Here is a 55,413-nt window from a genome sequence, read left to right as displayed (position 1 = left end):
CCTTGCTACCACCGGTAAGCAGTCATTTCGACTGTTTCCCTTGGGAACGGGGCGCACTTTAATGGGAGGAGAGTTACGTGTCAACAGTGGATCTGAAAAAATTTCTGCTGTACTTACAGATACTTGCGGCACAAGCACGAGATACCACGGTTCCTCGGGGTCTACAGGGGTCAGTTTTTCTCCGACGCCCTCAGCAAAAGCGGCGTGTCCACGCACGAAAACCGGGACGTCGGCGCCTAACGTCAGGCCCAAAGCGGCTAGCCGATCTTCATCCCAACCCAATTGCCAGAGATGATTGAGGCCGAGCAGGGTGGTCGCCGCATTTGAACTGCCGCCACCGATGCCACCCCCCATGGGCAGAATTTTTTCGATCCAGATATCGATTCCCAGCGTGGAGCCAGATTGTTCCTGAAGTTTTTTTGCCGCACGCACGATCAAATTGCTGTCGTGGGGGACGCCGGGAAATTCGGTATGCAGCTTGATGACGCCGTCATCGCGTACGGCAAAGGTCAGTTCGTCGGCATAATCGAGAAACTGAAACAGCGTCTGTAGCTCGTGATAGCCGTCTTCACGGCGACCGAGGATATGCAGCATAAGATTGAGTTTTGCCGGAGCAGGCAAGGTCAGGCGGGTTGCAGTCATATCATTGCCCCAGTTTGCGAGGTTGCCAGTCCTTGATCACCAGCGTGACGTCGAGGTCGGGGCCGTGAAGCTTGATCCGCTCGGGCAGCCAGAAGCCACTCTGTTCGGCATAACTCAGGTATTCGACCTGCCAGCCATCCTGCTCGAGGTTGGCCAGGCGGCTGTCGGCATCCAGTTTCAAACGACTTTTGCTGTCGGGCGCAGGAAGGCCGCGAACCCACCAGACAAGGTGCGAGACCGGCAGCTTCCAGCCCAGCTGCTCTTCGAGCAGGTCTTCGGGCGTAGACGCTTCATAGCGTCCCTGGTTGGCGACTTCCAGCGCCACCTTGCCCGGGCGACCAGTCAGGCGTGCCGCGCCGCGGCCCAGTGGGCCTGACAGGCGAATGTCGTAGTAGTCCTGACGCTGCAGCCAGAACAAGGTGCCGCTGCCCGAGTCTTTCGGGGCGCGAATACCGACCTTGCCACTGATCTGCCAGCCATCGAGGCTGCTCAGTTGCTGTTTGTGTTCGCGCCATTGCGCAGGATTGCCATGACCCTCTACGGATTCACGGGCGCCAAAGCCCGCGCAGCCGGCGAGCAGGGCGATAAAGCTGAAAACGATAACGTGGCGCAAAAACATAATCTTAAAGAGTCTCGGATCCGGTCAGGCGCTTGATGGTGCTGCGCAGGGTAGGGCTGTCAGGCTGATCCTTGAGGAATTTGCCCCAGATTTGCTTGGCTTCGCGTTGTTTGCCATTGGCCCACAGGACTTCGCCCAGGTGGGCCGCGACTTCCTGATCGGGGAAACGCTCAAGGGCCTGACGCAGCAGTCGTTCTGCTTCGTCGAGGTTGCCCAGGCGGAAGTTCACCCAGCCGAGGCTGTCGAGTACTGCCGGGTCTTCCGGATTCAGCTGATGAGCCTGTTCGATCAGCGCCTTGGCTTCGGCATAACGTGTCGTACGGTCCGACAAGGTGTAGCCGAGGGCGTTCAGCGCCATGGCGTTGTCCGGGTCGCGCTTGATGATCAGTCGCAGGTCTTTTTCCATCTGCGCCAGGTCGTTGCGTTTTTCCGCCTGCATGGCACGGGTATACAGCAGATTCAAGTCGTCCGGGTATTGCTGCAAGGCTTGCTGCAGCACTTTCCAGGCGCGATCGTCCTGTTTGTTGGCGGACAAGGTCTCGACTTCGACCAGGTACAGCTGAATCGCGTAATCGGGTTGAGCGCCGCGGGCGGCGGCCAAACGGCTTTCAGCTTCGGCAGTGCGACCATTATTCATCAGAATATCGGCCTGACGCAGTTGTGCGGGCAAGTAGTCATTGCCCGGGCCGACCTGGGCGTACTCGATCAGTGCGCCTTGCGGGTCGTTGCGTTCTTCGGCGATACGACCCAGGTTCAGGTGAGCTGAATCGACGTGGCTTTCGCGGGCAACCAGGTCTTCCAGATAACCCTTGGCCTCTTCCCAGGCCTTGGCTTCCAGGCAGACCAGTGCCAGGGAGTAACGCAATTCATCATCTTCCGGATATTGCTGGACCAGGCTGGAGAACTCGACTTTGGCGTCGTTCATGCGGTCCTGTTCGACCAGCATGCGTGCATACGTCAGGCGCAGGCGCTTGTCGTCGGGGTATTTGCGGATGCTTTTTTGCAGCAGTGGCAATGCTTCCTTGCCGCGATTCAAGCTTTGCAGCAAGCGGGCACGGAGCAGCAACGGCGCTATTTCGCCTTCTTCTGGTGGGTTTTTCTCAAGGAGGGTCAGCGCGCCTTCGGAGTCTCCATTCTGTTGCAGTAACAGCGCTTTGCCGAAAATCAACTGGCCGTTGTGCGGGTGTTTCTGCAACAAACGGTCAAAACTTTTCATCAGGCCGTTGCGGGTGTCTTGATCGGTATCGGCGGCAGACAAGGCAAGAAAGTCGAAATGGGTGTCGCCTTTGCCTTGCAGGACTTTCTCCATGTAGACCATGGAATCGTCATAACGCCCGCTGCGTGCCAGTTGAACGGCCGCTGCACGTTGCGCCTCCAGATCGTCCGGAGCGTTTTTCGCCCAGATCAGCGAGGTGTCCAGCGCTGCCTGATCGGCGCCCAGGTATTCGGCGATACGGAAGGCCCGCTCGGAGATCCCCGGATCCTGAGTATTGATGGCCTGGGTGACGTAGTTATCCAGGGCAATGTCGTAACGATTGCGCTGGCCAGCCAGTTCTGCGCTCAGCAGGCTGAAGATTGTCTCTTCGCTGAACGGACTGTAAACCTTGGGCTTTTCAGGGGCCGGAGTGCTGCCTTCGACTGGCGGCTTACCGTCCGGTGATACGGGGGCCAAGGCCTGGCAGCCGCTTAGGAAGACAAATGCGAGGAGCAACGCGGAGGATCTATTCATATAGGAAGAGGACGACTAACCTGCGGTCGGATCATCATGACACAAGCGATAGCCCAAACATAACCGGCCTGCCAGGGATAAAAAATCGGCAATGGTTGTTCTGAATCTGGCGAAGTAGGACAATTGGCGGCTTCTCGACATCATCAGCGACCTTGAATGGCCTTCCTTGCACTCGGTATTAACCACAAGACTGCTTCAGTAGACGTCCGCGAGCGCGTGGCCTTTACCCCTGAGCAGTTGGTTGAGGCCTTGCAGCAGCTCTGCCGCCTCACCGACAGTCGCGAAGCTGCGATCCTCTCCACCTGCAATCGCAGTGAGCTGTATATAGAGCAGGATCACCTTTCGTCTGACAACGTGCTGCGCTGGCTGGCCGATTACCACCATTTGAGTCTCGACGAGCTGCGCGCCAGCGCTTATGTGCATGAAGATGATGCGGCAGTTCGTCACATGATGCGTGTGGCCTCGGGGCTAGACTCGCTGGTGCTGGGCGAACCGCAGATTCTTGGTCAGATGAAGTCGGCCTATGCCGTGGCCCGCGAGGCCGGCACCATTGGTCCTTTGCTCGGACGTTTGTTCCAGGCCACATTCAATGCGGCCAAACAGGTGCGTACCGACACCGCCATCGGCGAAAACCCGGTGTCGGTGGCTTTCGCCGCCGTCAGCCTGGCAAAACAGATTTTCAGCGACTTGCAGCGTAGCCAGGCCTTGTTGATTGGTGCCGGTGAAACCATCACGCTGGTCGCCCGACATCTGCATGAGCTTGGCGTCAAGCGTATCGTGGTCGCCAACCGCACACTGGAGCGCGCAAGCATTCTGGCCGAGCAGTTCGGTGCTCATGCAGTGCTGCTTTCGGATATTCCGGCAGAACTGGTTCGCAGCGACATCGTTATCAGCTCCACGGCCAGTCAGTTGCCGATTCTCGGTAAGGGCGCGGTCGAGAGCGCATTGAAGCTGCGTAAGCACAAACCGATTTTCATGGTCGATATCGCTGTGCCACGCGATATCGAGCCGGAAGTGGGCGAGCTGGACGACGTTTACCTCTATAGCGTCGACGATCTCCACGAAGTGGTCGCCGAAAACCTCAAGAGCCGTCAGGGTGCTGCGCAAGCGGCTGAAGAGATGGTGTCCATCGGCGCCGACGACTTCATGGCGCGCTTGCGTGAACTGGCGGCAGTGGATGTGCTCAAGGCCTACCGTCAGCAAGGCGAACGCATGCGCGACGAAGAATTGCAAAAAGCGCAGCGCATGCTGGCCAACGGCAGCAGCGCCGAAGACGTGCTGGTGCAACTGGCGCGCGGCCTGACCAACAAATTGTTGCATGCGCCGAGTGTGCAGCTGAAAAAGCTGTCCGCCGAAGGTCGCCTCGATGCGCTGGCCATGGCCCAGGAACTTTTTGCCCTCGGTGAGGGCTCATCGGATAGCTTTTCGGATAAAAAACCGCAATGAAAGCGTCACTGCTCAATAAGCTGGACATCCTCCAGGACCGTTTCGAGGAACTGACCGCCTTGCTTGGCGATGGCGAAGTCATTTCCGACCAGAACAAGTTCCGCACCTATTCCAAGGAGTACGCGGAAGTTGAACCGATTGTCGCCACCTATAAACAGCTGCTCAAGGTTCAGGGCGACCTTGAAGGTGCCCAGGCGCTGCTCAAGGACAGCGATCCAGACATGCGCGAAATGGCCGTTGAAGAAGTGCGCGAAGCCAAAGAGCGGCTGATCGAGCTCGAAGGCGACCTGCAACGCATGCTGCTGCCCAAGGATCCTAATGATGGGCGCAACGTGTTCCTCGAAATTCGCGCCGGCACCGGGGGTGACGAAGCGGCAATTTTCTCCGGCGACCTGTTCCGTATGTATTCGCGCTACGCCGAGCGTCGCGGCTGGCGGGTGGAAATTCTCTCGGAAAACGAGGGCGAGCATGGCGGCTACAAAGAAGTCATCGCCCGGGTCGAAGGCGACAATGTCTATGGCAAGTTGAAATTCGAATCCGGCGCTCATCGCGTACAACGCGTCCCGGCGACTGAATCCCAAGGCCGTATCCACACGTCCGCTTGCACCGTCGCGGTGTTGCCTGAGCCGGATGAACAGGAAGCCATCGAGATCAACCCGGCGGATCTGCGGGTTGATACCTATCGCTCTTCCGGTGCCGGTGGTCAGCACGTCAACAAGACCGATTCGGCGATTCGCATCACTCACCTTCCTTCGGGGATCGTGGTTGAGTGTCAGGAGGAACGCTCCCAGCACAAGAACCGCGCGCGGGCCATGTCCTGGCTGTCGGCCAAGTTGAATGACCAGCAGACCAGTGCCGCAGCCAATGCCATTGCCAGCGAGCGTAAATTGCTGGTGGGGTCGGGTGATCGCTCCGAGCGGATCCGCACCTATAACTTTGCCCAGGGCCGGGTGACCGATCACCGGGTCAACCTGACCCTGTATTCGCTCGATGAAATTCTCGCGGGCGGCGTCGATGCGGTAATCGAGCCATTGCTGGCTGAGTATCAGGCTGATCAACTGGCAGCAATAGGTGAGTAAATGACGATTATTGCCAGCTTGTTACGCGCAGCCGAACTGCCCGATTCGCCTACGGCTCGTCTGGATGCCGAATTGTTGCTGGCGGCTGCGCTGGGCAAATCCCGCAGTTTTCTGCACACCTGGCCAGAACGAATTGTCAGCAGCGAAGCCGCGCTGACCTTTGCCGACTATTTGCAGCGCCGTCGCTCCGGCGAGCCGGTGGCCTATATTCTCGGCCAGCAGGGTTTCTGGAAGCTGGACCTGGAAGTCGCACCGCATACGCTGATTCCGCGTCCGGATACTGAACTGCTGGTCGAGGCCGCGCTGGAGCTGTTGCCAGCCACGCCCGCCAAGGTGCTCGATCTGGGGACCGGCAGTGGCGCAATTGCCTTGGCCCTGGCCAGCGAGCGTCCGGCCTGGCACGTCACAGCGGTAGACCGAGTGCTGGAAGCCGTGGCCCTGGCCGAACGCAATCGCCAGCGTCTGCACCTGAGTAACGCAACGGTGCTGAGCAGCCATTGGTTCAGCGCGCTGGAAGATCATCGTTTTCAGCTGATTATCAGTAACCCTCCGTACATTGCCGATGCCGACCCGCATCTGGTGGCCGGCGATGTGCGTTTCGAGCCGGCCAGCGCGCTGGTGGCGGGCGTGGACGGGCTCGACGATTTGCGTCTGATCATCGCCCGGTCACCCAAGCACCTGGAAGCGGGCGGCTGGTTGATGCTTGAACATGGCTACGATCAGGCACTGGCAGTGCGTGATTTGCTGCTGGCTCAAGGCTTTGAAGAAGTCCACAGTCGTAAAGACCTGGGCGGCCACGAGCGTATCAGTCTGGGGCGTCTGCCGTGCTGAATGATCAGGAGTTGTTGCGCTATAGCCGGCAGATTCTGCTGCAGCACGTCGACATCGACGGTCAGTTGCGCCTGAAAAGCAGCCGCGTATTGATCGTCGGCCTCGGCGGTCTCGGCGCGCCGGTGGCCTTGTACCTGGCGGCGGCGGGGGTTGGCGAGCTGCATCTGGCGGACTTCGACACGGTTGATCTGACCAACCTGCAACGGCAGATCATTCATGACACTGACAGCGTTGGCTTGAGCAAGGTCGACTCGGCGATTCGTCGCTTGAGCGCGATTAATCCAGAGATTCAGTTGATCGCCCATCGTTCTGCGCTGGATGAAGATTCGCTGGCGGGTACCATCGCTGCGGTCGATCTGGTGCTCGATTGCTCCGATAACTTTTCTACTCGCGAAGCGGTGAATGCGGCCTGCGTGGCGGCGAGCAAACCCTTGGTCAGCGGCGCGGCGATTCGCCTGGAAGGGCAATTGTCGGTGTTCGATCCGCGACGGCCCGAAAGTCCCTGTTACCACTGCTTGTATGGGCACGGCAGCGAAGCCGAATTGACCTGCAGCGAAGCCGGGGTGCTCGGTCCGCTGGTGGGGCTGATCGGTAGTCTGCAAGCCCTTGAGGCGTTGAAGCTGTTGGTTGGCTTCGGCGAGCCGCTGGTGGGGCGTTTGCTGTTGATCGATGCCTTGGGCACGCGTTTTCGTGAACTGCGGGTCAAGCGTGATCCAGGTTGCAGTGTCTGTGGGCCAAAACATGCGTGAAGCGCCGATTGGTGTGTTCGACTCCGGCGTCGGCGGTCTGTCGGTGCTGGGTGAGATCCAGCGCCTGTTGCCCAACGAGTCGCTGCTGTACGTCGGCGATTGCGGCAATATTCCCTACGGTGAGAAGACCCCGGAGTTCATTCGCCAGCGCTGCAGCGTGATGGCCGAATTCTTCGCGCAACAGGGCGCCAAAGCATTGGTACTGGCTTGCAACACGGCGACGGTGGCCGGTGTTGCGGACTTGCGTCGCGATTACCCGGACTGGCCTATCGTCGGCATGGAACCTGCGGTCAAGCCGGCGGCAGCGGCGACCCGCAGTGGCGTGGTCGGCGTGCTGGCGACCACCGGGACCTTACAGAGCGCAAAGTTCGTCGCATTACTCGATCGTTTCGCCACCGATGTGCGGGTCATCACTCAGCCGTGCCCGGGGCTGGTTGAACTGATTGAGGCAGGTGATCTGCACAGTCCTGCGCTTCGCCAGTTACTGCACGGCTATCTCGAGCCCTTGCTGGCGGCGGGGTGCGACACGATTATCCTCGGCTGCACCCACTATCCCTTTCTCAAGCCATTGCTCAAGCAGATGCTCGCGGACGACATCAGCCTGATCGATACTGGCGCCGCCGTCGCCCGACAACTTCAACGCTTGCTCGCCGAGCGTGAATTGCTCGCCCAAGGCCCGGCACGCGAAGCGCAGTTCTGGACCAGTGCCAGTCCTGAGCACCTCAGAAATATTTTGCCGCTGCTATGGAGTGAGTCAGGTGTTGTGAGAAGCTTTTCCTGGTAAAAAATCCTGAAAAAAAGGCAAATAAAAAAGCCTGAGTTTCTGCGTCTGCGATCGCTTCTATAGCTAGTCTGTTGAGTAATACAAAACCATACGAAAACGTTCGGAAAAGGATGTTTCTCATGAAGCGACTGTTCTGTTTGGCTGCGCTTGCGGCCGCAATGTTGGGGCAAAGTTTTTCGGCACAGGCTGCCGGTGTGGAGTTCGCGGTTGGCCAGACCACCGACTCGACCCAGACCTACCGCCTGGGCATGCAATTGGATTGGGACAAGAGCTGGCTACAGAGTGATGTCGGTCGTCTGACCGGCTATTGGAGCGGCGCCTATACGTTTTGGAACGGCGACAAGAAGCCGAACAATCACAGTCTGTCATTCTCACCGGTACTGGTTTATGAGTTCGCCGGCGAAACCGTCAAACCGTATGTCGAGGCGGGGATTGGTCTGTCAGTGTTCGCCCATACCGAAGTGGAAGACAACAAGTTGGGGTCGGCGTTTGAGTTCGAAGACCGCCTCGGTTGCGGCCTGCGCTTTACCGGTGGACATGAAGTCGGCATTCGCGTGACTCACTATTCCAACGCCAGCATCAACAGACATAACGACGGTATAGAGAGCTACGCGCTGCATTACACGATGCCCTTGTAAATTTTGCAGAGTCATACTGTGGCGAGGGAGCAAGCCCTCTCGCCATCTATGCGTGCGCTTGGGATTCAACGATACGCCGTAGCAATCCCTTTGCGTTCGTTGATGCAATCCGCTTCGCCCATCTCGAACTCGCGACAGATCAGCGGGCGTTTCTCGTAGATGGTGCACATCATGGTGTTGCGATCCAGCGCGGCGCACCAGCCGTCATCCAGACGCAACATGACTTCCCCGCCCCAATCGTCAGTGTCGATAAAGCGTTCAGGCACACCGGTGTCGGTGATCAGCATGACTTCCAGTTGGCAGCAGCAGGCCGCGCACGTGGAGCAGGTGATCGCCGGTTCGGCGATTTGAGTGAGAGGAATAGTGTTCATGGCGCGCAGTGTAAGGCAGCGCGCCTGTGCTGTGTGAAAGGGCTGACGGACGTTCGGTGAACTGACGCTTATCGGCTCACGGCTTGTCCTTGTTCGGCGGTCCGTTTCGGACCATAGGCTTGTCCGTCCGAATGGGAAGCGTTGACAGCGGCCAGAACTCTGCCATGAACAACGCCGGAAAAGCGACTTCCAAGGGGCGATCCTGGATCTTCTCCAGGATATGCCGTGCGGCTTTGTCCGCCGGCCAACTCGCCGGCATGGGGAAGTCGTTTATCTCGGTCAAAGGGGTGTCGACGAAGCCAGGGCTGACCACGGTGACGTCAATGCCTTCGGGTGCCCAGTCGTTGCGCAGGGACTCAAACAGATAGCGCAAGCCAGCTTTGGCAGTGCCATAGGCTTCGGCTCGCGGCAGCGGCAGGTAGGTCACCGAGCTGGCGATACCCACCAGATGCGGTTGGTTCCCTGCGCGCAACAGGGGCAGCGCGGCTTCGATGCAGTAATTACTGGCGAGCAGATTGGTGCGTATTACATGTTCGATGATCGACGTGTCGAACTGCCTGGCATCGACATATTCACAGGTGCCGGCATTGAGAATGACGCTGTCGAGTGAGCCCCATACCTCGGCGATGCGCTCGCCGATCTCCCGCACCTGCTGGCTATTGGTGAGATCGGCGGGCACCAGCAGCACTTGCCCTGGATAACGGGAGGACAATTCTTCCAGTGGTGCGACCGCTCGTGCGCTGACGGCGAGCTGCACACCGGATTTGAGCAGTTCTTCGGCCAGTGCGGCACCGATTCCGTTGCTGGCTCCGGTTAGCCAGATACGACGTGGAGGTGTACGACTCATCCCATTCTCCTTTTAAAATCACTCATACCCACCTCCGGCATCCTGTCGTGAGGGCAGGTTCTTGAACGCAGCCAGTGCCCGTTCACGAGACTGGCTCAGATTGACCATCGGCTGCGGATAGTCGGCCGCGCCGAATAGCCCGCCTGTGGCGGCCGGGTTGTGGAGATCTTTCTTGTTTATCGCGGCCAGTTCCGGGAGCCAGTGCTTGATGAACAGCCCTTGCGCATCGAACTTCTCCGATTGGCTCAACGGATTGAAGATCCGGAAGTAGGGCGCCGAATCGGTGCCGGTAGACGAACTCCACTGCCAACCGCCGTTGTTCGCTGCAAGGTCGCCGTCGATCAAGTGGCGCATGAAGAAGCGCTCACCCTCACGCCAGTCGATTAGCAGGTTCTTGGTCAGAAACATCGCCACGACCATCCGCAGGCGATTGTGCATCCAACCGGTTTCCAACAATTGGCGCATGGCGGCGTCGATGATCGGCAGACCGGTCCGGGCCTGCTGCCAGGCGGCCAGTTCTTCGGGGGCATCGCGCCAGGCAAGGGCTTCGGTTTGGGGACGAAACGCGCGGTGCCGGGAAACTCGAGGGTAACCCACCAGAATATGTTTGTAGAACTCGCGCCACAGCAGCTCGTTGATCCAGGTAACGGCGCCGACATTGCCGCTTTCGAATTCACCCCGGTTACTTTGCAAGGCGGCGTGCAAGCACTGCCGCGCAGAAATCACTCCCGCAGCCAGGTAGGCGGACAATTGACTGGTGCCAGGCTTGGCCGGAAAGTCCCGTTCGTTTTTGTAGTGGTTGATCTGCCGGTCGGCAAAGTTCTCCAGACGGCGTAGTGCTTCGGTTTCACCTGCAGGCCAGAGGCTGCGCAACGTCTCGCTGGGTGTCGCGAAACCATCGACCTGCGACGGCACGGGGTCGCTGGTGATGCTCATTGGCAACTGGGTTTTGGGCGTCTTGAGCAATGGAGGCAACCCGCTGTGCAATCGGGCATAACAGACTTTTCGAAACTGACTGAAGACCTGAAACCAGCTGCCGGTTTTGGTCAGCACGCTGCCGGGCTTGAACAGCAATTGATCGAAGTGGCTGTAAAAGGTCACACCATGGGCTTCTACCACGTGAGCCGCTGCTGCATCACGACGGGTTTCATGGATGCCGTATTCCTCGTTCACATGCAGCGCCTGAACGTGCAATTGCTGGCATAACTCGAGCAATACCTGCGGCGCCTGTTCCCACGTAGCGGCGTGACGGATCAGCAAGGGGATGTTCAGCTCGCCCAGGGTTTTGCTCAACTCGCGCAGATTACGCAGCCAGAAGTCCACCTTGCACGCAGCGTCGTCGTGGGCCTGCCATTGCTCCGGGCTCAGCAGATACACGGCCACCGTCGGGCCGCGTTCTGCCGCGGCCGCAAGGGCAGTGTTGTCATGTACGCGCAGGTCGCTGCGCAGCCAGATCAATTGCATGGTCGTTCCAGGAAGAACATTAAATTAGCCCACGCTGAACCAGTCCTTGGTGAGCCGACAAAGGATCTTCGGCCAAGGATAAATCAGCAATTTCAGTGGTTTTAACGGATAACTCGGCGTGGTGGATGCACACCGTCGGTCCAGCAATGATTTTTGGGCAACTGATACCGTTCAGAAGTTTCGGCAGGTGGCTCAAATTTATCGTGTTGCTCGAATAAAGCAGCACACCACGGGCTTGCAGATGATCGACTGCCAGGGCCAGTTCACCAGCGGGCAGCGGCCAGTCGAAGACTTCAACGGGGCAATCGGCGCTGCTCACCAACCAGGCGGTAAGCCATAGATAGGGCTCCAGCGGCAGGTCTGAGTGGTTGATCAGCAGCAGCGGCGCTCCGCGCAACTGGCGGTTGTTATGGTAGATCCTTGCGCCGAACTTGCTGCGTAGCCATGAATGGAAAAACACCCGCTCCATCTGCGTACCGAACTGGCCCTGCCAGCGCTGCTCAAGGTCTGCCAGCAGCGGCATCAACAATCGTTCGCACAAGGTTCGCGGCGGGTAGAGCGACATGGCCTGGTTGAAGGTGTCGTCGACCTGGCGTTCGGCCAACTGGCTGATGGCGTGCATCAGGTTCTGACGCAGCGCGTGCCAGTCGTTTTCAGCAGGCTGGGCGAAGGCCTGCGGGGTGTCGAGCAGTTGCTTGACCTGGCTGACGGCAACCCCACGGTTGAGCCAGGTCAAAATCGTCAGAATGCGCTGTACATGCTCGGTCGAGAACAGCCGATGACCTTTGGGCGTGCGCTGGGGCACGATCAAACCGTAACGGCGCTCCCAGGCCCGCAATGTGACCGCGTTGACGCCGGTCTGGCGGGCGACTTCGCGAATCGGCAGCCAGCCTTCCTCCAATGCCTGTTGGTAGTCGGCGCCGGAATCGTCATTGGCTGTGGTGTTGGGCTTGGTCATGGTCTAAATCGCATTTCGCAGACTGAGATTTTCCGGGTGTGGTTGTAGATAAACCTGCTGCGCGACATAGGGATCGGGGTGTTGGCGCAGGTGGTGTTTGAGGAGCGTTAATGGCACCACCAGCGGCACGATGCCGTGAAGGTATTGGCCGATGACGTGCTGCATTTCCCGCTTGTCTTCAGCACTGATGGCTTGTTTGAAGTAACCACTGAGGTGTTGCAGAACATTGGTGTGGGTGCGGCGGGTGGCGCATTTTTTCAGCGCAGCCATCAGCGCGCTGAAATAGCGCGGGCCGAGCTGGTTGGGGTCGGATTTACCCATGCTGCCGAGCAGGTTGCCCAGGGTTTTGTATTGCACCGGGTTATGGGCCATGAGCAAGTATTTATAGCGCGAGTGAAACTCGGTCAGGCCACGGCGGCTCAGGCCTTCTTGCAGTAACTGCTGCCAGGCTGCATAGGCGAAAACCCGGGTCAGAAAGTTTTCCCGCAGAACCGGGTCATTGAGGCGGCCGTCTTCTTCTACCGGCAGGTCAGGATGCAACGCGCAAAACGCCTGGGCGTAGATTCCGCGACCACCGCCATCAATCGGCATACCGTTGTCCTGATAGACCTTGACCCGTTCCAGACCGCAGGAGGGTGATTTCTGCATGAAGATATAGCCGCAGATGTCATTCAGTTCGGTCGCCATTTTCTGACCGTAATCAGCCAGTGGTTGAGTGACATCGATATCGTGATGAACCGTGCCGACGGCGTGAGGTTGCCGAGGATCACCTGTCAGGCGAATAGGCTCGCGGGGAATGCCCAGGCCGATGGCGACTTCCGGGCAAACCGGGATGAAATCGAAATAATCCGTGAGGGTGCGACTGCACAAGTGCGATTGCTTGTGCCCACCGTTGTAACGGACTTCGGCGCCCATCAGGCACGCGCTGACAGCGATTTTCGGTCTGGTCGCAGCAGGGTCGCTGGGCATGGGGAAACCTCTGATCTAAATCTGTACAGATTTTTTGCTCTGTACAACTTTAGTTCATCATAGGTTCAAAGATGTACAAGTCAAATCGTTTGTATAGGTATTTGATGGCTGATCGAGTTGCAAATCAAGGTCAAACATCGAAGGAGGTGGATGGGCTGCTGTCCATTTCGGCAGCAGCCATTTGCGCGGGTTGATGCGATTTACTGCAGATGTTGGTGCAGGCGTCGGGCGGCTTCCTGACCGCTGAGCCAAGCCCCTTCCACACGTCCGGTAAGGCACCAATCGCCACACACATACAGACCTAGATCAGCATCGGCCAGCGCCCCCCATTCATGACTGCCGGCCGGGCGGGCGTAGAGCCAGCGGTGGGCGAGACTGAAGGTCGGCGCGGGCATGGCGCTTTGCAGTAGCTCGGCGAAAGCCCCGTGCAGTTGCTCGATCACTTGTTCCTTGGGCAGGTCGATATGCTGCCTGCTCCAGGTGCTGGTAGCGTGCAATACCCACGTATCGAGCGTGGTGTCGCGTCCCGGCTTGCTACGGTTGCGAGCCAGCCAGTCAAGCGGGCTGTCCTGTACGAAGCAGCCTTCCATTGGGGTATCCAGCGGTGTTTCGAACGCCAGGGCGACGGCCCAGGTGGGGTCCATTTTCACGCCAGCAGCGGCACCGGCCAGTTTCGGCGCGGAAGCCAGCAGGGCAGTGGCTTGAGGCGCAGGAGTGGCGATAATCACATGACTGAAAGGGCCGTGGGTGAACCCTTCGGCGTCCTGCAGATGCCAATGCTGTTCGCCGCGGTAGACCTCGGTGATACGGCAAGCGAAATGCACTTCCATGTCGCCAATCAGCGCGCGGGTGATCGCGCTCATGCGCGGAGTACCGACCCAGCGGGTCTGTTCGTCAGGCGACAGGGTGAGCTGGCCACCGTGGAAGTTATAGAGCTGCGGAGTCCATTCGGCGACCCAGCCATTGGCCTGCCAGCGCTGGACTTCGATGACGAAGCGGCGGTCGCGGGCGGTGAAATACTGCGCACCCATGTCCAGTGCGCCAGCGTCACTGCGCTTGCTCGACATGCGTCCGCCGCTGCCACGGCTTTTATCGAAAAGCTGCACTTCGTACCCGGTATCGCGAAGCGCCTGGGCAGCTGAGAGTCCGGCGATGCCGGTGCCAATGATTGCGATGGGTACAGTCATAGGGGCCTCGTTTACCTTTCTGTACAGACTACTCCGTGGCTCAAACCTGTACAATATTGTTTTTTGGTATAACTTTTAACGTTCTCGATCTGACAGCTTGGCCTATTGTTAATCACAGAGCCTGCCTGATTTAAAAGATCCCTGCTTATAAAAATAGACTAGTGATCAAGGTAAAACGCCACGCGAGGAAGATGTCATGCACATATTGCTGACCGGCGGTACTGGTTTGATAGGACGTCAGCTCTGCCGACACTGGTTGACCCAAGGCCACCGTTTGACCGTATGGAGTCGCCGACCCGAAAAGGTGGCCAAACTCTGTGGTGTCCAGGTGCGTGGAATAAGTCGGCTCGAGGAGGTTGGCCCGGAGCCGGTCGACGCGGTGATCAATCTCGCCGGTGCGCCGATTGTCGATCGGCCCTGGACCCACAGGCGTAAGGCATTGCTCTGGAGCAGCCGGATCAGCCTGACCGAAACGCTGCTTGCCTGGCTGGAAAGTCGCGAGCAGAAACCTCAAGTACTGATTTCCGGTTCTGCAGTGGGTTGGTATGGCGATGGCGGTGAGCGAGTGTTGACCGAGGTGTCGCCTCCGGTCAGTGAGGACTTTGCCAGTCAGTTGTGTATTGCCTGGGAAGAGACCGCGCAACGGGCCGAGGCCATGGGCATTCGCGTGGTACTGATCCGCACCGGGCTGGTGCTGAGCGCCGAGGGCGGCTTTTTGTCGCGCCTGTTATTGCCGTTCAAACTCGCGCTGGGCGGGCCGATCGGCAGTGGTCGGCAGTGGATGCCGTGGATTCATATCAATGATCAAATCGCCCTGATTGATTTTCTTCTGAATCAGAATGGCGTAAGCGGTCCTTATAATGCCTGCGCGCCGAAGCCGGTCCGTAATCGCGAGTTCGCCAAAACCCTGGGCAGTGTGTTGCACCGACCGGCGATAGTGCCGATACCGGCCTTCGCTTTGCGTGTTGGTCTGGGTGAGTTGTCACTGTTGTTGCTGGGGGGGCAGCGGGCCACACCAACGCGTTTGTTGGCGGCGGGTTTCACTTTCCAGTTCACTGATTTGCGCGCGGCCCTGGACGATTTATCCAGCCGCCTTTGAAATAGGACGTTGCATGACCGATCACGCGTTGCTCCTGGTCAACCTGGGCTCGCCAGCTTCCACTTCAGTGGCAGATGTGCGCAGCTACCTCAATCAATTTCTGATGGATCCCTACGTCATTGACCTGCCATGGCCGGTACGGCGTTTGTTGGTCTCGCTGATTCTGATCAAGCGCCCTGAGCAGTCTGCCCACGCCTATGCCTCGATTTGGTGGGATGAGGGTTCGCCGCTGGTGGTGCTCAGCCGCCGCCTGCAACAGGCAATGACCGCACAGTGGAAGCAAGGCCCGGTGGAATTGGCGATGCGTTACGGAGAGCCGTCGATCGAAACGGTGCTGACCCGCATGGCGGCCCAAGGCGTGAAGAAAGTGACGCTGGCGCCGCTCTACCCGCAGTTCGCCGACAGCACCGTGACCACAGTGATCGAGGAGGCCAAACGGGTAGTGCGAGATAAGAAGCTGGACGTGCAGTTCTCGATCTTGCAGCCGTTCTACGATCAGCCGGAATACCTCGACGCCTTGGTGGCCAGTGCCAGGCCGCATTTAGAGCAGGATTTCGATCACCTGCTACTGAGTTTTCATGGCTTGCCAGAGCGGCACTTGAAGAAGCTCAACCCTGGTCATAGCTTCGAAGGCGCAGGCGATTGCTGCCGTGATGCGCCGCCGGAGGTGGTTGCGACCTGTTATCGCGGCCAGTGCCTGCGCACGGCCGAGGCCTTTGCGCAGCGCATGGGGTTGCCGGAGGGTAAGTGGTCGGTGTCGTTCCAGTCGCGGCTGGGTCGTGCCAAGTGGATCGAACCTTACACCGAAGCGCGTCTTGAGGCGCTGGCGCAGCAGGGCGTGAAGAAAATTCTGGTGATGTGCCCGGCGTTCGTCGCTGATTGCATCGAGACGCTGGAAGAAATTGGTGACCGCGGTCGTGAACAGTTCCGCGAGGCGGGTGGTGAGGAACTGGTGCTGGTGCCGTGTCTGAATGACAACCCAGAGTGGGCGCATGCGTTGAGCGCGCTGTGCGAGCGAGCGCCGATAGCTTTGTGAGGTAATGATCGTTCCCACGCAGCGTGGGAACGATCAAGGCTTAGAGCAACGACTCATCCGCCTTCTTGTGCTTCCAGCTGTCGTTACCCGGCAGAATCAGGTTCAACGCAATCGCTACCACGGCGCACAAGGCAATGCCTTTGAGGCCGAAGTCATCCGGGCCTGTCCCGGTGCCGATCAGCACGCCGCCAATCCCGAATACCAGCGTCACCGACACAATCACCAGATTGCGCGCTTCACTCAGATCGATTTTGTGGCGAATCATCGTGTTCATCCCCACCGCAGCGATAGAACCGAACAGCAGACAGAGAATCCCGCCCATCACCGGTACTGGAATGCTTTGCAACAGCGCGCCGAACTTGCCGATAAACGCCAGGCTGATAGCGAAGATCGCCGCCCAGGTCATGATTTTCGGGTTGTAGTTCTTGGTCAGCATCACCGCGCCGGTGACTTCGGCGTAGGTGGTGTTGGGTGGGCCGCCGAGCAGTCCGGCGGCAGTGGTGGCGATGCCATCACCGAACAGGGTGCGGTGCAGGCCGGGCTTTTTCAGGTAATCACGCCCCGTGACACTGCCGACTGCGATAACCCCACCGATATGCTCGATGGCCGGCGCCAGCGCGACCGGAACGATAAACAGAATCGCCTGCCAGTTGAACTCGGGCGCGGTGAAGTGCGGCAGCGCGAACCACGGTGCTGCGGCAATCTTCGCGGTATCGACCACGCCGAAGTAGAACGCCATGGCGAAACCTACCAGCACGCCGGAAATGATCGGTACCAGGCGGAAAATTCCTTTGCCGAACACCGCCACGATCAAGGTGGTCAGCAGCGCCGGCATCGAAATCAGCATGGCCGTCTGGTAGTGGATCAGCTCAGTGCCGTCGCCAGCCTTGCCCATCGCCATGTTGGCGGCAATCGGCGCCATGGCCAGACCGATGGAAATAATCACCGGACCGATCACCACGGGTGGCAACAGCCGGTCAATGAACCCAGTGCCCTTGATCTTCACCGCCACACCCAGAAAGGTGTAAACGAAGCCCGCCGCCATCACGCCGCCCATGGTCGCGGCGAGGCCGAACTGGCCTTTGGCGAGAATGATGGGCGTGATGAAGGCAAAGCTCGAAGCCAGGAAAACCGGCACCTGGCGCCCAGTGACCACTTGAAACAGCAAAGTCCCCAGGCCCGCCGTGAACAGCGCGACGTTGGGATCGAGGCCGGTAATCAGCGGCATCAACACCAACGCACCAAACGCCACGAACAACATCTGTGCGCCCGATAAAATCGTGCGCCAGAGCGGGTCGTTGAACTCGTCCTGCATGCTCAAGCGTCCTTCTGCTTGGTACCGAATATCTTGTCGCCGGCATCACCCAGGCCCGGAATGATGTAGCCGTGTTCGTTCAGGCGCTCATCGATGGACGCGGTGTAGATGGTCACGTCGGGGTGAGCCTTTTCCACAGCGGCAATACCTTCGGGGGCGGCGACCAACACCATGGCGCGGATATCCTTGCAGCCGGCCTTTTTCAGCAGATCAATGGTCGCGACCATCGAACCGCCGGTGGCGAGCATCGGGTCGATGATCATGGCCAGGCGTTCGTCGATTTCCGGAACCAGTTTTTCAAGGTACGTATGGGCTTCGAGGGTTTCCTCGTTGCGGGCCACACCTACGGCGCTGACCTTGGCACCCGGGATCAGGCTGAGGACGCCTTCGAGCATGCCGATACCGGCGCGCAGGATCGGCACCACGGTAATTTTCTTGCCGGCGATCTTTTCGACTTCAACGGTGCCGCACCAACCTTCGATTTCGTAACTTTCGAGCGGCAGGTCTTTGGTGGCCTCGTAGGTGAGCAGGGCACCGACTTCCTGAGCGAGCTCACGGAAGTTCTTCGTGCTAATGTCTGCGCGGCGCATAAGGCCAAGTTTGTGTCGGATCAGTGGATGGCGGATCTCACGGATGGGCATAGGGAAAGGCTCCGGCGGCGGGCAAAAAAACCGGCCTAGATTAATCTATCCGAGGGTGTTGTCCTATAGACACTCAGTACGTTAGTCCAGAAACGCTTGATCTGACTCCGCCGGATGCGTACCTTTGCCCGCTTTTCCGAAACAGCCACCCCCTTGGAGAGCGCCATGTCCGCTGATCTCGAGCATATCCGTCAAATCATGCGAGAGGCTGACTGCCTGTACACCGAAGCTGAAGTCGAGGCGGCCATCGCCCGTGTCGGAGCGCAAATCAATGAAGAACTGGCTGAGCGCAATCCAGTGGTTTTTTGTGTGATGAACGGTGGTCTGATTTTCTCCGGCAAACTGCTGACCCATCTGAATTTCCCGTTGGAAGCGTCCTACCTGCACGCGACCCGCTATCGCAACGAAACCACCGGCGGCGACCTGTTCTGGAAAGCCAAGCCGGAAGTCTCGTTCATCGACCGTGACGTACTGATCATCGACGACATCCTCGACGAAGGTCATACCCTGGGCGCGATCATCGACTTCTGCAAACACGCCGGTGCCCGTGCAGTGCACACCGCTGTGCTGATCGACAAGGACCACGACCGCAAGGCTCGTCCTGATCTGAAAGCAGACTACGTCGGCCTGCCGTGCATTGACCGCTACATCTTCGGTTACGGCATGGACTACAAAGGCTACTGGCGCAACGCTGCGGGCATCTACGCCGTTAAAGGAATGTAAGACATGACAACGCCGAGTTTTCTCGATCAATCACTGTTCGCCGAGCTGGTTGAGAAGGCTGCGGCGAATCCCCGTGGCCGGCAGCATCACAACTTCCACCAAATGGAAGAGCCGTGTCACCGGATGGCAGTGGGCCTGCAGCCCACTACCTACATCCCGCCCCATCGGCACCTGGGTGACGACAAGGCCGAAACTCTGTTGGTACTCAAAGGCCGCCTCGGCCTGCTGGTTTTCGACGAGTCGGGCCAGGTGCTGACCAAGCGCGTGCTACAGGCCGGCGGCGATTGCCTGGGCGTGGATCTGCCGTCAGGGGTGTTTCATGGTCTGGTGGTGCTGGAAGCCGACAGCCTGATGTTCGAATGCAAGGCCGGACCTTACCAGCCGGTGGGTGAAGGCGAGCAGGCTCATTGGGCACCACGCGAAGGTGAGCCGGGCGTGGCTGAGTATCAGGCCTGGATGCGTTCGCAGTTTGATTGACTGCGGGTTGTGCAAACCCTGATTCCGCTTAGTTAACACCCATCGATTGTCTGGCGATCTGCCCGGATCGTCAGGACAACGTATTGTGATCCAGGTCGGTGGCGAGTGTGATCAGGCCTCGTGTAGAGTGTCTGGCCCCGTGTTTGGAGCCTTACATGAGCCTTCTGATTCGCAAGGTGGCCGCTTGTTTGCTGCTACTTGGCCTGCCTCTGGCGGCCGCCCAGGCGTTGAGTGCCCCGATGCACGCGCAATTTCTGCCTCCAGACGACCTGGCCCTGCGTAACGCTCAACCGGAGCAACAGCAACTGTTTCAGGTTACCGAGTATTCGGTGGTGGTCGGCAGTCAGCGCCAGTCCACTCAACAACCGATCCCGGTGACTTCACCGTTGTTGATCCGCCTGAAGGGCAAAGCGCTGAACAAGGGCGCAACCATCAATCAGGTACTGGTCAATTTCGATGGCGAAAGCAAAAGCCTGAAAAAGCCGATATTCGACGACAAGACCAAGACGCTCACCCTGTATTACCCGTTGACTCAATACCGCGTGGTGATCGATCTGCTGCGTAACGACACGGTTTATTGCCAATTTCTGAGCTATGCCAACGGGCACGTCTGGGCTGACTTGCACACTGGGGCCGTACGCGCGCGTTGAGCGTAGAGGCAGACGGGGGGTAAACTGCCGGCCCCGTGAAATGTCTGTGAGCTGGAGTCGGCAATGCGTAAAGATAAGAAGCAAGTGATTGGTGACGAGATCGGCGATGCGCAGATCAAATTGTTCCTCGATTTCGAACCGGTCGACGCGACTTCGCCATCCCTGCACAAACTGATCAAGGCCTACCGTGGCCTGCGTATCGATGATTTCGAACGCTTTTTGGCGTTCTTCGTCGAAGCCGGTTACGACCTGGACGGCAAGGACGAGCACGGTAAAGATTTCGTCGCTCTTATCCGGGATCAGCGCAATGCTGCCGAATATATCGAGTTGATCCAGAAAACTCGCGGCTGATTTCTATCGCGCCACCTCTCGACGCCTTTGCGGGCGTCTGAGAGAAGTAATCCCCCAGTGTTCATAAATATTTAATAGTTACCTTCTGAATAGTTCAAGATTACGCGTGGGCAATGTAAAGACTCTTACAGTGAACGTCGTTGTTTCGCTGTTGCTGCTTTTAATCTGTTGGCTATTGTTGAGTGTGAGGGCTTCATGACCCTCGCTATAAATAACCAGTACGATCAGATAACCAAAATATAGGGAGCTGGATGATCATGGATGATCTAAAAAACACGGCTGTATTGTCGGTTTTAACACTGTTTTTCTGCCTGGCAAGTTTGTGCGCCCAAGCGGCGGATGAAGTTGTCGACGTGGAGGTTTTCAACGCGACTTCGGCTGTCATCCATCCAGGAGATGATTTTTCCTGGACGAAGAGCCCTGATAACGCGGGGCATGACTTCACCATCAACCCAGGCGAGAGCCAGGAACTGACTTATTACCTGCCTGAGTCGCGGGGCGCGCGTGAGTCGTTCAGCTATACGCAGGGCGATAAACGGTGTCATTTCAGTTTTGGCCATATTCCCCAAGAACCAATGAGCTCTTGGGCAAAAATGCCCTATTCGCGCTGGGCGAAAGGTGAGCCTGTCGAATATTGTAGCGCCCGGTTGATTGATGCTGCGGATAATGATGAGTATGTCCGCAATGGCGGCACGCGTATCAAGTTCATTATGAAATAAACATCTTTGATGTGTCTCACGGCATTGCTCTTTACAGCGCAATAACTAAAAAGCCCCTGATCTCGCGATCAGGGGCTTTTGGCGACTGTTAAATACCCCGAAAAGTATTTAAGACTCAAGCGTAGCTTTCGGTCTCGCTGCTTTCTTCAACCAGTTCCAGAGCGACGTTGTTCTGCGTGTTGATCTTGCGATACAGCGCAGCGTCGGTTTCCAGAACCTTCTCCCGAGCCGGGAAAATTTCCTTGAGTTTGGTTGCCCAAACGCCTTTGGTTTTTTCCGGAAAGCAGCGTTCGATCAGCTCAAGCATGATCGAAACAGTGACCGACGCACCAGGCGAGGCACCGAGCAGAGCGGCCAAAGAACCGTCCTTGGCTGCGACCAGTTCGGTACCGAACTGCAGAACGCCGCCTTTCTTCGGGTCTTTCTTGATGATCTGCACGCGCTGACCGGCCACTTCCAAGCGCCAGTCTTCAGCCTTGGCTTCAGGGTAGAAGCGACGCAGGGACTCAAGACGCTGCTCCATCGACTGCATCACTTCGCTCACCAGGTACTTGGTCAGGTCCATGTTGTTTTTGGCCACAGCCAGCATCGGGCCGATGTTGCCGGCGCGAACCGACATCGGCAGGTCCATGAACGAGCCGTGCTTGAGGAACTTGGTGGTGAAACCGGCGTAAGGTCCGAACAGCAGGGACTTCTTGCCATCGACGACACGGGTGTCCAGGTGCGGCACCGACATCGGTGGCGAACCCACCGCAGCCTGGCTGTAAACCTTGGCCTGGTGGTGTTTGACTACTTCCGGGTTATCGCAACGCAGCCATTGCCCACTGATCGGGAAACCACCGAAGCCTTTGCTTTCTTCGATACCTGAAGCTTGCAGCAATGGCAGCGCAGCACCACCGGCGCCGAGGAAGACGAATTTAGCGTCTACATCGCGGGAGTTGCCAGTGTTCACGTCCTTGATGCTGACGGTCCAGCCGCCTTTGTTACGCTTGAGGCCGGTGACGCGTTTGCAGTACTTGACCTGGGCATCGGGTGCGCTGCTCAGATGCTGGAGCAATTGATTGGTCAGGTTGCCGAAGTTGACGTCGGTACCGTTCATCACGCGGGTTGCGGCGATGACTTCGTCAGCCGCACGGCCTGGCATCATCAATGGCATCCACTCGGCCATTTTTGCCTTGTCTTCGGTGTATTCCATATCCGCGAAGGCGTGATGCTTGTGCAGCTTTTCGAAACGTTTTTTCAGGAACGAAACGCCGCTGTCACCCTGCACGAAGCTCAGGTGCGGCACTGGGCTGATGAAGGTTTTGGACGAGCCGAATGTGCTTTTTTGGGTCAGATAAGACCAAAACTGCTTCGACACCTCGAACTGGGTGTTGATGTGCACGGCTTTCTTGATGTCGACAGTGCCGTCGGCGGCCTGTGGCGTGTAGTTCAGCTCACACAGCCCGGCGTGACCGGTACCGGCGTTGTTCCACGGGTTGGAACTCTCCGCCGCACCCGAATCCATCAGCTCGACGACTTCCAGCTTGATCGCGGGGTCGAGCTCTTTGAGCAGTACAGCCAGGGTGGCACTCATGATGCCCGCCCCAACCAGTACCACGTCGACTGCTTCGTTATGCGCCATTTAACGCGTCTCCAAAATCTGCAGCACCAAATTGACGGCATAGCTGCCAGGAGTTACGGGGCATGCTTCAAATAAAGCCCCAGGTCACCCATGGCCAGGATCGCCATGTCCGAATCTTCGCAATTTTTCGCAACTTCGACGGACGCTACCAACCGGCCTGAGGCTCGTATGAACTCACTTCAGCGTGCCGGAGGCAATTCGACTTATGGTCAAGGCGTCCGTTTGTGCAACCAAATCCGTAGCGGACAGGCTTCAGGCTCCAGTTCTTGAGGAGTGCTCAGTCCTGTGTAGTTGGGCTGTTGTAGACGCTAATAGTGCATTTTCAAACGCAAAACTATTCATTTGCTCGCCACACTCTTGTGAAGTTGTGAAAACCCGTTTTTTCACGCTCTTTTGAAGACGTGAACCTCAAAAAAGGGCTGCCTCAGCCTGGCACCGGGCCCGAGGAATCAATGCCGACATGGAGTACATGACCGGCAAAACGGGCAAACAGCTCAGTGACCGAGCGCAATGGCAGCTCTGGCAGATTCGCGAAAAGCGGTGGTTTGCAGGAGAAACAGCAAGCGCGCCAGCTTCACTCGATCTGTGTGGGCGGCTCTCTGTGGGCGGTGCGGGGGAGCTAATACAAGCGCATTAGCGATGCTGCGAGGCCCGATCAGGAGACGTCCTTATAATCGGGGGGAGATTGTAGCGAAGAAACGTAGAGAAATGGTCCTGTTAAATGACTTTTATTAGCCGGTTGGTCAGGTGGTCAACCGTTGTTGCAGCCGTGAGCGACGAATGCGCGGGCTGATACGGGTGCCGGCGGGCAATGATTGATGCAGCCAGTTGGGGCGGATCTCTACGATTTCGACCCCGCCATCAGCCATTGGCGGCATGCCGCACTGCTTGAAAGCCTGGGTAGAAGGTTGCACGTGCGGGATGACACTCGCGTGTAACGGGTGTGACAACGAGGTGACAGGAGCCTGCTCTAGGTGTCTGGGTCAGACATTTGAGCAAGTGTTGCTTAGCGCTAGTTCGCAGCACGGGCCCACCGCTATACTGGCAATCTGTTTGTGCCTGATTCTGGAGAGATGAGCATGTTGCAACGCCTGTTGTTCGGTTTGATCACTGTGACCAGTTTGACGCTGGTTGGCTGCGCCTACAGCCCGCAACAACTCAGCCCGCAACCGAAACTCACGGCCCAGCTCGCGCCTGTGGGCCAGGGTCAGCCGGTGGTGGTGAAAGTGGTCGACGGCCGTCCGTCGCCAACCCTGGGGACCCGTGGCGGTCTGTACCCTGAAACCAGCGCCCTCAGCGTCGCCAGCGCCGATATCGTGCCCAAACTGCAAGCCCAGGCTGAAGCTGCCGTGCGCCTGCTGGGTTTCACCCCAAGCCCGAACGCCCTGAACGTTCCACAGGTGACCGTGACCCTGGTCGAACTGAAGTATCAGTCGCCTAAAGAAGGGATGTACGTGACCGAAGCGACTATCGGCGCGACCTTGCGCTCCGATGTGTCGAACGCCAACCGTCGCTACAGCGGCCGTTACGGCGCATCCCTGGATCAGCGTTTTGGTATGGCACCGAACCAGGAAACCAACACCAAGCTGGTCAGTGACGTGTTGAGCGATGCCTTGACCCGGTTGTTCAAGGATCCGACCATTGGTCAGATCCTGAGCCAATAAACCAGCCCGTAGGGACTGCCGCAGGCTGCGATTTTTTGATTGATCGTTCCCACGCTCCCGCGTGGGAATGCCTCACCGGACGCTCCGCGTCTGCTTGGGCTGTGACGCTGAGCGTCACGGCTGCATTCCTTTGCTGCGTCTGGGAACGATCATCCAACGATCATTTCAGAATTCAGGCCGCTTCGACGTACAAGTCGAGCATGCTCACGCCGGTCAACAAGTCGGTCTCTGGCAAATCAGCATGTTGATGTCCGCCGAGGGCGCAATACACCAGCCAATGGCGGTCCTGGACGTTGAAGGCCAGACCACCGACCAGCGCTTCCTGCTCATCGCTGGGGGAGATCAGATAAAGGCGATCCTGGTTTTCTGCGTGCAGCATGACAAGTTCCATGTCGGTATCGAGGGGCAACAGACTGGCTTGTTTAGATGACGAACGCGTGACCGCATAAATTAATCGGCGGATGGCGGGTTGTTTTGTCGAAAAGGGCGGGGCATGCGTCAGGGCTTTCGGTAGAATCCGCGCCGCGGGTGCTTGTTCGACGGCCCCTATGGCATGTTTTACTCGAGGTTGATGATGTCGCTGCAGCTGATCTGGTCCATGTTCAACGCCCACCCCGCCAAACTGATCAATGTCCTCGCCTTGCTGCTTGCCTGCCCTGGCGGTTGGCTGCTGCACGCGACCCGTCGTCGTGAGCAACGCGCTATGGCCAGCATGGAATCGCAAAGCCAAAGCCGCAACGTCGACCAACCGGTGGCGCTGCTGGACGTTGCGAGCATGCGCATGAACCGGCTTTACTACTGCTTTGGCTTCGCCTGTCTGGCGTTGGCGTTGCTGGTGTCGTGGGTTAGCACCTGGGTTTAAGAACCGGCTAAATCCCGTAGCAGTTGCCGAAGGCTACGTTGACCGGTATTGAGGCGAATCCTCTCCAGAAAAACAAAAACGGCGCCCAAGGGCGCCGTTGTCGTGTCCAGCGATTGCCTTACAACAGCAAACCAGCCTTGACCCGATACTGGTTGCGTACCGGCATCGCGTATTGCCGCACCAGAAACGGACGGTGCTCTACGGGACAGGAATCCAGGCGGCGTTGCCATTCTTCCTGGGCTTTGGCCAATTCCTCGGCCGGGAACAGATCGCCAGCGGGCGGCACCGGCAATTGCGGGTCGGCATCGCTCCATTGCGCGTAAGCGAGGTAGTGCACTGGAAATAACCGGTAGCCACCGAGAATCTGCCGGTCCATTTCGATCGCCAGTTGCTTGGTGTCTTCGAAGAGTTCGGTGATCGGCGCGGCGAAATTCACATGCACGCGACCTTTATAACCGGTGATGCCTTTAGCGATGCTGACATCGTCCTCGCCCGGTACCTTGCTGTAAGTGCCGGTGGTGGCGCGGATGTACAGTTCGCGGGCCTTGGCCTGATCGCACGGGTCGTATTCGTAGCTGATCGACACGGGAGTCAGGTTCAGTGAACGAATGACCTCGCCGAATGGCTCGTCCTTGCGGCTCATGTGGAACATCTTGAGGATCGCCGACTCGGTGCGGTCATCCCCGTCCTTGGCGCGGCCTTCGGCCTGGGCGATCCAGATCGATTGGCAATCGTTGCGGATCGAATGGCTGATGTAGGCCGAAAGCAGTTGATAGGCAGCCATCTTCTCGCGGCGACCGCTGATGGAGCGGTGCACGATAAAGCTCTTGTTCAGGCGCATCAGGTCGCTGACGAAGGGCTTTTGCAGCAGGTTGTCGCCAATGGCGATGCGCGGTGTCGGCAGGCCGGCATGGTAGATCGCGTAGTTGACGAAGGCCGGGTCCATCACGATGTCCCGGTGGTTGGCCAGGAACAGGTAAGCGCTGCCGGACTTGAACTGTTCGACGCCGGTGTAGGTCACGCCGTCAGTGGCGCGCTCGATCGTGTGGTCGACGTAAAACTCGACCTTGTCCTGCAAGGTGGCCACCGAAGTGATCCCTGCGAACTCGCGGCGCAGCCGATGAGCTATAAGTGGTTTGAGCATCCAGCCGAGGGCACCGGCAAAGCGCGGGAAGCGGAAGTGGGTGAGGATATCTAGAAACGCCTTGTCGCCGAGCAGCCGTGCCAGCACCGCTGGGACTTCGCTGTCGTCGTAAGGTCGGATGGCATCGAATTCGCCCATCATGCTCTCTTGTTAGAAACGGCTAGGGTAAGTAAAGGGTTGGATCAAAAAGTAGCCGGGCACGGTCTGAAAAGTCAGCTCAAACAAAAATAGCCCTGCGAATAGACCGGCGATTATACGCACAAGTCACTCTGGAGGCCGCGATGCTGGAAACTGCGCACTACGACTGCCCTTATTGCGGTGAAGAGGTTGAGGCTGTGCTCGACCTTTCCGGAGGCGATCAGCAGTACATTGAGGATTGTCCGGTGTGCTGCCGGCCGATTGTGTTCACGCTGCAAACCGACGGTCAGGAATGGATGCTCGACGTTCACACTGAAAACGAGTGAAGGATGAGCCTTTATGCAGCGAATCTACGAACCGGAAAACCTGATGGAAGGCGAGTTGCTTCAGGGCATGCTCGCCAGTGAGGGTGTGGAAGCGCATCTGGTTGGGCGGGATCTGCTGGGCGGTGCCGGTGAGCTGCCGGTGTTTGGTCTACTGGGGCTGTCAGTGGATAACGATCAGGCGCAATACGCACGGGAGCTGATCGCCGCGTACAATGCCGCGCAGCCGCTGTCGGGCGATGAGCCGGAAAGCTTCCCAGGCGTTCTGGTCTGTTAGGCTGGCGTTTGTTTTGTTCTAGAGTTGTGTTGCCCTATGTGTGGACGTTATGCCCTGTTTCGTTGGAACCCCGCTTTCGCAGCCTTGCCAGGATTCCCCGCGGATCAGCAGGCGCAGTGGAATATTTCACCCAACGATTCGGTGCTGATCCTGCGCGCGACCGACGGGCAACGTGATCTGGCCCGTGCCCGCTGGGGCCTGACGCCGCCGTGGTTGACCGATATGTCGCGAACTCCGGCCCATGCCCGAGCGGAAACCCTGGCCGAGCAACCGATGTTTCGTGAAGCCTTTCGTCTGCGGCGTTGCCTGTTGCCGGCCAATGGTTTCTACGAATGGCGCGGCACCACCCGCAAGCGCCCGTACTGGCTGACACCAGGGGAGGGCTCGGCGCTGTTTTTTGCTGCGATCTGGGAAGCGTATCCGGTGCAGGAGCAGGTCTGGTTGAGCACTGCGGTGGTCACTCAAGCCGCTTCGAGCCAGCGTCGACCGCTGATTCTCGATGCCGCTGGCCAGGAAGCCTGGCTGAACCCCGAAACGCCGCTGCACACCTTGCAGGCGTTACTCGCCAGCGAACCGGCGCCATTGCGCGAGCGGGTGCTGGCCAATCTGGTGAATGATCCGAAGCTCAATGCGCCGGAGTGTTTGACGCCGGGTTGAGTTGAATCAATGAGTTCTGCTGTGCTTTTGCTGACGCCTTCGCGGGCAAGCCACGCTCCCACAGGTACCGCGCAGTTTCTGTGGGAGCGTGGCTTGCCCGCGAAAAGGTCCGCAGGACCTTCCGGCTATTTTCGGCCATGGCGCAGGGGGAACCTGAAATGTACGTGCTACACGTCCGTTGTATCTGGCGCCGATACAATTCACCGCCTAGGATACGCGCCATGTTTTCAGGGAGCGTATTCATGAGTAAGTCATTGGTTTTGTGTGCGCTGAGCGCAGGTTTGCTGCTTAGCGGTTGCCAGTCCGTCAACACCACCAGCGGCGGTGCGGTAGGTGTGGAGCGCAAGCAGTACATGTTCAGCATGCTGTCGACCGATCAGGTCAACCAGATGTATGCGCAGTCCTACCAGAAGACGGTGGGGGAGGCGTCTACGAAAGGTGTGCTGGACAAGACCAGTACCGAGGCCAAGCGAGTCCAGGCGATTGCCGATCGACTGATCGCCCAAGCGCCGGTTTTTCGTGCGGATTCGGCTCAGTGGCAGTGGGAAGTCAACCTGATCAAGAGTGACGAGCTCAACGCCAACTGCGGTCCTGGCGGCAAGATCATTTTCTACACCGGGCTGATCGACAGCCTGAAACTCACTGACGATGAAATCGCCGCAATTATGGGTCATGAAATTGCCCACGCATTGCGCGAGCATGGCCGTGAAGCGATGTCCAAGGCCTATGGCATTGAAATGGCGAAGCAGGGTGCCGGGGCATTGCTCGGTCTCGGACAGGACAGCCTGGCCCTGGCGGACACCGTGGCCAATTACGGCATGACCTTGCCCAACAGCCGCAACAATGAAAACGAAGCGGACCTGATTGGCCTGGAACTGGCCGCCCGCGCCGGTTATGACCCGAATGCGGCGATCACCCTGTGGAATAAAATGAGCAAGGCGTCGGAAGGTGCACCGCCTGAATTCATGAGTACCCACCCGTCGTCCAGCAGCCGGATGGCTGCGTTGCAAGCAGCGATTCCAAAGGTCATGCCGCTTTACCAGAAGGCCAGGAAGTCCTGACCTGATCTGATCGTTCCCACGCGTGGGAACGATCATCGCGCTGCTTACACCCACCCACTCATTTGCATCGCTTTGTACACCGCGACAATGGCGAGGATGAAGAACGCCGTGGCCGCCAGGCGACGGATCAGGGTCAGGGGCAGTTTGTCCGCGGCAAAATTACCCGCCAGCACCACCGGTACGTTGGCAATCAACATACCAAGAGTGGTGCCGATGATCACCAGCCACAGTTCAGGATATTGCGCGGCGAGCATCACTGTAGCGACTTGGGTCTTGTCGCCCATCTCGGCGAGGAAGAACGCGATCAACGTGGTCAGGAATGGCCCGAACTTGCGACCAGTGCTGGCTTCGTCGTCATCCATCTTGTCCGGTACCAGGGTCCACAATGCCGTTGCGGTAAAGCTCGCGGCGAGGATCCAGTGCAGTGTGGCGTCCGAGAAGAAACTGCCGAACCAGGCACCGACCGCACCCGCTGCAGCATGGTTGGCCAAGGTTGCAGCCACGATACCGGCAATGATCGGCCAGGGTTTGCGGAAACGTGCCGCCAGAATCAAGGCAAGCAGCTGCGTCTTGTCGCCGATTTCGGCCAAGGCAACGATCGCGGTAGGAACGAGTAGAGAATCCAGCATCAGGTATTTCCTAAGGGGCGGGTCGACACGGCTATGACACGTACAGCCTTCCCGCCCCGGGTAAGGTGTTCGTGTCATAGGTCTTGTCAAACCCTGAGGTCCGTCTGAGCGGACTCTGGGTCGCATACGCCATGGTCTGAGGACCAAGTATGTTGACGTATGCCGGACGAGCATGGCGCTCGTGGGAGACTACTCCCCTAGGACGGAGCGGATTCTGCCTAGGCAAAATCCATTCGGCAAGCCTTCTTTTCTAAAAGAATTTCAGCTGCGCTTGGCCCGGTAGATTCGAAAGCCTTGTCCTTCAGCCTTGATCGCACACACCCCCAGATGCTCTTCGATCAGTGGTTGATACTTCAGGAAGCTGTTGGCCACCAAGCGTAGTTCGCCACCGTTTTTCAGATGTTTGGCGGCTTTTCGCAGCAAGTTTTCCGTCGCGTGGTAATCGGTATGCACCCCGACATGGAACGGCGGGTTGCTCAGAATCGCGCTTAAACCCATCGGGGCCGCGTCGATCCCGTCGCCCGTCAGCACCTCGGCTTCCAGACCGTTGGCGGCCAGGGTCAGGCGACTGCTGGCTGCGGCAAACGCGTCGACGTCCAGCAGCGTGACGGTGTTGTGCGGGTAACGACGTTTGACTGCTGCACCCAATACCCCCGCGCCGCAGCCGAAGTCCAGCAGGTGACCGCTGGGCAGTTTGTCCAGGTGTTCAAGCAGCAGGGCACTGCCGCGATCCAGGCGACCGTGGCTGAACACGCCGGGCAGACTGATGACTTTTAGCGGGCCCTCGGCCAGCGGCAGTTCGTACTCTTGCGCAAGACTTTCCAGCGTGACGGCCTCTGGCGCATTGGCCACAGTGACCTGCCAGAGCTGGCAATGTCGCGCGCTGTCGAGTTTGCGTGGTTTACCGAAGGGGTTCAGTTGCTTGGCCGCGCCTTCGATACCGCTGCGTTTCTCGCCGACCAGGTACAACTCGCGGCCGGCCAGGCGCGAGGCCAGGGCGTTCAACACGTAGTCGGTCAGATCCTTGGATTTGGGCAGGAACAGTACTGCGGTTTCGAAGCCTTGAACCGGTGCATTCACGCCAAAATGGCTGCGCTCGGCAAAGCGTGCGTCCAGCGCCGCTTGGTCGCCTGCATGCCAGCACCAGCCGTGAGCGTTCGGCAATTTGCCCAGCAAGTCATCGGCGGGCAAACCGGCCAGCAGCAGCGAGCCCTGGAATAACTCAGCCTGACGAAGCAGTACTTCACTGCGCGGATCCATACTCTGCTCCTTGAAAAAAAGTGCGGCAGTTTATCAACTGACGACCCGCAGCGCTGTACCGCTAAAAAAGCCTTGAGCGTTTTCGGTCAGCTGACCGACGATCCGCTGCCGCGCCTCGCGACTCCCCCAGGCGTTGTGCGGGGTGACGATCAAGCGCGGAATGTCGGCGGCCAATAGAGGATTGCTGGCGGTGGGTGGCTCGACGCTCAAGACGTCAGTCGCCGCACCGCCCAGATGTCCACTGCGCAACGCATCGGCCAGGGCCTGTTCGTCGATCAAGCCGCCGCGAGCGGTGTTGACCACAAAGGCGCCGGGCTTCATCAGCGCCAGTTCACGAGTGCTGATGAAGTTGCGGGTGTGTTCGTTGAGCGGGCAGTGCAGAGTCAGCGCGTCGATTTGCGGCAGCAATTCATCCAGTGGCAAGCGATCGGCGCGGGCCGGACGCCCAGGCAATTGGCCGAGCAGTACGCGCATGCCGAAGGCTTCGGCCAGTCGCGCTACGGCGCCGCCCAGTTCGCCATGACCGAGCAATCCGAGGGTCTTGCCTTCCAGTTCAACGATGGGGAAATCCAGCAGGCAGAACTGCTTGGCTTGCTGCCAGCGGCCTTCACCGACCGCTTTCTGGTAGTCGCTCAGGCGCGTGGCCAGCGCAAGTAACAGCATGATCGTGTGTTGGGCGACGGAAGGGGTGCCATAACCCTGGCAATTGCTGACGGTGATGCCGTGGGCGCGGGCGGCGTTGAGGTCGACGTTATTGGTGCCGGTGGCGGCAATCAGGATCAGTTTCAGCTCAGGACAGGCCGCCAGGGTTTGGGCATCGAGCATGATCTTGTTGCTGATGGCGACGTGGGCACCCTGCAGACGCTCGATGACCTGATCCGGTGTGGTTTGTGCGCAGAGCTGCAAGTCGCTGAAGCTGTTTCGCAGCGCACTGAGGTCAAGGTCACCCAGGTCCAGGGAGGTGTGGTCAAGGAACACGGCGCGGCGATTGTTACTCATCAACTGTACCTTTTGTGCGGTTAACTGAAGGCGTAATGTGGCGAGCCTAACAGATGAAACAATTCGTTACTCCCTGCCCAAAAGGAGCCCCCATGTACTGGACAGAGTTCTTGACCGTTGCCCTTATTCACCTGCTCGCCGTTGCAAGCCCAGGCCCGGACTTTGCCGTCGTAGTGCGCGAAAGCGTGACCCACGGTCGCCGCGCGGGTACCTGGACAGCGTTGGGTGTCGGTATGGCGATCTTCCTGCACGTGGGCTATTCGTTGCTGGGTATCGGCCTGATCGTGTCGCAGTCGATTGTTCTGTTCAACGCACTGAAATGGCTGGCGGCGGCTTATCTGCTGTACATCGGCTTCAAGGCGTTACGCGCTCAACCGGCCAAACCGGCCAAACCGGCCACTGAAAACCTGCACAAGGAAGTTGGCGAACGCACCGCTCGCGGCGCCTTCACGTCCGGTTTCGTGACCAATGGCCTGAACCCCAAGGCGACGCTGTTCTTCCTGTCGTTATTCACCGTGGTGATCAACCCGCACACGCCGCTGGCGATTCAGGCGGGCTACGGGGTTTACCTGGCCGTGGCGACCGGTGTCTGGTTCTGCCTGGTGGCCATGCTGTTCAGTCAGCAGCGAGTACGCGCCGGTTTCGCCCGCATGGGCCACTGGTTCGACCGGACCATGGGCGCGGTGCTGATCGCCATTGGTGTGAAGCTGGCATTCACTGAAATGCATTGATGCAGTCGGCTCAGGCAGCGGCCCGAGTGCCTGCTGCTTGAGCGCGATCGCCTGGGGCGACAGCCCGCAATAGCAGCGCCAGCGTCAAGCGTGATCGACGGTAGCCGCTTTGCGTTTACGGATGTAGTCCAGGAATGTTTCGATTTCGTTGCTGCACAGTGTTCTGGAAATCGCCTTGACTTCCTCCACAGGCCAATCCCACCAGGCGGACTCCAGTAGCGCCTCGCGGATATCCTCATCGAACCTCCAGCGAATGTGTCGGCAGGGGTTGCCGCCGACAATGGCGTAAGGCGCGACATCGCGGGTAACGACCGCACCTGCCGCGACTACGGCGCCGTGGCCAATAGTGACTCCGGACAAAATCAGCACTTCTGCGCAGATCCAGCAGTCGCTGCCGATCACCACATTGCCTTTGGTCGGGCTGAAACCTGGAATGTCACTTGCCTCGTCGATCATCAAAGGGAAGGGGTAGGTACTGATCCAGTCGGTGCGATGTCCGCCACCCAAGAGGATTTTCACGCCTTGCGCGATCGAGGTGTAAGAGCCGACTTTCAGAATGGTCTCATCGCCGAACTCGGTGACTTCTGGAATGCCATACGTCCCCACACCTATCTCGTAGTTTGGGTACCGCAGTCTGATCTTCTCTGGTAATTTTTCGAGTTTTTCGAGTCGGTTAAGGTGCTTTCTGGTTTTTCTTTTTTTGAGCTTCTCGAGAAACTTCATGCTGTTCGCCTGGCTAACGGTGGAAGAAAGAATGGATATTTTGATTCCATCGTCTAGCGATGCAGCAGGAGTCGCTTGAAGCGTTTGAAGCTGGTTCTGTTCAAATGGCGCCAGGGGATTGAGCGCAAAAGCTGCCAAGCCTCTTTCTTGTCTTCGACCACCGCATACTTCAGGGCCTTGTTGACCAGGGCTGTTCTGGCACTCTGGTAGCCAGGATGGACCTCGTAAGGCTGTATTGCCTGAAGATCGGCCTCCAGCAGAACCCGATACTTTCTCGACAGGTTGTTGGGGTGGCGTCGATAGCGGGTCACGCAGAATGGCAACTCATGTATTTCGTAACCTAGCCTCGCAATTCTCAGGGTCATTTGAAAATCCTGTACCCGAAGTTCTGGTGCGTAAAAACCGGCACTTTTCATCGCGCTCATTCGATAAAGCGCGACCGGTGCGCCGACCACCACCGCATGGCTCAGTATCTTGTCAAATGTGTACACGCTGATACAGGAGCGCTGTTGTTGCTTGATGGTTTTGCCCTGACTGTCCATGTAGATGATCAACGCACCTACGCAACCGACGTTCGGGTTTTTGTCCAGATACTCGGCGCGAATGCGCACCGACTCGGGCAACATGATGTCGTCTAGGTCAGGAGTCGATACATAGGTGCCTTTGGCGTACTTCAACCCATGGTTGAGTGCTGCGCTTACGCCCTGGTTCTGTTGCAAATACAGTTGAAAGTCGTAGGTCTGCTGCAACTGCTTGAGCATCGCGACGCTGTTATCGGTAGAGCCATCGTCGACAACAATGACCTCAAAATTCGGATAGTCCTGGGCAAAAATGCTATCAATCGCATCTTTCAGGTATTTCTGCGCGTTGTAACAAGGGGCCACGATCGACACCAGTGGCGCCGTTTTCGAGGGGTGTTCCTGGGGAAAGGTCAGTTCACTGGTCATTGTTATATGGAATACCGACGACTTTTGACGACGCTGGTCCGATGGCAGGAGCCAGCCAACGGAATGTGAGTTGCAGGTTCGACAATTACCGAAATAGTACCTAGGTCATTGTGTCGGTGCTGATACGTATGCTCTCTCGTCGCACCTCTTCACGACAAGTGCTCTGCGCAGGTATTACAAGGTTTTACAACTTCTGACATCGACGCCGTTGTAGCGAATGATTCCAGGTTGGGTAGGCATATTCGGATAATCGCGCGAAGCTGGCATTTGTACGGCTCTGCAAATCATTCCTTTGGCTGATTTAGCTGTCATCAAGGCGCTCTAGAGTACTTATCTTTACAGCCAAGACCGTGCAGTCAGAAAAGGGACTCCTATGTTGCAGACTCGCGTTATCCCGCCAGCCGAAGGCGCTTATCAATATCCGCTGTTGATCAAGCGGCTGCTGATGTCCGGCAGCCGTTACGAGAAGACCCGCGAGATCGTCTACCGCGACCAACTGCGCTATAGCTACCCGACCCTTATCGAGCGTGTCGCGCGGCTGGCCAACGTACTGACGGCAGCCGGGGTCAAGGCCGGTGACACCGTGGCGGTGATGGACTGGGACAGCCATCGCTATCTGGAATGCATGTTTGCCATTCCGATGATCGGCGCGGTGATCCACACCATTAACGTGCGCCTGTCACCCGAGCAGATTCTCTACACCATGAACCACGCCGAGGACCGCTTCGTGCTGGTCAACAGTGAGTTCGTCGGGCTCTACCAGGCGATAGCCGGGCACCTGACCACGGTCGAGAAAACCCTGCTGCTGACCGACGCACCGGAAAAAACCGCTGATCTGCCCAATCTGATTGGCGAGTATGAGCAATTGCTGGCCGCCGCCAGTACGCACTACGACTTTGAAGACTTCGACGAAAACTCGGTCGCGACCACGTTCTACACCACGGGCACCACGGGAAATCCCAAAGGAGTGTATTTCACCCATCGGCAACTGGTGCTGCACACCATGGGCGTGTCGACGATCATGGGCAGCATCGACAGCGTGCGGCTATTGGGTACCAGCGACGTGTACATGCCCATCACACCGATGTTCCACGTACATGCCTGGGGCTTACCGTATGTGGCGACCATGCTCGGGCTCAAGCAGGTCTATCCCGGTCGTTACGATCCGGAGTATCTGGTGGAGTTGTGGCGCAAGGAAAAGGTCAGCTTCTCCCACTGCGTGCCGACCATCCTGCAGATGCTGCTCAACGCCAAAGCGGCCAAGGACACAGACTTCGGCGGCTGGAAAATAGTCATCGGCGGCAGCGCGCTCAACCGTGCGCTGTACGAAGCGTCCAAGGCCAAAGGCATTCAACTGACCGCCGCTTATGGCATGTCGGAAACCGGCCCGCTGGTGTCCTGCGCTCACCTCAATGACGAGCTGATGGCCGGTACTGAAGACGAACGCACGACGTATCGAATCAAGGCCGGTGTGCCCGGGCCATTGGTGGAAGCGGCGATTGTCGACCCTGACGGCAACTTCCTGCCCGCGGACGGTGAGACCCAGGGCGAACTGGTGTTGCGTGCGCCATGGCTGACCGAGGGTTATTTCCGCGAACCGGAAAAGGGCGCTGAACTCTGGGCCGGCGGCTGGTTGCACACCGGCGACGTGGCCACCCTGGACAGCATGGGCGTGATCGATATTCGTGACCGGATCAAGGACGTGATCAAGACCGGTGGTGAGTGGATTTCGTCGCTGGCACTGGAAGATCTGATCAGCCGGCATCCGGCGGTACGCGAAGTAGCAGTGGTCGGCATCCCGGATCCGCAATGGGGCGAGCGGCCGTTTGCACTGCTGGTGATACGCGAAGGGCATGTGATTGGGGCCAGGGAGCTCAAGGAACATCTCAAGCCATTCGTCGAGCTGGGCCACCTGAGCAAGTGGGCAATTCCGAGCCAGATTGCCCTTGTTACTGAAATTCCCAAGACCAGTGTTGGCAAGCTCGACAAGAAGCGCATCCGCGTCGACATCACCGAATGGCAGACCAATAACAGCACCTTCCTTTCGACGCTTTAAGCGTCCTTTGCCGTGCCCGAAAGGGCGCGGCAAGCCCCACCAAGCAAGCGCTTGGCTTGTTAAATCGTTATTTTCAGTCATCCTTGCCGCGCCGGCACTTGCCGGAATGGCGAAAGGACTGTTCCAGAGTGGTCGGGGCTGCAAATCACACTTTAGAGGGATCAAGCAGTACTACCTGCTGGCTATAGTCCGCCCACAGGATTTTTAAGAACGGAGCAAACGCACAAAACGGGGCGATGCAACTCTGACTGACGTTGGGACAACCTGGTTTCCTGTCACTCAGAGCGTTTTTAGAAGTGCTAACTGCCATAACAATAAAGCACATGGAGTAGCGTCGATGACATCAGTAAACCAGTTCTGGCGCCGGGCGAAACTGCCTCTGGCGGTCAGTCTCGCCTCTACGCTCGCCGGGCCCGCATTCGGCGTCAGTTTCAACATCGGTGAAATCGAAGGTCAGTTCGACTCGTCCCTCTCCCTGGGTATGAGCGTGTCAACCCAGCAGCCGAACAAGGACCTGATCGGTGTCAACAACGGTGGGCGCGGTCTGTCCCAGACCTCCGATGACGGTCACTTGAACTTCAAGAGCGGGCAAGCCTTTTCGAAGATCTTCAAGGGCATCCATGACCTTGAGCTGAAATACGGCGATACCGGCGTCTTCGTACGCGGTAAATACTGGTACGACTTCGCGCTGCAAAACCAGGACCTGGAATTCAAGAACGTCAGCAACGACGGACGCAAGGAAGGCGCCAAGTCGTCGGGTGGGGAAATCCTCGACGCCTTCGTCTACCACAACTACTCCATTGGCGATGAGCCGGGTTCCGTGCGCTTGGGCAAACAAGTCGTGAGCTGGGGCGAAAGTACCTTCATCGGTGGCGGTATCAACGCGATCAACCCGATCGACGTTTCCGCATTCCGTCGTCCAGGTGCCGAGATCAAGGAAGGTCTGATCCCGGTCAACATGTTCTACATTTCGCAGAGTCTGACCGAGAGCCTGTCGGCCGAAGCGTTCTACCAGATCGGGTGGGACCAGACCATTGTCGACAACTGCGGTACCTTCTTCTCCCAGCCTGACATCATTGCCAATGGTTGCGACAACAACCTGCGCGTACTGAACAAGCGCTCCACCATCCCGGCAATCGCATTGGGGCCATTGGCCGCGAACGGTGTCGACGTCAACGAGGAAGGTGTACTGGTTCGTCGTGGTGATGATCGCGAAGCCCGTAACAGCGGCCAGTGGGGCGCGGCCTTCAAGTACATGTTCGACCCGCTGGACACCGAGTTCGGCGCCTACTTCATGAACTACCACAGTCGTGCGCCGATCTTCAGTGCGACCGGTGCTCCGCAGTCGATCTATAACGGCGTCAAGGCGTTGCCTGGTCCATTCCAGGCGCTGGGGCCGCTGTTGGTCGCGGGTAACTCGCAGTACTTCGTCGAGTATCCGGAAGACATCCGCCTCTATGGTCTGAGCTTCTCCACCACCCTGCCTACCGGTACGGCGTGGAGCGGTGAGATCAGCTACCGGCCGAATGCGCCGGTGCAGTTGAACTCTACCGATATCCTGTTCGCCGGTGTTCGTCCGCTGGGTGGCGCGCTGACCAACGCTTCGTTGCTCCAGGGTGTTCCAGGGGAAGACCTGCACGGCTATCGCCGCAAGGAAATCACCCAGTTCCAGACCACCTTCACGCACTTCTTCGATCAGGTCATGGGCGCCCAGCGTCTGACCCTGGTGGGTGAAGTCGGCTTGACCCACGTCGGTGGCCTGGAAAGCACGTCCGATGTCCGCTACGGCCGCGATCCGGTCTTCGGTCCAGGCGAACTGCCAGCCACGGGTGGTCTGGACACCTGCTCCCAAATCCTTAACACCTCCACCATCAACGGTGCCGGTCCGGGTGCTTCGGCCAGTAACCGTAGCACCAACTGCAACAACGATGGTTTCACCACGGCCAACTCGTGGGGTTATCGCGGCCGCGCCATCTGGGAATACCCCGACGTGTTCGCCGGTGTGAACCTCAAGCCGAACGTGGCTTGGTCCCATGACGTCAGCGGCTACTCCCCTGGCCCTGGCGGTAACTTTGAAGAAGGTCGCAAGGCTGTGAGCCTTGGGGTCGATGCTGAATACCAGAACACTTACACCGCGAGTCTCGCGTACACCAACTTCTTTGGCGGTAAGTACAGCACCGTGGATGACCGCGACTTCGTTGCGCTCAGCGTCGGCGTGAACTTCTAAGCACTGCATCTTGAGGACGAACAAGAATATGAAAATAACCAAGAGTCTGTTGCACGTCGGTGTCCTTGGGCTGTCGATGCTGGCAACCAGCGTCATGGCTGCGGTTCCTGCGGCTGAAGCGGACAAGCTGGGCAAAAGCCTGACGCCTATGGGCGCGGAAATGGCAGGCAATGCCGACGGTTCGATTCCAGCCTGGAAACCGATGGCCAAAAACGCCGGTTCTGTCGACAGCAAAGGCTTCCTGGCTGACCCTTACGCCAGCGAAAAACCGTTGTTCACCATCACCGCGAAGAACGTCGATCAGTACAAGGAAAAACTGGCTCCAGGGCAGTACGCGATGTTCAAGCGCTACCCGGAAACCTTCAAGATGCCGGTTTACCCGTCCCATCGCGGTGCCACTGTGCCGGATGACGTGTTTGCCTCCATCAAGAAGAACGCCAGCAATACCAATCTGGTGTCTGGCGGCAACGGCCTGGAAAACTTCGAGACCGCAGTGCCTTTCCCGATTCCAAAAAGTGGCGTTGAGGTTATCTGGAACCACATCACTCGCTATCGCGGCGGCAGCGTGACCCGTCTGGTGACCCAGGCCACGCCACAGCCGAACGGCTCATACAGCCTGGTGTACTTCCAGGATCAGTTCGTGTTCCGCGACAAGATGAAGGACTACGACCCGAAAAGCCCGGGCAACATCCTGTTCTACTTCAAGCAGAAAGTGACCGCTCCGGCACGACTGGCCGGTGGTGTGCTGCTGGTGCACGAAACCCTCGACCAGGTGAAGGAACCGCGCTCTGCGTGGGTCTACAACGCCGGTCAGCGTCGCGTGCGTCGGGCTCCACAAGTCTCCTATGACGGTCCGGGTACTGCGGCTGACGGCCTGCGCACCTCCGACAACCTCGACATGTACAACGGCGCGCCAGATCGTTACGACTGGAAACTCGAAGGCAAGAAGGAGATGTACATCGCCTCCGACAGCTACAAGCTCGATTCGCCGCAGCTCAAGTACGACGACATCATCAAGGCCGGTCACATCAACCAGGACCTGGCTCGTTACGAGCTGCGTCGGGTCTGGCATGTGGTGGCTACCTTGAAGGAAGGTCAGCGTCACATCTACGCCAAGCGTGACTTCTACATCGACGAAGACACCTGGCAAGCGGCGGTGATCGATCACTACGACGGTCGTAATCAACTCTGGCGTGTGGCCGAAGCCCATGCTGAAAACTACTACGACAAGCAAGTGCCGTGGTACGCCCTGGAAACCCTCTACGACCTGCAGTCCGGCCGCTACCTGGCACTGGGCATGAAGAACGAAGAGAAACAGGCGTATGACTTCGGCTTCACCGCGACCACCAGTGATTTCACCCCGGCTGCATTGCGTCAGGATGGTGTTCGCTAAAAGGTTGTAAAACAGAGGCCGCATCCTCTGAACGCCCCGACTGGTTCGGGGCGTTTTCTATTGAGCTAAGGAAGGCAGAGACGGCAAACCGGTGCCGACATTTTTGGTTGTAGTCTTTTCTATCAAATTGTAAGCAAAAACCTTCAATAACACGCCTTTTACCGCTAGTCTGCGGACATCTGCAATGCCGACAACAGCACTTCAATAAGAGTTGGCTATGACTGACCTGTCCCGTATACAAGGGCCTTCCAGCGTTGCGATTCCAGCGCTGGAAGGGCGCTTTTACCGACCACCCTTGCCCGACGGCTATGTACTGCGGCCTCGCTTATGCGAACGCCTGAGTGCTGGCTTGAACGGGCGCTTGCTGTTGGTCAGCGCTCCGGCCGGTTTTGGTAAAAGCTCCCTGGCGGTGGAGTTCTGTCAGAGTCTGCCTGCTCACTGGCACAGTCTCTGGCTAGGCTTGAGTCCTCGCGACAACGACCCCGGCCGCTTCCTCGAGCGCCTGCTCGATGGTCTTCAACAATATTTCCCGCAAATTGGCCGCCAGGCCCTCGGTCTGTTGAAAATGCGTCAGCGGCATCAACCGTTCGCCTTCGAAGAATGGCTCGATGGTCTGCTCGATGAACTGGCCGATCACCTCGCGCCTGGCAATCCTTTATTGCTGGTGCTCGATGACTACCATCTGGCCCAGGGGCCGGTGCTCGATCGTTGCCTGCAATTTTTTCTCAATCATCTGCCCGATGGCTTGCTGGTGCTGGTCACCAGTCGTCAGCGTCCGGACTGGCACCTGGCGCGTTTGCGGCTGTCCCGGCAGCTGCTCGAATTACATGAGCAGGACCTGCGCCTGACCCACGACGAATCACTGGCATTGCTCGACCGGCACAGCAGTTCGTTGCGCGGTGAAGCCCTGGAAAGCCTGATTCAACGCAGTGAAGGCTGGGTCGCCGGGCTACGCTTCTGGCTGTTGGCGGCCTCCGAAGCGGGCAATGACGGTGCGCTGCCGCAGGCTTTGCACGGTGGCGAGGGGTTGATTCGCGATTACCTGCTCGAAGAAGTCATCGATTGCCTGCCCGCCGAGGTGCAGGCATTCCTGTATGACACTGCGCCCCAGGAGCGCTTTTGCAGCGAGTTGTGCGACGCCGTACGCGAAGCCCACGACAGCGCAGAAATTCTCCGGTATTTGCTGGCCCATCAGGTTTTTCTCGTGCCCCTGGATGAACAGGGTCATTGGTATCGTTATCACCATTTGTTTTCCGACCTGCTACGCACCCGTCCCACGGCCAATGCGGTATTGCCGGCGGCCAGTCTGCACCTGCGGGCCTGCCGCTGGTTCAACGCTCAGGGCTTGCTCGACGAAGCGGTGGAGCAGGCGTTGCGTGCCGGGCACCTGGATGTTGCGGCGAATCTGGTACAGAACCTTTCCGAAGAGCAACTGCTGGCCGAGCAAAACGTCGGCATGCTGTTGCGTTGGAAAATGGACCTGCCCGATAGCCTGCTGATCAGCACACCGCGGTTGATCGTGCTCTACAGCTGGGCGCTGGGGCTTGCCTGCCAGTTGGATGCGGCCGAGGAGCTGGCCAGCCATCTGAGTCGTTTTCTGCCAGCACCTTCGGCGACCGCGCAGAAGTCCATGCTGGCGCAATGGCTGGCGTTGAGCGCAATCATTGCCCGCGGTCGCGGTAACCGCGATTTGACCCGGTTATATTGCACCGAAGCGCTGGAGAGCCTGCCGCACAAGCGTTACGGGCAGCGCTTGATGTGTCTTTCGACCCTCTCGAATCTGGCAATTGCCGACGCGGACCTGTGGCGCGCCCGTGGTTTGAACCGAGAGTCTTTGGAGTTGGCGCAAAGGGTCGGCAATCCATTGTTCGAAGCCTTGGCTCATTACGATCGGGCACGGGTGCTACAGGCCCGGGGAGAAATTCTTCGTGCGCTTGATGAGGTGGGTCAGGGTTTGCAGCGATTGCAGGGATTGTCTGCCCTGCGGCTGTATGCGGTTCGTGCGCGTCTGACTCTGTATGAAGGGTACTTGCTGACACTACGGTCCCAGCCTGAAGCCGGCTTTGCTCGCTTACAGGCGGGTTTGATCGAGGCACGAGCCTGTCGGGATATCAGTGTGCTGATCGGTCATTGCGTGATCGCAAGCTTAGAGGGGCACAACGGTCAGTTTTCCAAAGCCTTTGCCGAACTGGCCGAGGCCGAACGATTGATGCATATCTGGGACGTGCCGCCGATCTACTACCTGGCGATGATCACTCTGGTCAAATGCGAGCTTTGGCTGGCTCAAGGTCGTACCGATCTGGCCGAAGCCTGGCTGGCGCGGTTAGGTCAGACCTATAACGGCGAACAGGCGGCAGCGCCCCCAGAGTTCCACCCGCAACTGCCGCTGCACATCGAGCTGCAGCAGGCGTTATTGGACGTGATCCAGGGGCAGCCCGCGGTGGCCGAGCAACGATTGAATAAACTGGTCGAGCAGGGGCAGCAAACCGGTCGGCAGATGCTCAGCGTTAAGGCGTTGAATCAGAAAGTCGCATTGCTGCTCGGTAGCAAGCGTGAACCTGAGGCGCGGCAAGCCTTGGTCCAAGCGTTTGAAGCGGCTGCGGGAGGGGCGTTGCAACCCTTTGAGTGGCTGCTTGGCGACCATCCTGACTGGCTGCGAGAGCAACTTCAGCACTGTTCGCAGCCTGCGCTACGCCAGAGTTTGCTTGAGCGTTTGCCTGCAGCCGTGGCCGTGGCCCGGGAGCCGGTCGAGCCACAGCAGCACACCGAAAACCTGAGTGCCCGCGAACTGGCCGTCCTGCAATTGATCGCTCAAGGTTGCTCGAACCAGGAAATCAGCGATCAGCTGTTCATCTCCCTGCACACCGTAAAAACCCACGCCAGCCACATCAACAGCAAACTCGGCGTCGAGCGCCGGACCCAGGCGGTGGCCCGGGCGAAGGAATTGGGAGTGTTGGTCTAAACCCCCGAGCGCGGTCCCCTGTGGCGAGGGAGCTTGCTCCCGCTGGGTCGCGCAGCGGCCCTGAAATCTGCAACCTCGTTGTATCAGAAACACCGCATTCTCAGTGCGACTGCTTCGCAGCCGAGCGCGAGCAAGCTCCCTCGCCACAGGATAGTGTCGGACATGTCATCGCCGGCATTGCTAACCCCCCTCCAACGCCTGCAACCCGCAAAATTTCCGTTGTGAATACGCCAGCGGTGCACCTTCTCGGCTTTTCACTGCCACCACCTTGCCGATAAACACCGTGTGAGTGCCCAGGTCCATTTGGTGCTCGAACACCTGGATCGCCCTCATCCAGACCCGCGATTTAGACGGGTCAAAAGGCTCTGCATCAGTTATTTATCTTCAATTACCAGCTTAATAATATTTTACCAATACAGGGGTGATCCCTAGTCTGGCCCCAAGAGATGACAAGCCATGTCCGACCTGAATCCAACTGCTTGTTAGAAGGGTGTAGAGATGACCATTGATAAAATAAAAATAGATACGCTTGTTGTTGGCGCCGGTCAGGCTGGAGTGGCCATGAGTGAACACCTGAGCAAACTCGGCGTGTCCCACCTCGTGCTGGAGCGCAATCGTATCGCCGAACGCTGGCGCACCGGACGCTGGGATTCGCTGGTTGCTAACGGTCCGGCCTGGCACGATCGTTTTCCGGGTCTTGAGTTCGACGATCTCAGTCCCGACGGCTTTGCCCCGAAAGAGCGGGTTGCGGATTACTTCGAAGCCTATGCCAGGAAGTTCAATGCGCCCATCCGCACCGGCGTGGAAGTGAAGAAGGTGGAACGCAATGTTGGCCGGCCGGGCTTCACCATTGAAACCTCCGAGGGCGTGATCGAGGCCAACCGCGTGGTGGCCGCCACCGGACCTTTCCAGCGTCCGGTTGTCCCGTCGATCGCTCCGAAAGATGAGCAATTCACACAAATCCACTCGGCCGAATACCGCAATCCAGCACAGCTTCCCGAAGGGGCTGTATTGGTCGTGGGTGCCGGGTCGTCGGGAGTGCAGATTGCCGATGAGTTGCAGCGTGCCGGCAAGAAGGTTTACCTCTCGGTTGGCGCACACGATCGCCCGCCCCGCGCCTATCGCAACCGTGACTTCTGCTGGTGGCTGGGCGTTCTCGGTGAATGGGATGCGGCGGCCATGAAGCCGGGCAGGGAACACGTCACCATTGCCGTCAGCGGTGCCCATGGCGGCCGTACGGTGGACTTCCGCGGTCTCGCCCATCGCGGGATGACGCTGGTTGGCCTGACGCAATCGTTCAATGGCGCCGTGGCGACCTTCCAGGCGAATCTTGCCGACAACCTGGCTCGCGGCGATGAGAACTACCTCGCGCTGCTCAATGCGGCTGACGCCTACATTGAGCGCAATGGCCTGGACCTGCCGGAAGAACCTGAAGCCCGCCATACCTTCGCGGATCCGGAGTGTGTGACCAAGCCCATTCTTGAGCTCGACCTGGCCGAGGCCGGCGTGACATCGATCATCTGGGCAACCGGTTTTGCCGTTGATTACAGCTGGCTGAAGGTCGACGCCTTCGACGCTAACGGTAAGCCGCAGCATCAGCGGGGCGTTTCGAGCGAGCCTGGCGTGTATTTCCTGGGCCTGCCGTGGCAGTCGCGTCGTGGCTCCTCGTTCATCTGGGGCGTTTGGCACGACGCCAAGTATGTGGCTGACCATATCGCCACGCAGAGTAAGTACCTCGCCTACCGGGATGCCGCGCAACGCCAGGCAGAAGCCTGCGAAACCGCCCCTGCCGCCCCGGCCGTCAATAAAACAACCGTAAGCGCTTGATGCTCAAGATCCGCACCGGCGGTTGAACCGCCGGGCCATATTTTGCCTTTCTTCCCCGAGGAGCTTCAGATGTCCAAGCCAACCCATACCCGCATTCGCATGTTCAACACCAAAGAAACCTACCCCAATCAGACCTTGGACAACGACCTCTGCCAGGCTGTCGTCGCCGGCAATACGGTGTACGTACGCGGTCAGGTCGGCACCGACTTCGAAGGCAAGCTTATCGGTCTGGGTGACCCACGGGCCCAGGCCGAACAGGCGATGAAGAACCTCAAACAGTTGCTGGAAGAGGCTGGCAGCGACCTCAGCCATATCGTCAAGACCACCACCTACATCACCGACCCGCGCTTTCGCGAGCCGGTCTATCGGGAAATCGGCCAGTGGCTCAAAGGCGTGTTTCCGATCTCCACAGGGCTGGTGGTGGCCGGCCTCGGGCAGCCTGAATGGCTGATGGAAATCGACGTGATTGCAGTGATCCCGGACCAGGAGGCGAGCAGATGACCTTTTCCATCGTCGGTCGTTGTGCCGAAACCGGGCAACTGGGGATTGCCATCAGCTCGTCGAGCATTGCCGTGGGCGCACGTTGCCCATGGTTGCGTGCGGGTGTCGGCGCGGTAGCGACCCAGAACATCACCTTGCCGGCCCTCGGCCCGGAAATTCTCGACCTGCTCGACGCAGGGGAAAGCCCGGCGGCCGCGCTGGACAAAGCCCTGACCCGACACGGTTTCAGCCAATACCGCCAAGTCGCGGTGATCGATCATCACGGCGCCACAGCATTGTTTACCGGCAGCCAGGCGCTGGGCGTGAATAACGCCGTGGCGGGTGATCAGTGCGTGGCCGCCGGTAACCTGTTGGCAAATCCCTGCGTGATCCAGGCGATGGTTGATGCCTTCGAAGTCACCGCCGGCGAGTTGCTGGCCGACCGTTTGCTCGCGGCCATGCATGCGGCCATGGCGGCTGGCGGTGAGGCGGGGCCGGTGCATTCGGCGGCGTTGTCGGTGGTCAGTGATCTGCTTTGGCCCATCGTCGATCTGCGGGTGGACTGGGCCGAGCAGAACCCGATTGGTCAGCTTGATCAACTCTGGCAGGCCTATCGCCCGCAAATGGACGACTACGTCATCCGCGCACTGAACCCGACCGTCGCGCCCAGCTACGGTGTGCCGGGTGATGAATGAGTGCCTTTAAAAGTCGTGCGTTGCTGGAGCGGCTGATCGGCTTCAATACCGTCAGCCGTGAGTTCAACCTGGCCCTGATCGAATTTATCCGCGACTACCTCGCGGATTTTGGCGTGGTCAGCGAATTGTTCTTCAATGCCGAACGAACCAAAGCCAACCTCTACGCCAGCATCGGCCCAACGGATCGGCGCGGCATCGTGTTGTCCGGGCACACCGATGTGGTGCCGGTGGACGGCCAGCCGTGGACCGTCGACCCCTTTGCCTTGAGCGAGCGGGAAGGGCGTCTGTACGGTCGCGGCACGGCGGACATGAAAGGTTATCTGGCCTGCGTGCTGGCGGCGGTTCCGGATTTTGTCGCCGCAGCGTTGCAGGTTCCGGTGCATCTGGCGTTTTCCTACGATGAAGAAGTCGGCTGTCTCGGCGTGCGCTCATTGCTGGCCGAGCTTGCGCAACGCGACCCCAAGCCGCTGGCCTGCATCATTGGCGAGCCCACCGAGTTGCGCCCGGTACTCGGGCACAAGGGCAAACTGGCGATGCGCTGTTGTGTGCAGGGCGCGGCTTGTCATTCGGCCTATGCCCCGCAAGGGGTGAATGCCATCGAATACGCGGCGCGGTTGATCGGCAAACTCGGGCAAATCGGCGACAGGCTGGCCGAGAGCGAGGACCTCGATCTGCGTTTCGACCCGCCGTATTCAACCGTGCAAACCGGGGTGATTCGTGGTGGTACGGCGCTGAATATCGTGCCGGCGCAGTGTGAGTTCGACTTCGAGGTGCGGGCCTTGCCGAGTTTCGATCCGCAGCAGGTCGCGGATGAATTGCAGATCTATGCCGAGCAGGCGTTGCTGCCGAAGATGCACGCAGTTCGACCCGAGACGACAATTCACTTTAAGCCATTAAGCGGGTATCCGGGACTGGCAACCGACCCTGAAGGCTTTGCGGCAGAACTCATTGCCCGGCTCAGTGGCTCCAGCGAATTCGGCACCGTGGCCTTTGGCACCGAAGGCGGGTTGTTCGATCAGGCCGGGATTCCCACAGTGGTGTGCGGGCCGGGCAGTATGGATCAAGGGCACAAGCCTGATGAGTTTGTCAGCGTCGAGCAGATGCAGGGTTGCGAGCAGATGATGGAGCGGTTGGTGCAGTGGCTGCGCGAGCCGCAGTAACTGATCGTTCCCGCGCTCCGCGTGGGAATGCAGCCCGTGACGCTCTGCGTCACATCCAGGAGCGGACGCAGAGCGCCCAGTGAGGCATTCCCACGCAGAGCGTGGGAACGATCTTTATCACTGAGATCTCTCAGCCTTCGCCGTCAACTGCTCCCGACAATAATCCGCAAACAGCTGCGCCGGTTTGGTCAGTTGTCCACGTTTGAGCCAGGCCGCCACCAGGCCTGAGCCGGTCACCTCTTCGACGATATCCAGACACACCACTTTCTGCCCGTCGTAGGTGCATTCCGAGTGCGGGCGCGTCACCAGAATCGAAAAGCCAAACCCCTGACCGACCATGCCACGAACCATCTCGATCGACGGTGAGCTGAAGGCAATCCTTGGGGTCAAATCAAGCTCTTCAAACAGACTGACGAAGTACGTCCGGCTCGGCTGCACGTCCAGCAAAATCATCGGCTCCAGGCACAAGTCACGCAGGGAAACCTGCGCTTGCTGGGCGAAACGATGGTTGGCCGGGAGCAGTGCATAAGGCCGTTGCGCCGGCATCAGCGGTTGGGTCTGAATGGTGCCGTCCAAATCGTGCTCATAAAGAATCGCCAGGTCAAAGGCGCCAGATGTCAGGCCTTGCACCAGCTCTTGCTGTTCGCCGTCGCGGATACGGATTTCCACGCCCGGATACAGCGCGCAAAAGCCTGCAATCAACTGCGGCAAGTACAACGGCGCGACGGTTTCAAAGCAGCCGATATCGATCTGGCCGGCCACCACATCGTTATCGGCCAGGGCGTTCTGCTCGAACTCCTTGGCCATGCGCAACAGGTCCTGAGCCTTGCGATAGAAGCGTGCGCCACTGGGCGTCAGCGAAACCCCCTGAGCGTGATGGCGGATCAGCAGTTGTACGCCAAAGCTGTCTTCCAGCCCCTTGATCGCCGTGGAGATCGATGGCTGCGCGATGTACAGCTTGCGCGAGGCCTCGGCGACGCTGCCGCATTCGACGGTGGTGATGAAGTACTTCAGTTGACGCAGATTGTAGGCAGCCACAGCAAACCTCGTTCTATGCCCCGTTGCGGGGTGGGTGAATTCGAAGCCAGACATCTTCTGGCTCGACTTCTGTTGCTTAGAGCCTAAGCAAATTGCGCACCGCCATGTCCGCTTGGCGAGCGCTTTTCTTGTACCCGAACAATAACCACAAGGCGCGCGCTTGGGGTATTTAGCTGCCCAGTTTTTTCATGGCCTGCGAACACATATTTACTATTTTTCCTCGACCAACGCCTAGGCCACCATCCAATTCACTAGTCCGCATCAGGGGAGTCTGAACGTGTTCGAGCTTGAATATTGGCAACGCCGGGCAGCCACGCTGCGCTTTCGTGATCAGGCACTGATCGACGGTAACTGCGTGCCTGCGCAATCCGGGCAAACCTTTGACGCGATCAACCCAGCCACCGGTGAGTGCCTGGCCCAGGTCGCCGCGTGCGGCAGCGAGGACGTCGATGCAGCGGTGATCAGCGCTCGTCAGGCGTTCGAGTCAGGCAGTTGGTCGGCGCGTTCTCCCAGTGAGCGCAAGCACGTGCTGCTGCGTCTGGCGGACTTGATTATGGCCAACCGCGAGGAGCTGGCGCTGCTCGACTCGCTGAACATGGGCAAGCCAGTGATGGATGCCTACAACATTGACGTACCGGGCGCCGCCGGGGTGTTTCGCTGGTACGCCGAAAGCCTCGACAAACTCTACGATCAGGTCGCGCCAAGTGCGCAGAACGTGTTGGCGACCATCACCCGCGAAGCCCTCGGTGTAGTCGCTGCGGTGGTGCCGTGGAATTTTCCGCTGGACATGGCCGCCTGGAAACTCGCCCCGGCCCTGGCCGCGGGTAACTCGGTGATTCTCAAACCCGCCGAGCAATCGCCATTCTCCGCATTGCGTCTGGGTGAGCTGGCACTGGAAGCCGGTGTGCCGCAAGGCGTGCTGAACGTGTTGCCGGGCCTGGGCGAGCAGACCGGCAAGGCGCTGGGTCTGCACCCGGACATCGATTGCCTGGTGTTCACCGGTTCCACCGAAGTCGGCAAATATTTCATGCAGTACTCGGCGCAATCGAACCTCAAGCAAGTCTGGCTCGAATGCGGCGGTAAGAGTGCCAATCTGGTGTTCGCCGATTGCCAGGACCTGGAGCTGGCGGCGCAGAGAGCCGCCTTCGGGATCTTCTTCAATCAGGGCGAAGTCTGTTCGGCCAACTCGCGGTTGCTGGTGGAGCGCTCGATTCATGATGAGTTTGTCGAGCGTCTCAAAGCCCAGGTCGAACGCTGGCAGCCGGGCGATCCACTGGACCCTTCAAGCGCTGCCGGAGCCATTGTCGACAGCCGTCAGACCGGGCGGATCATGACGTTTATCCAGCACGCCGAACGACACGGTGCGCAACGCGTCTGCGGCGGCCGGCAGTTGACCTTTAATGCTTCCCACAACTTTATCCAGCCGACGATTTTCACTGGCGTGACCCCGGACATGCCGCTGTTTCGCGACGAAGTGTTCGGCCCGGTGCTGGCGGTTACAGCGTTCGATGACGAAGCCCATGCTCTGCAACTGGCCAACGACAGCATCTACGGCCTGGCCGCATCGCTGTGGACCGATGACCTCAATCGCGCCCACCGCGTGGCGCGGCAGTTGCGTGCCGGCACGGTGTCGGTGAACAGCGTCGATGCGCTCGATGTGACGGTACCGTTCGGCGGCGGTAAGCAGTCCGGTTTCGGCCGCGATCTGTCACTGCACTCATTCGATAAATACACCCAGTTGAAGACCACCTGGTTTCAACTGCGCTGACAATAAAAACGGAGAACTGGCGATGACCACCCTACGTGAAACCCGCGACTACCAGGCCGCCGATGCCGCGCACCACATCCACGCGTTTGTCGATCAGAAAGCGCTCAACGACGAAGGGCCGCGGGTGATGGTCCGCGGCGAGCGCCTGCATTTGTGGGACAACGACGGCCAGCGTTACCTGGACGGCATGTCCGGCCTGTGGTGCACCAACCTCGGTTACGGGCGCAAGGATCTGGCCGCTGCGGCGAGCCGGCAACTGGAGCAGTTGCCGTACTACAACATGTTTTTCCACACCACTCACCCGCAGGTGATCGAACTCTCGGAGCTGCTGTTCAGCTTGCTGCCGGGTCACTACAGCCATGCGATCTACACCAACTCTGGCTCCGAAGCCAACGAAGTACTGATCCGCACGGTGCGTCGTTACTGGACCATCCTCGGCAAGCCCGAGAAGAAAATCATGATCGGCCGCTGGAACGGGTACCACGGTTCGACCCTGGCGGCCACGGCGCTGGGCGGTATGAAGTTCATGCACGAAATGGGCGGGATGATTCCGGATATCGCGCACATCGACGAGCCTTACTGGTTCGCCCATGAAGGCAACCTGACGCCGGCTGAATTTGGCCTGCGGGCGGCGCGGCAACTGGAAGACAAGATTCTCGAACTCGGCGCGGACAAGGTCGCGGCGTTTGTCGCCGAACCGTTCCAAGGCGCCGGGGGAATGATCTTCCCGCCAGAAAGCTATTGGCCGGAGATTCAGCGGATCTGCCGTAAGTATGACGTGCTGTTATGTGCCGACGAAGTGATCGGCGGCTTCGGTCGCACCGGCGAATGGTTCGCCCATGAGCACTTCGGTTTCGAGCCGGACACGCTGTCCATCGCCAAGGGCCTGACGTCGGGTTACATCCCCATGGGTGGGCTGGTGTTGTCCAGACGCATGGCCGAAGTGCTGGTGGAGCAGGGCGGGGTGTTCGCCCACGGCCTGACCTATTCTGGCCACCCGGTGGCGGCAGCCGTGGCCATCGCCAACCTCAAGGCATTGCGCGACGAGGGGGTGGTCACCCGGGTGAAGGATGATATCGGGCCGTATCTGCAGCAGTGCTTGCGTGAGGTGTTTGGCAATCACCCGTTGGTGGGCGACATACAAGGCGTGGGCATGGTCGCGGCCTTACAGTTCGCCGAAGACAAAACCACCCGCAAACGCTTCGCCAACGAGAACGACATCGCCTGGCGCTGCCGGACCTTGGGCTTCGAGGAAGGCGTGATCATTCGCTCGACGCTGGGCCGGATGATCATGGCCCCGGCGCTGATCGCCAGCCGCGAAGAGATCGATGAACTGGTCGGCAAGACACTGAAAGCGGTGGATCGCACGGCGCAGGAATACGGCCGGCTTTGACCTTGTAGCGTTCTTGCGGGCCTCTTCGCGGGCAAGCCCGCTCCCACATGGATTTATGGCGATCACAACATTGTGATCTGTCACAAAACCTGTGGGAGCGGGCTTGCCCGCGAATGTAATCTGTCATTCAACCCCTGTTTCAAATCGCGCACAAATCGCCCGATACACAACCTCGCCTCTGCCTTTCAAGACGGATTTTCACCTATCGCACCCACACAGGGCGACCTCGCCCATGGCGCTCTTTCGCAGTGCGTGCTACCGAGGTTTTTCATCGCTCCCGGCGACATATTTCCTCATTTTCCTATGTCCTGCCTTGGGCCAACATCAATCTCGCCAGTCAGCCGAAAGCTGACCGCTTCAAGGTCCGGACAGAGACCGCACGTTGTATCTGTTCAAGGCCGCTGGCCGTACTGCCCCGCAAGACAAAACTAAATCAATAGCTGTGGGAGTGCTTCATGATCAAGTCCTTGCTAACGCGTTTCGCCCATCCACTGGCGGTCACCGCCATCGCCACCTGCGTCGCCACCAGCGCCCAGGCCGGCACCCTGTCCATCGGTCATACCACCTGGGTCGGCTATGGCACCCTTTACCTCGCTCAGGACCTGGGCTACTTCAAGGAGAACGGCCTGACGGTTGAACTGCCGGTGGTTGAAGAAGCCTCGATGTACATGGCCGCTCAGGCTTCGGGTCAGCTTTCTGGCTCGGCCTCGACCATCGACGAAGTGCTCAAATATCGTCCGCAGTTCTGCTTCAAGGCCGTTGCGGCGCTGGATGAAAGCCATGGTGGCGATGGAGTGTTGGTGGGCAAGGACGTCAAGAGTTTGCAGGAGCTCAAAGGTAAAGCCATCGCCGTGAACGAAGGCTCGGTGTCGCAGTTCTGGCTCTCGTACCTACTGAAAAAGAACGGCATGAAAATGAGCGATCTGATCGTTCAGAACATGACCGCCGATGATGCCGCCACGGCGTTCATTGCTGGCCGTGTTCCCGCCGCTGTGACCTGGGAACCCCATCTGTCGATGGTCCGTGACAAGCAACAAGGCAAGGTGCTGATCGACAGTAGTTCCACCCCCGGGGTGATCGTCGATGTGGTGGCGCTCAATTGCACCGTCATTGAAAAACAATCGGAAGACGTCAAAGCCCTGGTCGCCGGGTTGTACAAGGCCGTGAAGTACACCCAGGAACATCCCGAAGAGGCCTACAAAATCATGGCCAAGGGCGTCGGCGGCTACCTGGCTGACCCCAAAGAACTGGCCGCTGCGGCCAAGGGCGTGCGCTTCTACGATCAGGCCATGAGCGAGAAGCTGCTTGGCTCACTGGGCAAGCCAGGCGACAGCGCAGCGTTGATCAAGCTGGCCAACGAGACCGCCAGCGAACTGCAGGGCAAACCCTACAACGTCAGCAATGACGATCTGGTGGACAACCGCTTCGTCACCCCGCTCTAGGAGGTCAGCATGTTCAAGCGAAATTCATGGTTGAGCCGCTGCGTCACACCCAAGACCGGTCTACCGGCGCAAGTGATCTTGAGCGCCAGTGCCATGGCCTGGGTGTTGTTGATCGGGCTATGGGCGGGGTTGTCTTACGGCGGCGTGGTGCCGGGCATGTTTCTGCCGACCCCCGGGGCGGTGCTGGACGCCGCACTGCGTCTGGCGCGCGACGGCACACTTGGGGTCCACGTCTGGGCCAGCCTGGAAGTGGTGATGGTTGGCTTCATTGTCTCGTCACTGGTGGCAGTGCCGTTGGGGTTGCTGATGGGCAGCTTTCGTATCGTCCAGGCGTTTCTCGAGCCGATGGTCAACTTCATCCGCTACCTGCCGGTGACCTCCTTTGTGCCGCTGTTCATCCTGTGGATTGGCATCGGCCTGGAGCAGCGGGTTTCGGTGATTATCTTCGGGGTGTTCTTCCAGCAGCTGGTAATGATTGCGGACGTGTCCAAAGGCATTTCCAAGGACTTGATCAACGCCTCCTACACCCTCGGTTCGAGCCGTCGCGATGCGGTGCTGCATGTGATCGCCCCGGCCTCGCTGCCGGGCGTGCTCGACACCCTGAGGGTCACCATGGGCTGGGCCTGGACTTATCTGGTAGTCGCCGAGCTGGTGGCGGCCTCCAGTGGTCTGGGTTACCTGAGCCTGAAAGCCATGCGCGGCTTTCAGGTGGATGTGATCTTCCTGGCAATTGCGATCATCGGCCTGCTGGGCCTGATCACCGATCAACTGTTCCGCTTCCTACGTCTGAGGGTGGCCGCATGGGCTCAGTAACTGCAGTAAATCCCCGTTTCGTCAGCCCGGTTGCGGCCCCCATGCAGGCCGCGCCACGGCTGCAAGTGGACAAGGTCAGCCTGCGCTACCAAAGCCCCAACGGCAGCACCTTCACCGCGCTGGAGCAGGTGTCGTTCGAAGTGCCGGATCAACAATTCGCGGTGCTGGTGGGGCCGTCAGGCTGCGGCAAGTCGAGTTTGCTCTACCTGACCGCAGGCCTGGCGGAACCGACTGAAGGCGAAATCTACGTCGGCGGCCAGCAAGTGCAAGGCCCCGGAGCCGATCGCGGCATGGTGTTCCAGGGCTACACATTGTTCCCCTGGCTGACGGTGCGACAAAACATCGAGTTCGGCCTCAAACGCCGCAACATGCCCGCCCGCCAGCGCAAGGAAATCGTCGACTACTACCTCAACGAAGTCGGCCTGGCGCCGTTTGCCGATAACTTTGCCAAGCAACTCTCCGGCGGCATGATGCAACGCGTCGCCATCGCCCGCGCCCTGGCCAACGACCCGCAAATCCTGCTGATGGACGAACCCTTCGGCGCCCTCGACAGCCAGACCCGTCTGCAAATGCAGCAACTGCTATTGCGCGTTTGGGGTAACAGCAAGAAGACCGTGCTGTTCGTGACCCACGATATCGACGAAGCCATCCTCTTGGGTGACCGCGTCTACGTCATGGGGGCAAGGCCGGGGCGAATCAAAAAGATTCTGGACGTGCCCATCGAACGGCCACGGACGCTGGATATGGTGATGGAGCGGTCGTTTATCGAGATGAAGAGGGAGATATTCGGGCTGTTGCATGATGAGTTGGGGGAGGAGCACTAAGGGCTGCGCATCGCGGGCAAGCCACACTCTCGCAGTAGATTTTGTGGGAGCGGGCTTGCCCGCGAAGACTCTGGATCAGGCAATTCATCTCTTGTGCAAGAATCACCTTATGAACAATTCAAACGCAAGAAACGTAGTTTTTGCGTTTGAATTCGGATCTACAGTGCACGCGCCCCTTACCAAACGACGCCTAAGGCCCTGGCGGATCAAGGAGTCAGCACATGTCATATGCATACAAAATGATGAACTCACCCGTTGGCAAATTAACGCTGGTCGCCAATGCATCAAGGCTCACCGCCATTTTGTGGGAGAACGATAAACCCAATCGAGTACGGCTTGGCCCACTGCAGGAAGAGAACAATAGCCCTGTTTTGCTCGAGACAGAACGGCAGCTGAATGAGTACTTCGCGGGAAAAAGAAACTGTTTCGAGCTTGAACTCGACTTTGTCGGGACCGAGTTTCAACGAAAAGTATGGGAAGCGCTGTTGACCATCCCGTTCGGAGAAACGCGCAGCTACAGTGACATCGCGGTGCAAATCGGCAACCCGAAGGCCGTTCGAGCGGTGGGCGCTGCAAATGGAAGAAACCCGATTTCAATCATTGCGCCTTGCCATCGCGTCATTGGTGCGTCGGGTGCTCTCACAGGGTTTGCAGGTGGGCTCGGCGCCAAGAAGTTTTTGCTGACATTGGAGGGCGAAGACAGCTTGCAACTTGCATTCTGACTGTTCGGCCCGCGAAGACTCAGGATCAGGCAACTCAGATTTTGTGCCAGAATCGCCCCATCACTGATTTCCGAGCACACCCCGATGTCCCAGCAACCCGCCCTGATCCGCGAAACCTTCCCTGTCGGCCCTTTGCAGTGCAACTGCAATGATGCGTGACTGGCTTCCACGTTGATTTACAAGGTATTTATGTAAAAACACCTTTTATTTCAAATGCTTGTGTTCATGCAGTGATGTGCGTTTCGAAGCG

56 protein-coding genes and 1 riboswitch (1 of these 57 only partly in view) are annotated in these 55,413 nt (G+C 58.6%); of the genes, 34 read left to right on the top strand and 22 right to left on the bottom strand.

What is annotated here, in order from left to right; genetic code table 11:
* The 3 genes in view from ispE to ACN1C3_RS21390 are tightly spaced (at most 4 nt apart) and all read right to left on the bottom strand, a layout consistent with a single transcriptional unit that may run on beyond the window.
* Window positions 1-642, bottom strand: partial view of a 4-(cytidine 5'-diphospho)-2-C-methyl-D-erythritol kinase gene (gene ispE / locus ACN1C3_RS21400; RefSeq protein ID WP_419117753.1) — the 5' portion only. The gene continues 210 nt to the left of window position 1, outside the view; the window shows 642 of its 852 coding nt (coding positions 1-642); it begins with the start codon at window positions 640-642; its stop codon lies beyond the left edge, outside the window.
* A gap of 1 nt (window position 643) precedes the next feature.
* The gene (lolB, locus tag ACN1C3_RS21395) at window positions 644-1,261 is read right to left on the bottom strand and encodes a lipoprotein insertase outer membrane protein LolB (RefSeq protein ID WP_419117752.1); all 618 of its coding nucleotides are present in this window, start codon (window positions 1,259-1,261) and stop codon (window positions 644-646) included.
* Between the two features lie 4 nt (window positions 1,262-1,265).
* Window positions 1,266-2,990 carry a tetratricopeptide repeat protein gene (locus tag ACN1C3_RS21390; protein WP_419117751.1) on the bottom strand — a complete coding sequence of 575 codons (1,725 nt, stop codon included), beginning with the start codon at window positions 2,988-2,990 and terminating at the stop codon, window positions 1,266-1,268.
* Window positions 2,991-3,146: 156 nt separating this feature from the next.
* On the opposite strand from ACN1C3_RS21390, the gene hemA reads away from it, so the two are divergent.
* The 6 genes from hemA (at window position 3,147) to ACN1C3_RS21360 (ending at window position 8,517) form a co-directional block, all read left to right on the top strand.
* Window positions 3,147-4,436, top strand: a complete 1,290-nt coding sequence (hemA, locus tag ACN1C3_RS21385; protein WP_419117750.1) for a glutamyl-tRNA reductase — start codon at window positions 3,147-3,149, stop codon at window positions 4,434-4,436.
* Complete coding sequence (gene prfA / locus ACN1C3_RS21380) at window positions 4,433-5,515, top strand: peptide chain release factor 1 (RefSeq protein WP_419117749.1); 1,083 nt, start codon at window positions 4,433-4,435, stop codon at window positions 5,513-5,515. Before hemA ends, prfA begins: the two co-directional genes overlap by 4 nt.
* Window positions 5,516-6,346: a peptide chain release factor N(5)-glutamine methyltransferase gene (gene prmC, locus ACN1C3_RS21375; protein ID WP_419117748.1), complete on the top strand. Its 831-nt coding sequence runs from the start codon at window positions 5,516-5,518 to the stop codon at window positions 6,344-6,346.
* Window positions 6,340-7,095, top strand: coding sequence for a molybdopterin-synthase adenylyltransferase MoeB (locus tag ACN1C3_RS21370; RefSeq protein WP_419117747.1), 756 nt, complete (start codon window positions 6,340-6,342; stop codon window positions 7,093-7,095). Before prmC ends, ACN1C3_RS21370 begins: the two co-directional genes overlap by 7 nt.
* The gene (gene murI, locus ACN1C3_RS21365) at window positions 7,088-7,879 is read left to right on the top strand and encodes a glutamate racemase (RefSeq protein ID WP_419117746.1); all 792 of its coding nucleotides are present in this window, start codon (window positions 7,088-7,090) and stop codon (window positions 7,877-7,879) included. The genes ACN1C3_RS21370 and murI overlap by 8 nt, the downstream gene beginning before the upstream one ends.
* Window positions 7,880-7,998: 119 nt before the next feature.
* The gene (locus ACN1C3_RS21360) at window positions 7,999-8,517 is read left to right on the top strand and encodes an acyloxyacyl hydrolase (RefSeq protein WP_419117745.1); all 519 of its coding nucleotides are present in this window, start codon (window positions 7,999-8,001) and stop codon (window positions 8,515-8,517) included.
* Between the two features lie 65 nt (window positions 8,518-8,582).
* Here ACN1C3_RS21360 and ACN1C3_RS21355 read toward each other — a convergent pair whose 3' ends face one another.
* The 6 genes from ACN1C3_RS21355 to ACN1C3_RS21330 form a co-directional block, all read right to left on the bottom strand.
* Window positions 8,583-8,888, bottom strand: coding sequence for a YkgJ family cysteine cluster protein (locus ACN1C3_RS21355; protein WP_419117744.1), 306 nt, complete (start codon window positions 8,886-8,888; stop codon window positions 8,583-8,585).
* A 76-nt stretch (window positions 8,889-8,964) separates the two neighbouring features.
* On the bottom strand, window positions 8,965-9,735 hold the full coding sequence (locus tag ACN1C3_RS21350) for an SDR family NAD(P)-dependent oxidoreductase (RefSeq protein WP_419117743.1): 771 nt from the start codon (window positions 9,733-9,735) through the stop codon (window positions 8,965-8,967).
* 18 nt (window positions 9,736-9,753) lie between these two features.
* Window positions 9,754-11,199, bottom strand: coding sequence for a deoxyribodipyrimidine photo-lyase (gene phrB / locus ACN1C3_RS21345; RefSeq protein WP_419117742.1), 1,446 nt, complete (start codon window positions 11,197-11,199; stop codon window positions 9,754-9,756).
* Between the two features lie 19 nt (window positions 11,200-11,218).
* Window positions 11,219-12,157, bottom strand: a complete 939-nt coding sequence (locus ACN1C3_RS21340; protein WP_419117741.1) for a MerR family transcriptional regulator — start codon at window positions 12,155-12,157, stop codon at window positions 11,219-11,221.
* Between the two features lie 3 nt (window positions 12,158-12,160).
* Entirely contained in the window at window positions 12,161-13,126 is a 966-nt protein-coding gene (locus ACN1C3_RS21335; protein ID WP_419117740.1) for a YbgA family protein, read from the bottom strand.
* Window positions 13,127-13,326: 200 nt separating this feature from the next.
* The gene (locus ACN1C3_RS21330) at window positions 13,327-14,313 is read right to left on the bottom strand and encodes an NAD(P)/FAD-dependent oxidoreductase (protein WP_419117739.1); all 987 of its coding nucleotides are present in this window, start codon (window positions 14,311-14,313) and stop codon (window positions 13,327-13,329) included.
* A 196-nt stretch (window positions 14,314-14,509) separates the two neighbouring features.
* Here ACN1C3_RS21330 and ACN1C3_RS21325 point away from each other — a divergent pair, with 196 nt between their 5' ends.
* Both ACN1C3_RS21325 and hemH read left to right on the top strand, forming a co-directional pair.
* Entirely contained in the window at window positions 14,510-15,412 is a 903-nt protein-coding gene (locus ACN1C3_RS21325) for a TIGR01777 family oxidoreductase (RefSeq protein ID WP_419117738.1), read from the top strand.
* Window positions 15,413-15,425: 13 nt separating this feature from the next.
* Window positions 15,426-16,448: a ferrochelatase gene (hemH, locus tag ACN1C3_RS21320; protein ID WP_419117737.1), complete on the top strand. Its 1,023-nt coding sequence runs from the start codon at window positions 15,426-15,428 to the stop codon at window positions 16,446-16,448.
* 40 nt (window positions 16,449-16,488) lie between these two features.
* Here the strand turns inward: hemH and ACN1C3_RS21315 are convergent, their stop codons facing one another.
* Together ACN1C3_RS21315 and upp are read right to left on the bottom strand one after the other, a co-directional pair.
* Entirely contained in the window at window positions 16,489-17,763 is a 1,275-nt protein-coding gene (locus ACN1C3_RS21315) for a uracil-xanthine permease family protein (protein WP_419117736.1), read from the bottom strand.
* 2 nt (window positions 17,764-17,765) lie between these two features.
* Window positions 17,766-18,404 (bottom strand): uracil phosphoribosyltransferase, encoded by a 639-nt coding sequence (upp, locus tag ACN1C3_RS21310; protein WP_419117735.1) that lies wholly within the window; start codon window positions 18,402-18,404, stop codon window positions 17,766-17,768.
* A 165-nt stretch (window positions 18,405-18,569) separates the two neighbouring features.
* On the opposite strand from upp, the gene ACN1C3_RS21305 reads away from it, so the two are divergent.
* From ACN1C3_RS21305 to ACN1C3_RS21285, 5 genes are all read left to right on the top strand, one after another.
* Window positions 18,570-19,127: a hypoxanthine-guanine phosphoribosyltransferase gene (locus tag ACN1C3_RS21305; RefSeq protein ID WP_419117734.1), complete on the top strand. Its 558-nt coding sequence runs from the start codon at window positions 18,570-18,572 to the stop codon at window positions 19,125-19,127.
* A 3-nt stretch (window positions 19,128-19,130) separates the two neighbouring features.
* Window positions 19,131-19,604, top strand: coding sequence for a WbuC family cupin fold metalloprotein (locus tag ACN1C3_RS21300; RefSeq protein WP_419117733.1), 474 nt, complete (start codon window positions 19,131-19,133; stop codon window positions 19,602-19,604).
* Between the two features lie 155 nt (window positions 19,605-19,759).
* Window positions 19,760-20,254 carry a hypothetical protein gene (locus ACN1C3_RS21295; protein WP_419117732.1) on the top strand — a complete coding sequence of 165 codons (495 nt, stop codon included), beginning with the start codon at window positions 19,760-19,762 and terminating at the stop codon, window positions 20,252-20,254.
* Between the two features lie 63 nt (window positions 20,255-20,317).
* Complete coding sequence (locus tag ACN1C3_RS21290) at window positions 20,318-20,605, top strand: PA4642 family protein (RefSeq protein ID WP_419117731.1); 288 nt, start codon at window positions 20,318-20,320, stop codon at window positions 20,603-20,605.
* Window positions 20,606-20,862: 257 nt separating this feature from the next.
* Window positions 20,863-21,324: a hypothetical protein gene (locus ACN1C3_RS21285; RefSeq protein ID WP_419117730.1), complete on the top strand. Its 462-nt coding sequence runs from the start codon at window positions 20,863-20,865 to the stop codon at window positions 21,322-21,324.
* Between the two features lie 115 nt (window positions 21,325-21,439).
* On the opposite strand, the gene mqo is transcribed toward ACN1C3_RS21285, so the two are convergent.
* Both mqo and ACN1C3_RS21275 read right to left on the bottom strand, forming a co-directional pair.
* Entirely contained in the window at window positions 21,440-22,948 is a 1,509-nt protein-coding gene (mqo, locus tag ACN1C3_RS21280; RefSeq protein WP_419117729.1) for a malate dehydrogenase (quinone), read from the bottom strand.
* Window positions 22,949-23,691: 743 nt separating this feature from the next.
* Entirely contained in the window at window positions 23,692-23,826 is a 135-nt protein-coding gene (locus ACN1C3_RS21275) for a hypothetical protein (RefSeq protein ID WP_419117728.1), read from the bottom strand.
* Between the two features lie 201 nt (window positions 23,827-24,027).
* Here ACN1C3_RS21275 and ACN1C3_RS21270 point away from each other — a divergent pair, with 201 nt between their 5' ends.
* A complete protein-coding gene (locus ACN1C3_RS21270) occupies window positions 24,028-24,612 on the top strand; it encodes a YajG family lipoprotein (protein WP_419117727.1) in 585 nt (194 codons plus the stop codon).
* Between the two features lie 172 nt (window positions 24,613-24,784).
* Here the strand turns inward: ACN1C3_RS21270 and ACN1C3_RS21265 are convergent, their stop codons facing one another.
* On the bottom strand, window positions 24,785-24,991 hold the full coding sequence (locus ACN1C3_RS21265) for a hypothetical protein (RefSeq protein WP_419117726.1): 207 nt from the start codon (window positions 24,989-24,991) through the stop codon (window positions 24,785-24,787).
* 195 nt (window positions 24,992-25,186) lie between these two features.
* Between ACN1C3_RS21265 and ACN1C3_RS21260 the strand changes: the two genes are divergently transcribed.
* Window positions 25,187-25,474, top strand: coding sequence for a hypothetical protein (locus ACN1C3_RS21260; RefSeq protein ID WP_419117725.1), 288 nt, complete (start codon window positions 25,187-25,189; stop codon window positions 25,472-25,474).
* A 118-nt stretch (window positions 25,475-25,592) separates the two neighbouring features.
* Here the strand turns inward: ACN1C3_RS21260 and ACN1C3_RS21255 are convergent, their stop codons facing one another.
* Window positions 25,593-26,759, bottom strand: coding sequence for a 1-acyl-sn-glycerol-3-phosphate acyltransferase (locus ACN1C3_RS21255; protein WP_419117724.1), 1,167 nt, complete (start codon window positions 26,757-26,759; stop codon window positions 25,593-25,595).
* 140 nt (window positions 26,760-26,899) lie between these two features.
* On the opposite strand from ACN1C3_RS21255, the gene ACN1C3_RS21250 reads away from it, so the two are divergent.
* The 4 genes from ACN1C3_RS21250 (at window position 26,900) to ACN1C3_RS21235 (ending at window position 29,074) form a co-directional block, all read left to right on the top strand.
* The gene (locus ACN1C3_RS21250) at window positions 26,900-27,082 is read left to right on the top strand and encodes a CPXCG motif-containing cysteine-rich protein (RefSeq protein WP_347901977.1); all 183 of its coding nucleotides are present in this window, start codon (window positions 26,900-26,902) and stop codon (window positions 27,080-27,082) included.
* 13 nt (window positions 27,083-27,095) lie between these two features.
* A complete protein-coding gene (locus ACN1C3_RS21245) occupies window positions 27,096-27,356 on the top strand; it encodes a putative signal transducing protein (protein ID WP_419117723.1) in 261 nt (86 codons plus the stop codon).
* Window positions 27,357-27,392: 36 nt separating this feature from the next.
* Entirely contained in the window at window positions 27,393-28,013 is a 621-nt protein-coding gene (locus ACN1C3_RS21240) for an SOS response-associated peptidase (RefSeq protein WP_419117722.1), read from the top strand.
* A gap of 242 nt (window positions 28,014-28,255) precedes the next feature.
* Window positions 28,256-29,074 (top strand): M48 family metallopeptidase, encoded by an 819-nt coding sequence (locus tag ACN1C3_RS21235; RefSeq protein WP_419117721.1) that lies wholly within the window; start codon window positions 28,256-28,258, stop codon window positions 29,072-29,074.
* A gap of 44 nt (window positions 29,075-29,118) precedes the next feature.
* Here ACN1C3_RS21235 and ACN1C3_RS21230 read toward each other — a convergent pair whose 3' ends face one another.
* From ACN1C3_RS21230 to ACN1C3_RS21220, 3 genes are all read right to left on the bottom strand, one after another.
* Window positions 29,119-29,703, bottom strand: coding sequence for a TMEM165/GDT1 family protein (locus ACN1C3_RS21230; protein WP_419117720.1), 585 nt, complete (start codon window positions 29,701-29,703; stop codon window positions 29,119-29,121).
* An 89-nt stretch (window positions 29,704-29,792) separates the two neighbouring features.
* Window positions 29,793-29,913, bottom strand: a riboswitch (yybP-ykoY riboswitch).
* A gap of 51 nt (window positions 29,914-29,964) precedes the next feature.
* A complete protein-coding gene (locus tag ACN1C3_RS21225) occupies window positions 29,965-30,963 on the bottom strand; it encodes a methyltransferase (protein WP_419117719.1) in 999 nt (332 codons plus the stop codon).
* 33 nt (window positions 30,964-30,996) lie between these two features.
* Window positions 30,997-31,962: a 2-hydroxyacid dehydrogenase gene (locus ACN1C3_RS21220; protein WP_419117718.1), complete on the bottom strand. Its 966-nt coding sequence runs from the start codon at window positions 31,960-31,962 to the stop codon at window positions 30,997-30,999.
* 92 nt (window positions 31,963-32,054) lie between these two features.
* On the opposite strand from ACN1C3_RS21220, the gene ACN1C3_RS21215 reads away from it, so the two are divergent.
* Complete coding sequence (locus ACN1C3_RS21215; RefSeq protein WP_419117717.1) at window positions 32,055-32,693, top strand: LysE family translocator; 639 nt, start codon at window positions 32,055-32,057, stop codon at window positions 32,691-32,693.
* Between the two features lie 84 nt (window positions 32,694-32,777).
* Here the strand turns inward: ACN1C3_RS21215 and ACN1C3_RS21210 are convergent, their stop codons facing one another.
* The gene (locus ACN1C3_RS21210) at window positions 32,778-33,416 is read right to left on the bottom strand and encodes a CatB-related O-acetyltransferase (RefSeq protein WP_419117716.1); all 639 of its coding nucleotides are present in this window, start codon (window positions 33,414-33,416) and stop codon (window positions 32,778-32,780) included.
* A gap of 53 nt (window positions 33,417-33,469) precedes the next feature.
* Window positions 33,470-34,363 (bottom strand): glycosyltransferase family 2 protein, encoded by an 894-nt coding sequence (locus ACN1C3_RS21205; protein WP_419117715.1) that lies wholly within the window; start codon window positions 34,361-34,363, stop codon window positions 33,470-33,472.
* A 373-nt stretch (window positions 34,364-34,736) separates the two neighbouring features.
* On the opposite strand from ACN1C3_RS21205, the gene ACN1C3_RS21200 reads away from it, so the two are divergent.
* The 4 genes from ACN1C3_RS21200 (at window position 34,737) to ACN1C3_RS21185 (ending at window position 43,001) form a co-directional block, all read left to right on the top strand.
* Window positions 34,737-36,419 (top strand): fatty acid--CoA ligase, encoded by a 1,683-nt coding sequence (locus tag ACN1C3_RS21200; protein WP_419117714.1) that lies wholly within the window; start codon window positions 34,737-34,739, stop codon window positions 36,417-36,419.
* Window positions 36,420-36,756: 337 nt separating this feature from the next.
* A complete protein-coding gene (locus ACN1C3_RS21195; RefSeq protein WP_419117713.1) occupies window positions 36,757-38,646 on the top strand; it encodes a DUF1302 domain-containing protein in 1,890 nt (629 codons plus the stop codon).
* A 28-nt stretch (window positions 38,647-38,674) separates the two neighbouring features.
* The gene (locus ACN1C3_RS21190) at window positions 38,675-40,039 is read left to right on the top strand and encodes a DUF1329 domain-containing protein (RefSeq protein ID WP_419117712.1); all 1,365 of its coding nucleotides are present in this window, start codon (window positions 38,675-38,677) and stop codon (window positions 40,037-40,039) included.
* Between the two features lie 217 nt (window positions 40,040-40,256).
* Window positions 40,257-43,001, top strand: coding sequence for a LuxR C-terminal-related transcriptional regulator (locus ACN1C3_RS21185; protein WP_419117711.1), 2,745 nt, complete (start codon window positions 40,257-40,259; stop codon window positions 42,999-43,001).
* A 180-nt stretch (window positions 43,002-43,181) separates the two neighbouring features.
* Here ACN1C3_RS21185 and ACN1C3_RS21180 read toward each other — a convergent pair whose 3' ends face one another.
* A complete protein-coding gene (locus tag ACN1C3_RS21180) occupies window positions 43,182-43,304 on the bottom strand; it encodes a flavin reductase (protein ID WP_419117795.1) in 123 nt (40 codons plus the stop codon).
* Window positions 43,305-43,499: 195 nt separating this feature from the next.
* Between ACN1C3_RS21180 and ACN1C3_RS21175 the strand changes: the two genes are divergently transcribed.
* The 4 genes from ACN1C3_RS21175 to argE all read left to right on the top strand — a co-directional run bounded on the left by ACN1C3_RS21175 (window position 43,500) and on the right by argE (window position 47,163).
* Window positions 43,500-44,828 (top strand): flavin-containing monooxygenase, encoded by a 1,329-nt coding sequence (locus ACN1C3_RS21175; protein WP_419117710.1) that lies wholly within the window; start codon window positions 43,500-43,502, stop codon window positions 44,826-44,828.
* Between the two features lie 69 nt (window positions 44,829-44,897).
* Window positions 44,898-45,329, top strand: a complete 432-nt coding sequence (locus ACN1C3_RS21170; RefSeq protein WP_419117709.1) for a RidA family protein — start codon at window positions 44,898-44,900, stop codon at window positions 45,327-45,329.
* Entirely contained in the window at window positions 45,326-46,003 is a 678-nt protein-coding gene (locus ACN1C3_RS21165; RefSeq protein WP_419117708.1) for a DUF1028 domain-containing protein, read from the top strand. The genes ACN1C3_RS21170 and ACN1C3_RS21165 overlap by 4 nt, the downstream gene beginning before the upstream one ends.
* Window positions 46,000-47,163 carry an acetylornithine deacetylase gene (argE, locus tag ACN1C3_RS21160; protein ID WP_419117707.1) on the top strand — a complete coding sequence of 388 codons (1,164 nt, stop codon included), beginning with the start codon at window positions 46,000-46,002 and terminating at the stop codon, window positions 47,161-47,163. Before ACN1C3_RS21165 ends, argE begins: the two co-directional genes overlap by 4 nt.
* 117 nt (window positions 47,164-47,280) lie before the next feature.
* On the opposite strand, the gene ACN1C3_RS21155 is transcribed toward argE, so the two are convergent.
* On the bottom strand, window positions 47,281-48,201 hold the full coding sequence (locus ACN1C3_RS21155) for a LysR substrate-binding domain-containing protein (RefSeq protein WP_419117706.1): 921 nt from the start codon (window positions 48,199-48,201) through the stop codon (window positions 47,281-47,283).
* A 277-nt stretch (window positions 48,202-48,478) separates the two neighbouring features.
* Between ACN1C3_RS21155 and ACN1C3_RS21150 the strand changes: the two genes are divergently transcribed.
* The 6 genes from ACN1C3_RS21150 to ACN1C3_RS21125 all read left to right on the top strand — a co-directional run bounded on the left by ACN1C3_RS21150 (window position 48,479) and on the right by ACN1C3_RS21125 (window position 55,163).
* Window positions 48,479-49,969: an aldehyde dehydrogenase gene (locus ACN1C3_RS21150; protein WP_419117705.1), complete on the top strand. Its 1,491-nt coding sequence runs from the start codon at window positions 48,479-48,481 to the stop codon at window positions 49,967-49,969.
* Between the two features lie 22 nt (window positions 49,970-49,991).
* Window positions 49,992-51,362, top strand: coding sequence for an aspartate aminotransferase family protein (locus tag ACN1C3_RS21145; protein WP_419117704.1), 1,371 nt, complete (start codon window positions 49,992-49,994; stop codon window positions 51,360-51,362).
* 455 nt (window positions 51,363-51,817) lie between these two features.
* Entirely contained in the window at window positions 51,818-52,804 is a 987-nt protein-coding gene (locus ACN1C3_RS21140; RefSeq protein ID WP_419117703.1) for an ABC transporter substrate-binding protein, read from the top strand.
* Window positions 52,805-52,813: 9 nt separating this feature from the next.
* A complete protein-coding gene (locus tag ACN1C3_RS21135; RefSeq protein ID WP_419117702.1) occupies window positions 52,814-53,617 on the top strand; it encodes an ABC transporter permease in 804 nt (267 codons plus the stop codon).
* On the top strand, window positions 53,605-54,441 hold the full coding sequence (locus tag ACN1C3_RS21130) for an ABC transporter ATP-binding protein (RefSeq protein ID WP_419117701.1): 837 nt from the start codon (window positions 53,605-53,607) through the stop codon (window positions 54,439-54,441). The genes ACN1C3_RS21135 and ACN1C3_RS21130 overlap by 13 nt, the downstream gene beginning before the upstream one ends.
* 221 nt (window positions 54,442-54,662) lie before the next feature.
* Complete coding sequence (locus ACN1C3_RS21125) at window positions 54,663-55,163, top strand: methylated-DNA--[protein]-cysteine S-methyltransferase (RefSeq protein ID WP_419117700.1); 501 nt, start codon at window positions 54,663-54,665, stop codon at window positions 55,161-55,163.
* Window positions 55,164-55,413: the final 250 nt, after the last annotated feature.

It is taken from the genome of Pseudomonas sp. H11T01 (genome assembly GCF_048515765.1).
Taxonomy (GTDB): domain Bacteria; phylum Pseudomonadota; class Gammaproteobacteria; order Pseudomonadales; family Pseudomonadaceae; genus Aquipseudomonas.
The sequence above is the reverse complement of the archived record's forward strand: the minus strand, read 5'-3'. Positions and strand labels throughout refer to the sequence as shown.

Bases quoted from the DNA above. Each gene is read 5' to 3' on its own strand.
- lolB (WP_419117752.1), bottom strand. From the start codon at position 1,261: ATGTTTTTGCGCCACGTTATCGTTTTCAGCTTTATCGCCCTGCTCGCC.
- ACN1C3_RS21390 (WP_419117751.1), bottom strand. From the start codon at position 2,990: ATGAATAGATCCTCCGCGTTGCTCCTCGCATTTGTCTTCCTAAGCGGC.
- hemA (WP_419117750.1), top strand. From the start codon at position 3,147: ATGGCCTTCCTTGCACTCGGTATTAACCACAAGACTGCTTCAGTAGAC.
- prfA (WP_419117749.1), top strand. From the start codon at position 4,433: ATGAAAGCGTCACTGCTCAATAAGCTGGACATCCTCCAGGACCGTTTC.
- prmC (WP_419117748.1), top strand. From the start codon at position 5,516: ATGACGATTATTGCCAGCTTGTTACGCGCAGCCGAACTGCCCGATTCG.
- murI (WP_419117746.1), top strand. From the start codon at position 7,088: ATGCGTGAAGCGCCGATTGGTGTGTTCGACTCCGGCGTCGGCGGTCTG.
- ACN1C3_RS21360 (WP_419117745.1), top strand. From the start codon at position 7,999: ATGAAGCGACTGTTCTGTTTGGCTGCGCTTGCGGCCGCAATGTTGGGG.
- ACN1C3_RS21355 (WP_419117744.1), bottom strand. From the start codon at position 8,888: ATGAACACTATTCCTCTCACTCAAATCGCCGAACCGGCGATCACCTGC.
- ACN1C3_RS21350 (WP_419117743.1), bottom strand. From the start codon at position 9,735: ATGAGTCGTACACCTCCACGTCGTATCTGGCTAACCGGAGCCAGCAAC.
- phrB (WP_419117742.1), bottom strand. From the start codon at position 11,199: ATGCAATTGATCTGGCTGCGCAGCGACCTGCGCGTACATGACAACACT.
- ACN1C3_RS21340 (WP_419117741.1), bottom strand. From the start codon at position 12,157: ATGACCAAGCCCAACACCACAGCCAATGACGATTCCGGCGCCGACTAC.
- ACN1C3_RS21335 (WP_419117740.1), bottom strand. From the start codon at position 13,126: ATGCCCAGCGACCCTGCTGCGACCAGACCGAAAATCGCTGTCAGCGCG.
- ACN1C3_RS21330 (WP_419117739.1), bottom strand. From the start codon at position 14,313: ATGACTGTACCCATCGCAATCATTGGCACCGGCATCGCCGGACTCTCA.
- ACN1C3_RS21325 (WP_419117738.1), top strand. From the start codon at position 14,510: ATGCACATATTGCTGACCGGCGGTACTGGTTTGATAGGACGTCAGCTC.
- hemH (WP_419117737.1), top strand. From the start codon at position 15,426: ATGACCGATCACGCGTTGCTCCTGGTCAACCTGGGCTCGCCAGCTTCC.
- ACN1C3_RS21315 (WP_419117736.1), bottom strand. From the start codon at position 17,763: ATGCAGGACGAGTTCAACGACCCGCTCTGGCGCACGATTTTATCGGGC.
- upp (WP_419117735.1), bottom strand. From the start codon at position 18,404: ATGCCCATCCGTGAGATCCGCCATCCACTGATCCGACACAAACTTGGC.
- ACN1C3_RS21305 (WP_419117734.1), top strand. From the start codon at position 18,570: ATGTCCGCTGATCTCGAGCATATCCGTCAAATCATGCGAGAGGCTGAC.
- ACN1C3_RS21300 (WP_419117733.1), top strand. From the start codon at position 19,131: ATGACAACGCCGAGTTTTCTCGATCAATCACTGTTCGCCGAGCTGGTT.
- ACN1C3_RS21295 (WP_419117732.1), top strand. From the start codon at position 19,760: ATGAGCCTTCTGATTCGCAAGGTGGCCGCTTGTTTGCTGCTACTTGGC.
- ACN1C3_RS21290 (WP_419117731.1), top strand. From the start codon at position 20,318: ATGCGTAAAGATAAGAAGCAAGTGATTGGTGACGAGATCGGCGATGCG.
- ACN1C3_RS21285 (WP_419117730.1), top strand. From the start codon at position 20,863: ATGGATGATCTAAAAAACACGGCTGTATTGTCGGTTTTAACACTGTTT.
- mqo (WP_419117729.1), bottom strand. From the start codon at position 22,948: ATGGCGCATAACGAAGCAGTCGACGTGGTACTGGTTGGGGCGGGCATC.
- ACN1C3_RS21275 (WP_419117728.1), bottom strand. From the start codon at position 23,826: ATGCCGCCAATGGCTGATGGCGGGGTCGAAATCGTAGAGATCCGCCCC.
- ACN1C3_RS21270 (WP_419117727.1), top strand. From the start codon at position 24,028: ATGTTGCAACGCCTGTTGTTCGGTTTGATCACTGTGACCAGTTTGACG.
- ACN1C3_RS21265 (WP_419117726.1), bottom strand. From the start codon at position 24,991: ATGCTGCACGCAGAAAACCAGGATCGCCTTTATCTGATCTCCCCCAGC.
- ACN1C3_RS21260 (WP_419117725.1), top strand. From the start codon at position 25,187: ATGTCGCTGCAGCTGATCTGGTCCATGTTCAACGCCCACCCCGCCAAA.
- ACN1C3_RS21255 (WP_419117724.1), bottom strand. From the start codon at position 26,759: ATGATGGGCGAATTCGATGCCATCCGACCTTACGACGACAGCGAAGTC.
- ACN1C3_RS21250 (WP_347901977.1), top strand. From the start codon at position 26,900: ATGCTGGAAACTGCGCACTACGACTGCCCTTATTGCGGTGAAGAGGTT.
- ACN1C3_RS21245 (WP_419117723.1), top strand. From the start codon at position 27,096: ATGCAGCGAATCTACGAACCGGAAAACCTGATGGAAGGCGAGTTGCTT.
- ACN1C3_RS21240 (WP_419117722.1), top strand. From the start codon at position 27,393: ATGTGTGGACGTTATGCCCTGTTTCGTTGGAACCCCGCTTTCGCAGCC.
- ACN1C3_RS21235 (WP_419117721.1), top strand. From the start codon at position 28,256: ATGAGTAAGTCATTGGTTTTGTGTGCGCTGAGCGCAGGTTTGCTGCTT.
- ACN1C3_RS21230 (WP_419117720.1), bottom strand. From the start codon at position 29,703: ATGCTGGATTCTCTACTCGTTCCTACCGCGATCGTTGCCTTGGCCGAA.
- ACN1C3_RS21225 (WP_419117719.1), bottom strand. From the start codon at position 30,963: ATGGATCCGCGCAGTGAAGTACTGCTTCGTCAGGCTGAGTTATTCCAG.
- ACN1C3_RS21220 (WP_419117718.1), bottom strand. From the start codon at position 31,962: ATGAGTAACAATCGCCGCGCCGTGTTCCTTGACCACACCTCCCTGGAC.
- ACN1C3_RS21215 (WP_419117717.1), top strand. From the start codon at position 32,055: ATGTACTGGACAGAGTTCTTGACCGTTGCCCTTATTCACCTGCTCGCC.
- ACN1C3_RS21210 (WP_419117716.1), bottom strand. From the start codon at position 33,416: ATGAAGTTTCTCGAGAAGCTCAAAAAAAGAAAAACCAGAAAGCACCTT.
- ACN1C3_RS21205 (WP_419117715.1), bottom strand. From the start codon at position 34,363: ATGACCAGTGAACTGACCTTTCCCCAGGAACACCCCTCGAAAACGGCG.
- ACN1C3_RS21200 (WP_419117714.1), top strand. From the start codon at position 34,737: ATGTTGCAGACTCGCGTTATCCCGCCAGCCGAAGGCGCTTATCAATAT.
- ACN1C3_RS21195 (WP_419117713.1), top strand. From the start codon at position 36,757: ATGACATCAGTAAACCAGTTCTGGCGCCGGGCGAAACTGCCTCTGGCG.
- ACN1C3_RS21190 (WP_419117712.1), top strand. From the start codon at position 38,675: ATGAAAATAACCAAGAGTCTGTTGCACGTCGGTGTCCTTGGGCTGTCG.
- ACN1C3_RS21185 (WP_419117711.1), top strand. From the start codon at position 40,257: ATGACTGACCTGTCCCGTATACAAGGGCCTTCCAGCGTTGCGATTCCA.
- ACN1C3_RS21180 (WP_419117795.1), bottom strand. From the start codon at position 43,304: ATGGACCTGGGCACTCACACGGTGTTTATCGGCAAGGTGGTGGCAGTG.
- ACN1C3_RS21175 (WP_419117710.1), top strand. From the start codon at position 43,500: ATGACCATTGATAAAATAAAAATAGATACGCTTGTTGTTGGCGCCGGT.
- ACN1C3_RS21170 (WP_419117709.1), top strand. From the start codon at position 44,898: ATGTCCAAGCCAACCCATACCCGCATTCGCATGTTCAACACCAAAGAA.
- ACN1C3_RS21165 (WP_419117708.1), top strand. From the start codon at position 45,326: ATGACCTTTTCCATCGTCGGTCGTTGTGCCGAAACCGGGCAACTGGGG.
- argE (WP_419117707.1), top strand. From the start codon at position 46,000: ATGAGTGCCTTTAAAAGTCGTGCGTTGCTGGAGCGGCTGATCGGCTTC.
- ACN1C3_RS21145 (WP_419117704.1), top strand. From the start codon at position 49,992: ATGACCACCCTACGTGAAACCCGCGACTACCAGGCCGCCGATGCCGCG.
- ACN1C3_RS21140 (WP_419117703.1), top strand. From the start codon at position 51,818: ATGATCAAGTCCTTGCTAACGCGTTTCGCCCATCCACTGGCGGTCACC.
- ACN1C3_RS21135 (WP_419117702.1), top strand. From the start codon at position 52,814: ATGTTCAAGCGAAATTCATGGTTGAGCCGCTGCGTCACACCCAAGACC.
- ACN1C3_RS21130 (WP_419117701.1), top strand. From the start codon at position 53,605: ATGGGCTCAGTAACTGCAGTAAATCCCCGTTTCGTCAGCCCGGTTGCG.
- ACN1C3_RS21125 (WP_419117700.1), top strand. From the start codon at position 54,663: ATGTCATATGCATACAAAATGATGAACTCACCCGTTGGCAAATTAACG.